Below are 55,185 nucleotides of genomic sequence, written 5' to 3' on the forward strand. Positions count from 1 at the left end.
GGCACCAACGTACGCTTCTATTATCATGGAGACGCGAACCGGAGACTCCCATGTGCTACTCGGCCCAGATTCAAGCTGACTATCGCAAGTTCGTACGGATGTTTGGCGCGACGATGAGCCTCAAGGAATTCGCGCGCCTCTTTTTCGAGCGAGCGGAGGGCAGCAAAGCGAAGATTCCGAAGGCTATGGAAGATGCGTTTTCGGAGCCTCAGTCCGATGCCGAGCGCGAGGTGAAGGCGCTCATCGACCGGTTTAACGCGGAGCAGGTGGCGAAGCTCGAGCAGGACCTGTTCAAGCAGCGCACTCGCCTGGCGGACGCCGAGCGTTCACTTCAGACCAAGGTGACGAAAGCCGCCGCCGAAAGCCAGCGAATAGCCACCGACAAAATCGCCTGGACCCGCGGCAAGCTTGACGACATACAGCGGACCGAGCCGAAGGCCCCCGATTCGCGCATCTTCCCTGGGCACTACGCGCCAGTGATGGTAATGGAGAACGGACAGCGCGTCATAAAGCCCATGCGCTATCAGTGCCGCATTGCGGGCAAACCGGCGTCGTATGACGTCAAATTCCCCGGAACCTATAACGCCCGAAGAGACAGCTTGGAAGGTTTTTGGAAGCCGCTGTTCGGTTACTCGCACGGCATCCTTGTCGTCAATGCGTTTTATGAAAACGTCAGCCGCGCAAAGATGGAGGGGCGAAACGTTGCCAAAGGTGAGAGAGACGAAAACGTTGTTTTGGAGTTCCGGCCGAATCCGGCGCACGACATGCTTGTTGCCTGTTTATGGTCGCGCTGGTCTGCACCGGGCGAGCCAGACTTGCTCTCATTTGCCGCCATCACAGATGAGCCGCCCCCAGAGATTTCTGCAGCGGGGCATGACCGCTGCGTTATTCCGATAAAACCAGAGAACTTAGACGCGTGGCTCAACCCGAACGCATCCGACCTTGCGGCGTTGTATGCAATTCTGGACGACCGTGACCGACCTTACTACGAACACCGACTGGCGGCATGACTGCCATCACTTTGCTCCGCGATAATGGCTTGGCTAAATCGAGCCGCACAGTTCCTCGCGCAACTGCAGTTGTCAGCCACGACCGCTCGCAATTTTTGGCAACTCACGAATGGACCTTTGGATTCAACCTTGTGCGCGATGTGCTGACCTATACGGCAACTCGGCCGCTGAGCCGCCGCATCAAGACCCCACGCTCAACGGCGCCGGCATGATGAAAGATGTGCGAGTAGAAGAGCACTACACCCGCGCTCGCTGTCGCGCGGTGTTTGCGCGAATTCTTGTCGGACCGCCGGCGCGGCAGATTTGGATGCTGCTAAACGCCGGTCAGCATTGACGCAATGCTTGCTCAATCTCGAAGGAGCACGAGTACCCTCACGCCTGGATTTCACCAGATCGGAAGGACGCTGCGATGGGTACAGCGTGGAGTGTCCACCCAGTTCGACGACGACAACGCACCGGTCTATTCTGCATTCCTCCCCTGCGAACGCCGGGACTTATTTAAATGGGCAATTGCACTATGAGCTCTGGACGAGCTGTAGCTGGAATCGATATTGGCGGAGACCGGAAGGGGAATCATCTGGTTATCTTGCGTGGTACCCAGATTGTGTGCAACCTCCGCAAAGAAGCGCCGGGGCATATGCTCGAAAAATGCTTCGAATTTGAGGTAGCGGCGGTGGGCATTGACGCACCCTGCAGGTGGCGAATTGGCGAGGCTGGCAGGCAAGCTGAGAAGTCTCTTGCTCAGCAAAGAATCTTTTCATTTGCCACACCGACTCGCGAAATGGCCATGTCCAGCAAAAGCGGATTCTACGGGTGGATGTTCAACGGCGAGCGTGTATATGACGCATTCGCTCCACACTTTCCTCTTTTCAAGAATGGTGAAGAAATCGGTGACCGGGTGTGTTTCGAGACGTTTCCCCACGCGATAACTTGCGCCTACCTTGGGAAGGAAGTCGCATCAGCGAAGAAAAAGGGAACTCAGCGCCGAGAAATCCTCAAACATGAAGGAGTTGAAACAACGCCGCTGAGGTCTATCGACGACGTTGATGCGGCGCTGTGCGCGTTGACGGCAAATTATCTACTTGACGGAAGAGTCGAAGCGTACGGCGATGAGCTAGGGGGATTGATCGTGGTGCCTACTCCCGCTGTTCACGACAGGCGAGTTAGTTCAGACCTTTCCCAAGACTGAACTAATACGGCTGATGCAATAGCGGCGCCATGTGTCCCTTGAGTCCGTTAGGCACAGACTTGAGCTCCCTCACGGGCGACGGCAGTTTTAATAGCGGCAATCACATTCCAGGAGGACGGGTGTATCTGAGACGAAATTTGGTCTTGTTGCTGTCAATGGCAGCGTTTGGATCGACCGCGGCATGGGCGAGCGATATTCGATGTGCGACCACGCGACAACCGGCGGAACGCGTGATATGCGACCACGCCATCCTGAACAATGAATACGACGATGTCTTCGCGCAGCAGCAGGCTCTGCTGAGCAGTGGAAAGCTCTCACCCGAACAACTCGCTCACTGGCGGCAATCGCGCAACGCCTGCAGTGACGTCCACTGCATCGACGGCGTATTTGCTCGGTGGGCGGCGGTGGCCAAGTCTGTCGAAACCAATTCCCGCGCTGCAGTGGCTCCGGTTATGGCCTCGGCTACTGCCATGGCTCCTGTCGGACCTGCTTCGGAAGCAATCGTCCTTCCCGCATCCCAGGCCTTGCCGACTTCGGAAGCATCTCTGGTGCGCCAAGGGAGTGCCGCCGGCGTGGCGCTTCCGAAACCCGTGGAGACACAAGCCTCTTCGCCTACGGTCGCGTCTACTCCCTCGGGCGCGAGTGAATCGCGTGGCACGACCGGCATGAGCGCCGGTCTGATGACGGCATTGCTTGTCGCCGTTGGATTCGGCGCACTCTTCCAACGCCGAAGGAGGAGCGGTGGAAGCACCGGGGAACCACCAAGTAATGTTCGCGGCAAGGACAAGCCTTGAGCGGACCGCATAGAAGGGCATGGAGCGCGGCGACGCAGTGTTGTGATTTTCGGTGATACGCCGCTCCAGTCAATGTACTAGCCTTTCCTAGCGAGACCGTGGCATATTGCGACCACATTTATGAGGAGGCCACCTGATGGCAACGACTTTGGAAGCAATGCAGGCGAAGATTAAAAAATTGCAGGCCCAAGCGGATGCGCTGATTGCAAAGCAATCGTCGGGCGTCATCGAAAAGATTCGCGAGTTGATGGCGAAGCACGGCCTGACCACCGCTGACATTGACGCGCACGCTGGCGGCAAGCAACGCGCCACGAAGGCAGTTGCCAGGACCACGAGCAAAGGTAGCGCTGCTGCGGTCAAGTATCGCGACCCGAAGAGTGGTGCAACCTGGACCGGACGTGGCCGGGCACCAGGTTGGATTGCCGCCGCGAAGAACCGAGACAAATTCTTGTTTGACGGAAGTACGGCGATGGCGAAGCCGGCTCCCGTCAGCGAAGCGAAGGCTGCTGGCAATTATGTTCGCGGTCCGCAGCCGGCGATGTATCAGGACCCAACATCGGGCGCGACATGGAGCGGCCGCGGTCGTGCGCCGGCGTGGCTGGCTGCTGCCAAAGACCGCAGCGAGTTTCTGATTGATGGCGACAGCACGGCGGCCGATGCGAAACCGGCGGTCACGAAGGCTGTTGCGAAGAAGGCCCCGACGGCGAAGAAAACTGCTGCCAGGAAGGCCGTGAGCGCAAAGGCGCCGGCCAAGAAAGCAGCAGCGAAGAACACCGTGCCGGCTGCAGTCAAGAAAGCGCCGGCAAAGAAAGCGCCACGCAAGACAGCAGCCGTGACTGCTCCGGTGGCCACAGTCGAGTCCGGCGCCGAGTTGACGACCTGAGCGCAGTTGGCAGTTGCCCGGTGGACTAGCGATTCTCCAGGCCCACCGGGCAAGCAAACGACACGACGTTTTATTGCGCCTGGGCTGCCTGACGTTGCGCGGCTTGCTGTTGAGCGTGCTGCTTCGCAAGGTGCCTGCCGACCATGCAGCCACCTACCGCACCAACGACAGCGTGGTGCCCCGCGTAATGCCCAGCGACCCCGCCTACCACCGCGCCCTTGAGGCAGCCTGCGGCGTTTGCCGTGCCTGCCATTGCGAAGGCCAGCGTCGTTGCAATCAAGGCGATTCTTATCGGGCTAGCTTTCATTCGAAGGTACTCTGAGGTTGGATTTTTCGGATGTGGCGCTTTCCGGTGTCGTTTCAATACCCGCGCCAATCACGACGCTCGCGCCACTCGTGCTCACGCCATTCCTGGCGGCGCCATTCACGTTCACGCCACTCACGACGCTCGCGCCATTCCCGGGCACGCCAGTCGTCACCGCCGTACGCGACGGCGACAGGTGCGGGAGCATACACGACGGGAGGTGGCGGTGCGTACACCGGCTCTGCCGGCGCATACACGGCTCCGGGGATGCCCAGTCCGATGGCGACGTCGACGTGCGCCGATGCTGCCGTTGATGCCGCCAGAACCGCCAGACCAAGTGCTGCGCCAAGTATCTTCTTGTTCATCTTCGCTACTCCTCGCACATTCGAGTGCAATGTCAGTGACTACGGCTCGAAGTGTAGGTTGCGATGCTGGACACAGGTGAAACGCCGGTGCGAGATTGGTAACACGGCATTACTAGCGCCGGAGTACCGCGTGCGCGATATGCCGTCAGGACCTGCAGTTGCGAACCCGAGCATCAAGTTGGAGCCGCTTATGTATGTCCGCGACCGCCTCGGGCATATGAACGTGCAGACGACGATGGTGTACCTCGACCAAATTGAGCGGCTCGTGGGCGCAGAGGCGCTTTCGATGATGGAGGAGTTCGACCGTCTCTACGACGTAACCCCGGTGCTGCTCGCACACAGCGTCAGCACATCGTCTTCGAACTGATAACCCGGGGAACAGTCAATGGCGAGGAAAAAGAACTATCAAGCCAATTCGCTCCGCCGAGGCAAAAAGTTGCTTCAAACGCGAGCTATCCCTGTTCGCGATTTGGACGAACTGCTCCTGCCAATTCAGCGCTCTAAGCAGGTCCCACGAGAACTTGGTGTTCCTTTACCTTCTGCGGCACAAAGGGCGGCCTACGCAAAGTCGGGGATAATCTCGTGAAGCCGACTGGCAAAAACGCGACTCGTGAGCCTCGGCCGCGCAACCGGGACAAGACGAAGGAGGAACTACAGTCTGCGGTTTTGCGGGTCAAGAATAAAGGCCTGAAAATGAGCATATCAGCGGTCGCCGCCGAGGCGGGGGCGAGCCCAAGCCTCATCCACAACACTTACCCCGACCCCGCTGAAGACATTCGAGCCCTGGTTGGTCGTTCCACGCGCCATCAGCGCGATATCAAGGCAGCAGAGCTTGCCGAGGCGCGTGCCGAGCCGAAGGAACTACGAGAGCAGCTTAAGGCGGCGCAAAGTGATATCGCCACCCTTGCGTCCATTAACGAGACGCTCCGCGACGAGATAACCTCTCTCCAGGCTCAGGTTGCTGGAAAAGTTTTCGTGATGCCCAATCGAAAGGGGGGCTGAGACAGCGATGCCGTGTTGTATCTGACGTGAGTCACCTCTGGGACGCGCAATATGCGTGGGCATAACCAACGGTTGCTGGCGAAGTGAAATACGGAACGGAGTTATGTTTCACTGGGTCTGGACGGGGCGGTCCGGCGTAGACGAAGTCATCCGTGGAGAAGACGAGTCTCATGCCCCGGAGTTCGGCAGTATGGCAACTGCCTTCCGGAATAGAACTCGCCCTTTTCCACTCAGCTATTTAGCAACAACTAACAGTAAGTAGTCTTCACAGGAGCTGGATGCGTAACCGGCCGGATTGATCCGGCTGCGCGTCTGTCTGCCAGTTGGCGGCGGATAACACGTTGCGCCGCGCTCTGCGTGACCTGGAGTGCCGCGGCGCGGCCGCAACTGGCCTGTTTCAACAGCCAGTACAGTCCGGTCGTCCTGGCCATGCGGCTGACTTTCGGTGCCGCCGACCGCCCGGCATAATGGGTTTTTGCGGAACAACGAAGGGATTCATCATGACGACGCGCGCGCTGTTTCGCGACGATGCCTATCTCACGCAATGCGAAGCCACGATTACCGCCGTGGACGAGCAGGGCATCCATCTCGACCAGACGGTGTTCTATCCGCTAGGCGGCGGCCAGGCGGGCGACGCCGGCACGCTGACGCTCGCCGACGGCACGCGTCTTGTTATCGCGGACACCCGCAAGGCGAAGTTCGAAGGCGCCACGCCCGATGACGCCGTGCATGTTCCCGCGCCCGGTCAGGAAGCGTTGCTGGCGCGCTTTCAGCCGGGTGAGCGCGTGACAGCCGACATCGACTGGGAGCGTCGTTACCGGCACATGCGTCTGCATACGGCGAGTCATCTGATCTGCGCAGTGCTGCCGTATCCGGTGGACGGCTGCAGCATCACGAGCGAATACGCGCGTCTGGATCTTGCGACAGTCGAGCCGATCGAACGCGAGATGATCGAAGCGCGTCTCGCCGAGCTGGTCGGCGGCGCGCATGGCGTCTCGACGCAATGGATCACGGATGAAGAAATGGAGCAGCGTCCCGAACTCGTTCGCACGATGAGCGTGAAGCCGCCGATGGGGCTCGGGCGCGTGCGTCTGTTGCGCATCGAAAATGTGGATCTTCAGCCGTGCGGCGGCACGCACGTGCGCAACACGGAGGAAATCGGCGCGTTACGTGTGGCAAAGCTGGAAAAGAAGAGCGCGCGCACGCGGCGCATCGTGCTGGAGTTTGTGTGAGCGCGTGGCCGGATGAACGGCTGCTGCGTCGCGCAGGGAGACGTTCGTGTCGCCACGCCGCCTGCGTCGTTGACGGTTAAGGCTGACCTGTGGCCGGCGTGCGCACGAAAACGCTCAACAGTTCGTCGGTATCGCCGGGCCGCGCACCTGACCAGTACGGCTGCCAGTCGCTTGACAGAGGGCGCGTGGCGTGTCGGCCGCCTTGCACAATGAGCCACGTGCATTCCGTGCTGTCGGTGTCCTTGACGGGCATGTGTTCAACGCCGGCGAAGTAATACAGCATCGGCGCTTCCGATTCACCCAGCCCGATACTCGCCATGCAGTCGCCGTCGTTCCAGTCCATGTCGAGGTGCGTGCGCAGGTCTTCGAACACCGAACGATAGCTTTTCGCCTCATCGAGCCACGGCAGCAGGAGCGTGCTGACGAGACCCCATGCGACGATCGCGCCGAGGCACCAGCTCAACGCGCCGCGCCATAGGCCTGCATGTTTGAGCGCCGGCAGCAGCCACAGCCAGCCGGTCGTCAGCAGCAGCGCTGAACCGATCAGTACCGGCCGCATCGGCATCACCCAGTCGAGCGGCAGCCAGCGGCCGAGCAGATGCACGCTCGCATGGGCGTTGACCGGCCCCGTCATCGTCGACCAGACGGTCCATGCGAGCGCGGCGAAGGCGCCGAAAAGCACGCGGCTCGTCATATCCCAGAAGAAATGGACACGTTCCGGTACGCGTTCGACGCCCTGTATGGCGAGCAGCGCCAGCGGTGCGATGAACGGCAGGATATAGACCTCACGCGCAGTCGCCGACATCTGCAGGACGAGCACGCCGATGCCGGCGAAGAGCGTCGGCAGCGCGATCTTCGGATCGAGCAGATGGCGCCATCCGCCGGGCAATCGTGCCGCGAGCGCGATGAGCGCGAGCGGGCTGACCGGGAAACCGACGGTCAGGAGCGCGCGCAGTATGAAAAACCGCGTGTCGTTTTCCGAGCCAAGCTCGGCCACAGAAAACCCGAAGAAGCGGCCGACGTTGTTATCCCACAGCCAGACCTTGAACAGCTCTGGTGAGCGCGTGTAGAAACAGGCCGGCCAGATCAGCGCAAACGGCGCGAACACGAGCGCGGCGAGCATCAGCGAACGCGCAAAGCTGCGCGTGCGGCACGCGGGATAGAGCAGCATGACCGCCGCCGTCGTCGCACCGAACACGAGTGGCACAAAGAGGCCCTTGGCCATCAGCGAGACGCCGACGCCCGCGCCGAACATCACCGCCGCGTGCTTCGCAGCCGGCTGCGGAGCGTCGTCGATCGTGCGAAGCTGCGCGCACACGAGCTCGAACAGTCCGCAAAAGCCGAGCGCTGCGCCCGCCATCAGCGCGACGTCGGTCATCATGTCGTGCGCGTGCTTGATCACGACAAGGCTGCTCGCGAAGAGCGCAATGCCGCCGATCACGCGGATATCGAGCCAGCGTTGTGCGCCGGTTCCAGCACGCACCAGGCGCGCCGTGCAGAACAGCGTGGCGGCCGAGAAAAGCGCGCTCGCAAGGCGGGCGGCGTCGTGCAGCGGCAGATAGCGTCCGAACATCCACGCTAGGCCTGCGGCGACCCAGTCATAGATGGGCGGCTTTTCGACGAAAGGCTGGCCGGCGTTGGTCGGCACCACCAGGTCGCCGGTTTCGAGCATGTGCTGGACGATGCCGACTGTATAGGTTTCGTCCTGCTTCCACGGGTCGTGCCCGAGTGTGCCCGGCAGCACCCACGCACACAGCACCGCGATGGCGATGATCCAGATGACGGAGCGCGACCATTCGATCCGGCGAACCGGGCTCGCGGACGTGGCGGGTGAAAGCGGAGCGGCCGGGTTTCCAGCCATCAGCAGCGGGGTTGCCGCGCCGGTTCGCGCATCGCTCGCGACGGCGGCGCCTGTCGCGTGAACGCGCGCAGGATGTGGCTTTGGGTGATCCATTGCGAAAGTCTCTGGTCGCCGCTGCGACCCTGCGGTCCGCGAGTGGTTATGCGTGTCGTCCGTGTCGTCTGGTAGCGCCACGTGTAGTCCTGGCTCGCGCATTGCTCCGCGAGACCCGGCGACATTCTATGCGCCATTTATTACGAAGGGTTACAAAGCGCGCAAGGATTCTGAAATACGGCCGCGCGGACGCGACTATGCCCCGGCAGAAAGCCAGAAACAGAGTGGAGAGGGTAGCGTCAGCGTCCCGCGCTGACGTCCAGCAGCGCGCCGTTTACATACGACGCCGCATCGCCCAGCAGCCACACAATCGCTTCGGCCACTTCGTCCGCGCTGCCGGCGCGTCCGAGCGGCGTTTGCGCGCCGAGCACCGCGGCGCGGTCCGGGCGACCGCCGCTCGCATGAATCTCGGTGTCGATGAGTCCTGGACGCACCGCATTGACGCGCACGCCCTGCGGGCCGAGTTCCTTCGCAAGGCCGATCGTCATCGTATCGATCGCGCCTTTCGAGCCGGCATAGTCGATGTATTCATTCGGCGAACCGAGCCGCGATGCCGCCGACGATACGTTCACGATCGCACCGCCATCGCCGCCGCGATCCTTCGCCATCCGCCGCGCAGCTTCGCGCGCGACCAGATACGCGCCAAGTACGTTGACGTCGAACACGCGCTTCAACCGTGCGGCATCCATGTCGGCGAGTTGCATCGACGGCGCGACGATGCCCGCGTTATTGACCACCGCATCGATGCGTCCGAACGCATGCACGAGCGCGTCGAACATCGCGATGACGGCGCTTTCATCGGCCACATCGCCCGGAATGACGCGCGCATGACCGCCGGCGCGGCCGACTTCAGCGGCGGTTTCACGCGCGGCCGCTTCGTTGTGTGCGTAATTGACGCCGACCGACCACCCACGAGCGCCCAGAAGCCGCGCGGTAGCGCGTCCGATACCGCGGCTTGCACCTGTGATCAGAACGACCTTGGTCATGGCAGAAGTCTTTGGAGAGCGTCAGCGATCAACGCAGCGTAAAACACAAATCAGACGACTTCGCGGTTATCGGCCCACTTGTCCCGCGCGGGCGGCTGGTAGCGTTGCAGCTTGCCGATCAGCGCCATGGGGTCTGCGTCGATCTGCAGAATGTCGAAGTACGTCTGGCGCATGAAGCCTTCATCCACGGTGTGACGCAGGAGCGACACCAGCGGATCGTAGAAGCCGTCGATATTCAGCACGGCCACCGGTTTCTGGTGGTAACCCAGTTGCGCCCACGTGAACACCTCGAACAGCTCTTCGAGCGTGCCCGCGCCGCCCGGCATCGCGACAAACGCATCCGACAGGTCAGCCATCATCTTCTTGCGCTGATGCATGTCGGGCACGACGTGCAGTTCGGTCAGCCCGTTGTGGCCGACTTCCTTGTTCACCAGCAACTCGGGAATCACGCCGATCGCACGACCGCCAGCCGTCATGACTTCGTCGGCGATCACGCCCATCAGGCCGACCTTGCCGCCGCCGTACACGAGCGCGAGGTCCGCTTTAACGAGTGCCCGTCCGAACGCCTTCGCAGCTTCGGCGTAAAGGGGTTTGGCTCCATCGGAGGAACCGCAATATACGCAGACTGCCTTCATGCTCAACTGTCCTTCGATTCATTGCGCGGCAGAGCGCCGTCTTTGGGAGGAAGGTAATCGTAGAACTCGCGCTTCGGCAGCTTGCCCGAGACGAGATCGTCGAAGATCTGTCGCGAGCGGCCGCGCAGATACGGCGCCATCAGCGAAATGATCTGCACGCTGACCTGATGCAGCTCGACGCGGATCGCTTCCTGCTCGTTGTATTTGCGCGGGTTCATCACGAACTGGTACGACAGCCAGTACGTGGCGATCACACCGATGTTGGTCGCGATCACGTGCAGTTCGTCGGGTGTCGCGACCATCTCGCCGTCCGTCACCAGCTGCTCGCAGAACTGGCTCGCAAAACGCACCTTGTGGCTGATGATCTGCTTGAAGTGCGTCTCGAGCGTGCGGTTACGCGCAAGCAGGTCGTTCAGATCGCGATACAGGAAGCGGTAGCGCCATGTGAAATCGATCATGTACTGCAGATACGACCACATTTCGTCGATGGTCGCGCGGTGATCGTCGGGGAAACGCAGACGCTTTTCGATCTCCTGCTCGAACTGGCTGAAGATGCTGTTGATGATGTCGTCTTTGTTGCGGAAGTGGTAGTACAGGTTGCCTGGACTGATCTCCATTTCCTCGGCAATCGTCGTCGTCGTGACGTTCGGCTCGCCGATTTCGTTGAAGAGCTTCAAAGAAAGTTCGAGAATCCGTTCGCGGGTGCGGCGGGGAGGTTTGGCTTCCATGTCGTCCGGCCCTGGTTTGGCCGGGTTGGTGCGCGGCAACAACTGCTGCGAATTCCACCCGGACGCGGTTGGTATTGTCAAAAAATGGATCGTTCGATTATAAACCGGACGTTAATTGACCAGGGTTACCGGGGTTACAGGGTTATCAGGCGAGATTCAGATGGGCGCCCGCGCGCCGATGGGATCGGCGTCAGCGGGGACTAGCGCCATGCTTCGATCCAGCGAAGCACGAGCGGGGTAAGGACAAGTCCCCACGTCATCAGGCACATCACCAGCGCGACCATCACAGCCGCGCTGCCGAGGTCCTTGGCGCGGCGCGACAATTCATGCCGTTCGAGCGAAATGCGGTCGATTGCGGCTTCGACGCTCGAATTCAGCAGTTCGACGATCAGCACGAGCAGCACGGAGCCGAGCAGCAGCACGCGCGCGACGGGCTCGACCGGCACGATCAGGCCGATCGGCAGCAGAATCGCCGCGAGCGTCAACTCCTGGCGGAACGCGCTTTCTTCCCGGATCGCGACCTGAAAGCCGGCGAGCGAGTTCTTCATCGCGTGCCAGGCGCGCGTCAGGCCGCGATTGCCTTTGTACGGATTGAACGGCAAAGGCGCGAGCGGATCGTCCGGGCCCAGCGGCTCGCCGTGCGTTTCTGTGTCCGTCTGCATCGTGCCGCCTTTGCCATGCGGACGAGGGTGCGGATGCGACTGCGAATGCGGCTGTGACTCGTCGTCGAACGGATCAATGCCGTTTGCGTTGGCAATGCCGTTGGTGATGGCGCCGTCGGCGTCCGCAGGATGAGGGCGCGCCGCATCACGCGGCGCGCGAGGCGCGTCCGCGGACGGGCGCCGGACAGAGGAGGTTCTGGCCTGCATGGTAGGCGGTGCGCGACGCATCATGCGGCGGCGCTTTCCTCGCTGAACGACGCGCGCGGCAGCGGCTTCAGATGCGCCGCGAACTGTTCCGACGCCGCGCCCCACGAGAAGCGTTCCGCCCACGCACGCGCATGGTTGCGATCGATCTTCAGCGCTTCGAGACACGCTTCGCGCAGGTCTTCGTTCATTGCGCCCGCGCCGCCATCGCCCAGCACATCGATCGGGCCCGTGACCGGATATGCCGCGACCGGTGTGCCGCACGCGAGCGCTTCGAGCAGCACGAGACCGAACGTGTCGGTGCGGCTCGGGAAGACGAAAACATCGGCGGCGGCATACACCTTCGCGAGTTCAGCCTGCGTCAGCACGCCCAGATAGTTCACCGTCGGATAGCGCGATTTCAGTTCCGCGAGCGCGGGACCTTCACCGGCCACCCATTTCGAGCCCGGCAAATCGAGCTTCAGAAACGCCTCGACATTCTTTTCGACCGCCACGCGTCCGACGTACAGGAAGATCGGCCGTGCGCTGTTGAGCACCTTCGAGTCCATCTGGTGAAAGATGTCGAGATCGACGCCGCGCGTCCATAGCACGACGTTCGTAAAGCCGAACTTTTCGAGGTCGGCCTTCACGACCGGCGTCGGCGCCATCACCGCGAGCGACGGCTTGTGAAACCAGTGCAGGAATTTATACGTGGCGGCGAGCGGAATGCCGAAGCGCGCCTGCACGTATTCCGGAAAGCGCGTGTGATACGCGGTCGTGAACGGCAGCTTGTGCTGGATCGCATACGCGCGCGCCGCGAGGCCAAGCGGACCTTCGGTGGCGATGTGCAGCGCGTCCGGCGCGAATTCGTCGATACGCTGGCGCAGGCGCTTTTTCGGCAGCAGCGAGAGACGGATCTCGGGGTACGTCGGACACGGAATCGTGCGGAATTCGAGCGGCGTCAGCAGATCGACGCGATGACCGAGCGCGGTCAGTTCGCGCGTCGTGTTCTTCAGCGTACGGACGACGCCGTTGACCTGCGGTTCCCATGCATCGGTGACAATCATGATCTTCATCGTTCTGGCCCAGGTGAAGTGAAGGGGTGACGCGTGTTCAGCAGGTTTTGATGTGATGCACGTTATGCGGCAGTAGCCCGGGCCTTTTGCGTGCCTGCTTCCGGCGAGCGCATCACGGTCCAGTAGATCACCTTGAGTTCGCCTTCGAACGTCTCGACGAGCGCCGACAGACTCTCGACCCAGTCGCCGTCGTTGCAGTACAGCACGCCGTCGATATCGCGGATCTCGGCCTTGTGGATGTGTCCGCAGACCACGCCATCGCAGCCGCGGCGGCGCGCTTCGTCGGTCATCACGCGTTCGAACGACGAGATGAAGTTCACCGCGTTCTTGACCTGATGCTTCAGGTATTGCGACAGCGACCAGTACTGGAATCCGAGCCGGCTGCGAATCCGGTTGAACCAGCGGTTGAGCAGAAGGATCAGCGTGTACAGCGAGTCGCCGAGATAGGCGAGCCACTTCGCGTGCTGGATCACGCCGTCGAACAGGTCACCGTGCGTGATCCACAGACGCTTGCCGGCGAGCGTCGTGTGGAAGGCTTCGCCGCGCACGTGGATGTCGCCGAACGCGAGGTCGCAAAACTGGCGCGCGCCTTCGTCGTGATTGCCCGGCACGTAGATGACCTGCGTGCCTTTGCGCGCCTTGCGCAGGATCTTCTGCACGACGTCGTTGTGCGCCTGCGGCCAGTACCAGCCTTTCTTTAACTGCCAGCCGTCGATGATGTCGCCGACGAGGTACAGGTATTCCGATTCGTTGTGACGCAGGAAATCCAGCAGATAGGGCGCCTGACAGCCGCTCGAACCCAGGTGGATGTCCGAGAGCCAGATCGTGCGGTAACGATGCGTCGCGTCGTGGTCATCTTCGTGATGGCTTGCGCCCGTCACCGGTATCGACGGGGGATGGGGCAGCGGAATCGTATTGCCGGGAAGGGTGCCCGGTCCGAAAGCGACGGGGTCGACGCCGGGGCCGGTCTGGCGGAAGAGGGAAGTCGCGGACGTCTGGTTGTCCATGGCTCACGCGTCGGGTTGCGGTACGTGCATTCGGCCATCGGCGTGTGTCGGTGCCGTGACAGTCACGAGAAGTTCTTATTACGGCGTGCGGCAGCGCATCCTTGCGTGGCGGGAATACAACCGTTGTGCATTGCGACGTGTGCGCGTTCGCGCGGCATCAACTGCCGGTGAAAGTGTCGCTATGGACCGTGTTGTGGATGGTGCCGCTCGACGGCCTCGCGATTGGCGCGCGTGTTCGCGTGGCCGGCGTGTCCGGCGCGTCTAGCGCGTCACTTCGATAATCCGCGTGCCGGCGAGCCGGTCGTGCAGAAACTGGCGGCTCGCGCCGAACCGCCCGGTGGCCGCCCACAACACGAACCAGACGGCAGCAGCGACGAGCGTCTGCGGCACGGCCAGTCCCAGCAGCGGATGCAGCGCGAGCGGCGGCAGAAACCACAACCACGCAAGCACGTAGCGCACGATCGCGCGAGCCGTCGAAACAGGTGCGCCGTCAGCGCTGACGAGGCGCAGGCGCCAGGTTTTCATGGGCAGCGTCTGTCCGCTGTGGGTCCAGAACCAGACGAAATACAGGCCGACCACCAGCCCAACCCACGCGGCGAGCAGGTTGTGATGCGTGAGGCCGTTGCGTTGCTGCGTCAGCGTGCTGAACAGATAGCCGGCGAAGAACACGATGCCGAACAGGATGACGCCTTCGTAGAGCATCGTCGCCAGCCGGCGACGCACGGTCGGAGCGGATGCGGGGCGATCCGGAGTCAGGTCGGCGGTGGCGGGCGGGCTGGACACGGATCGTCGGACGAAAGAGAAGGGCTCAGGAGCCGTTGAAGATCGACGGCGCGTCAGCGGGCGAGACAGGTTGCGGCGTCGCCGGAACAAAGCCGCCAGCGGGCGCCGTACCCGGCGGAAGGACCGCCGGCGCGGGCAAAGGAGCGCCAGCCGCCGCTGCCGACGCGACCGGGCCGCTCGCGCCGCGGGCGTTCACAAGCCGGTCGATGTCCTTGAGTTCGGTTTTGCCCGTCGGCGGCGCGCTGACGACGGTCGGCCGGCGCTTGTGCTCGCTTGCCGCCAGCCGCTCTTTTTGTTCTTCCGACAACTGCTGATACGCCTTCCACGCGTTCTGACGTGCTTCGCGCGGCAGTTCTTTCGACGCCTGATAGTTTTCCCGCGCGACACGCCGTTGTTCCGGCGTCATGCGGGTCCATGCGGTCATCTGTTCATGGAGTCGCTTCTGCGCTTCAGGCGACAATTTCGCGTAACGCGACGCGATCTTGATCCATTTGCGCTTGCGCGCGTCGCTGAAGGTATCCCATTGGCCGGCAAACGGCGCAAGCGCGATGCGCTCGGCCTCAGTAAGGTGGGACCAGGAAAGCGGGTTGTTGCTGGCAATTCCCGCCAGATCGACACCCAACGAGGGCGAAGACGACGAAGCAGGCGCGCCGGCGACGGGTGCCGCAGCGGACACGGGCTTCGGATGGAAACGTGGCCAGGTGGCGGCGAACGACACGAGGATCGCGATCACGCATCCGGAGACAACGGCGAGGCCGCGCTTGTAACTCACCCGATCGACCTCCGGTCAGCGCGCGCGCGACAGATACGCGTTGAACCCGTGATCGAGGTACGCGTTGAGCGGCAGGTCGTCGCTGAGCATGGCGGCGTCGATATCGGCGAGTTCGGCGGTGCGCTGCTGGTCTTCCCAGTAGGCGATCGCCACAAGGCTCACGACCAGCGCGGCAAGCGGCCACGCGAGCGCGAAGCGGCGCAGCGGCGAGCGGCGCGGCGCATTCGCCGGGCGGAATTCGGGCGCCGGCGCACCGGCAGACATGCTGGCAGCAGCGCCAGCGAGAACCGGCGCGAACACCGGCGCCGATACCGGCTCGGCTTTCTTGCGGGCGAGCGCGGCCTGGCGCGCCGCAGCGAGACGGTCGACGGTAGCGGGCGGAAGACTGGCAGTGGTTTCGTCGAGCGCGCGACGCAGCTGTCGCGCAAACTCGAGTTCTTTCGTATCGGGAGCGGAGCTCATAGCGTGATTCCTTTGGCCTTGAGCGCTTGCGCCAGCGTGTGGGTAGCTCGCGAGCAGTGCGTTTTCACACTGCCTTCGGAGCAGCCCATCGCGGCGGCAGTCTCAGCGACATCCATATCTTCCCAGTAACGCATGAGAAAGGCCTCCCGTTGACGTGCAGGTAATTTCTGGATTTCTTCGTCTATAAGCTGCAGTACCTGTTCGCGCTCCAGCCGCTGTTCGCTGCTCTCGGCGCCTGCCGATCCTTCCTGGGCTTCGAACGTTTCCAGTGGGTCGAAATCGTCGTCGTCGGAACCGCCGAGCGACGAAAACAGGCTGACCCACGTATTTCGCACCTTCTGCCGGCGGAAATAGTCGTGCATCGTATTCTGGAGAATACGCTGAAACAAAAGCGGGAGTTCGGCCGAAGGACGGTCGCCGTATTTTTCGGCGAGCTTGATCATCGCGTCCTGCACGATGTCGAGTGCGGCGTCATCATCCCGCACGGCGTAGACCGTCTGCTTGAATGCGCGCCTCTCGACGCCCGCCAGAAAATCGGCGAGTTCCTTGTCTGATGCCATCCGTTTGGGGGTCGGCGCAACGAGCGTGCGCGTAATCGGTCGAAAAATGTCGTAAAACCCGCGGATGCTAACAAACTTTTGCCCCCGCCAGGGAAAAGAGGGCACGCGCATGCTCCGGCAAAAGCGCCCTGAACCGATGCGTGGCATGCCGCAGCGCGGAAATATCTGCTTGACCAATATCGCGACAGCAGATATCGTCGACGGTTCGCAACATAAGTGACTTGTCTCATTTGAGGTGTGGCCCAAGAAGCTCACCTGTCAAACTGGACGCGCCGCTTGAACCCGAGCCACAAGCCCGGCAGAGAGCACCCGATCAATTTTTTGCCGAAAATTCGAAAGGTGAACAATGAATATGCCCAGCGCGGAATTCTCCACGTCGGATACGACTCCTCCTCACGAAGCTGACTCTATCGGCGCCACCGTGCTCATGCGCGCACTGGCCGACGAAGACGTCGAGTTTGTGTGGGGCTATCCCGGCGGCTCGGTACTCTACATCTACGACGAGCTGTACAAGCAGGACAAATTCCAGCACATCCTCGTGCGCCACGAGCAGGCCGCGGTTCATGCCGCCGACGCCTATTCACGCTCGACCGGCAAGGTCGGCGTGTGTCTCGTGACTTCCGGCCCCGGCGTCACCAATGCGGTGACCGGCATCGCCACCGCCTATATGGATTCGATTCCGTTGGTGGTGATCAGCGGCCAGGTCCCGACCGCCGCGATTGGCCAGGACGCGTTCCAGGAGTGCGATACGGTCGGCATCACGCGTCCATGCGTGAAGCACAACTTCCTCGTGAAGGACGTGCGCGAGCTCGCCGCTACCGTCAAGAAAGCTTTCTACATTGCCCGTACCGGCCGGCCCGGCCCGGTGCTGATCGACATTCCGAAAGACGTGTCGAAGGCGCCTTGCCAGTACGAGCCGATGAAGACCGTTTCGCTGCGCTCGTACAACCCGGTCACGAAAGGCCACTCCGGTCAGATCCGCAAGGCGGTTGCCTTGCTGCTGTCGGCGAAGCGTCCGTATATCTACACCGGCGGCGGCATCATCCTGGCCGACGCATCGCGTGAGCTGAACCAGTTCGCCGATCTGCTCGGCTATCCCGTTACGAACACGTTGATGGGGCTGGGCGGCTACCGCGCGAGCGACAAGAAATTCCTCGGCATGCTCGGCATGCACGGCACGTACGAAGCCAATATGGCGATGCAGCACTGCGACGTGCTGATCGCGATCGGCGCACGCTTCGACGACCGTGTGATCGGCGATCCGGCGCACTTCGCGTCGCGTCCGCGCAAGATCATTCATATCGACATCGATCCTTCCTCCATCTCCAAGCGCGTCAAGGTCGACATTCCGATCGTCGGCGACGTGAAGGAAGTGCTGAAGGATCTGATCGAACAGCTGCAGACGGCCGAGCATGGCCCCGACACCGCGGCGCTTGCCGACTGGTGGAAGGACATCGAAGCCTGGCGCGCGAAAGATTGCCTGAAGTTCGACCGCAAGAGCGAGATCATCAAGCCGCAGTACGTGGTGGAAAAGGCGTGGGAACTGACCGACGGCAATGCCTTCGTGTGTTCCGACGTCGGCCAGCATCAGATGTGGGCGGCGCAGTTCTATCGCTTCAACAAGCCGCGTCGCTGGATCAATTCCGGTGGCCTCGGCACGATGGGCTTCGGCCTGCCGGCGGCGATGGGCGTGAAGATGGCACACCCGGACGACGACGTGCTCTGTATCACGGGCGAAGGCTCGATCCAGATGTGCATCCAGGAGCTGTCGACCTGCAAGCAGTACGACACGCCGGTGAAGATCATTTCGCTGAACAACCGCTATCTGGGCATGGTGCGCCAGTGGCAGCAGATCGAATACAGCAAGCGCTATTCGCATTCGTACATGGATGCGCTGCCTGACTTCGTGAAGCTCGCTGAAGCGTACGGGCACGTCGGTATCCGCGTCGAAAAAACCGTGGATGTCGAGCCGGCGCTGAAGGAAGCGCTGCGCCTGAAAGATCGCACGGTGTTTCTCGATTTCCAGACCGATCCGACCGAAAACGTCTGGCCGATGGTTCAGGCCGGCAAGGGCATCACGGAGATGCTCATGGGTTCGGAAGATCTATAACGACCGTTTCTGACGCCGGCTTCGTCGCGCACGTCTCCACAAAGGGCGAGAGCGGACGAAGCGGCCCGAACCGGCCCGCATACATCGATACATCGACATCTGGAAGAAGCGAAACATGAGACACATTATTTCCGTCCTGCTGGAAAATGAACCGGGCGCGCTGTCGCGCGTGGTCGGTCTTTTCTCGGCACGCGGCTACAACATTGAAACCTTGACGGTGGCCCCGACCGAAGACCATTCGCTGTCGCGCCTGACCATCGTTTCCATTGGCTCGGACGACGTGATCGAACAGATCACGAAGCATCTGAACCGCCTGATCGAGGTGGTGAAAGTGGTCGACCTTACCGAGGGCGCCCATATCGAGCGTGAGCTGATGTTGATCAAGGTAAGGGCGGTCGGCAAGGAGCGTGAAGAGATGAAACGGATGTCGGATATTTTCCGCGGCCGCATCATCGACGTCACCGAAAAGACCTATACGATCGAACTGACGGGCGCGAGCGACAAGCTCGACGCCTTCATCGAAGGGCTCGACGCTACCGCGATTCTCGAAACGGTCCGCACGGGCAGCTCGGGGATCGGGCGCGGCGAACGCATTCTGAAGGTGTAACGCCGTTCGCATCGATCAGGGCCGGATGCGCTTCACGCAAACCCGGCCTGCAGTACACAACACGCAGTACCTGAATCTCTCTGAATATTGCCAAGGAACGAACATGAAAGTTTTCTACGACAAGGACGCCGACCTCTCCCTCATCAAAGGCAAGCAGGTCACCATCATCGGTTACGGCTCGCAAGGCCATGCCCACGCGCTGAACCTGAGCGAAAGCGGCGTGAACGTGACGGTGGGTCTGCGCAAGGGTGGCGCATCGTGGAGCAAGGCTGAGAACGCCGGTCTGAAGGTCAAGGAAGTGGCCGAAGCCGTGAAGGGCGCAGACGTCGTCATGATGCTGCTGCCGGACGAGCAGATCGCCGAGGTCTACGCAAAGGAAGTGCATGCGAACGCCAAGCAGGGCGCGGCCCTCGCATTCGCGCACGGCTTTAACGTGCATTACGGCCAGGTGATTCCGCGCGCTGACCTCGACGTGATCATGATCGCGCCCAAGGCGCCGGGCCACACGGTGCGCGGCACGTACACGCAAGGCGGCGGCGTGCCGCACCTGATCGCGGTCGCGCAGGACAAGTCGGGCGCAGCACGTGACATCGCACTGTCGTACGCAGCAGCGAACGGCGGCGGCCGTGCCGGCATCATCGAAACGAACTTCCGCGAAGAAACCGAAACCGACCTGTTCGGCGAACAGGCCGTGCTGTGCGGGGGTACCGTTGACCTGATCAAGGCTGGCTTCGAGACGCTGGTGGAAGCGGGCTACGCGCCGGAAATGGCGTACTTCGAGTGCCTGCACGAACTGAAGCTGATCGTCGACCTGATCTACGAAGGCGGCATCGCGAACATGAACTACTCGATCTCGAACAACGCTGAATACGGCGAGTACGTGACGGGTCCGAAGATCGTGACGGCCGAAACGAAGAAGGCGATGAAGCAGGTTCTCACCGACATTCAGACGGGCGAGTACGCAAAGAGCTTCATCATCGAAAACCGCGCTGGCGCACCGACGCTGCAATCGCGTCGCCGTCTGACGGCTGAGCACCAGATCGAAACGGTCGGTGCAAAGCTGCGCTCGATGATGCCGTGGATCGCTGCGAACAAGCTGGTCGACCAGTCGAAGAACTAGGCTAGCGCGCTCTTCTATCCGGTTTGTGCGTTCGCAGCAATCGCGAACGCTTCACCGGATGTCCCAAAAGCCGTCCAGGTGTGATGAACCCTGGGCGGCTTTTGCTATCCTACGGTTTTACAAAAATACTGAAGCCACTCATGAATTACCCTCATCCGATCATCGCGCGCGAAGGCTGGCCGTTCATCGCCATCGCGGCCGTCGTTGCGTTGTTGATCCATGCCATCGCGGGGTTCGGCTTTGCATGGCCGTTCTGGCTGATCCTGATTTTCATCGTTCAGTTCTTCCGCGATCCGGCTCGCCCGATTCCCACGCAGGCCAACGCCGTGCTGTGTCCCGCCGACGGTCGTATCGTCGCTGTCGAGACGGCACATGATCCGTACGCGAACCGGGAAGCGCTGAAGATCAGCGTGTTCATGAATGTGTTCAACGTCCACTCGCAACGCTCGCCGGTGGACGGCGCGATTTCGAAGGTCGAATATTTTCCGGGTGCTTACCTGAATGCTGCAGTCGATAAAGCCTCGCTCGAGAACGAGCGCAATGCGCTGGTGATCGAAACGGCTGGCGGCCAGACGGTGACGTCGGTGCAGATCGCAGGGTTGATTGCACGCCGGATTCTTTGCTATGTGCGCGCGGGCGAACCGCTCACGCGTGGTCAGCGCTACGGCTTCATCCGATTCGGCTCGCGTGTCGACGTGTATCTGCCGGTGGGCAGCCGTCCACGTGTGTCGATTGGCGAGAAGGTGTCTGCCTCGTCGACGATCCTCGCTGAACTATAACGCGGCACAAGGAGGTTTCGATGGCCGCATTCAAATCGCGTCGACCCCGTAGCGCCGGCCCGCAGCCGCGGCCTTTCCGCCGCAACAAGCCGATCCAGGAGCCGGGCGTCGTCGATAGCCGGCGCGCCGCCCGCCAGCAGTTCCTTCGCAAGCGCGGCATCTATCTGCTGCCGAATGCCTTCACCACCGCCGCGCTGTTCTGCGGCTTCTTCGCCGTCGTGCAGGCGATGAACGTGCGCTTTGAAGTCGCGGCGATCGCGATCTTCGTCGCGATGGTGCTCGACGGCATGGACGGCCGCGTCGCGCGTATGACGCATACGCAGAGCGCGTTCGGCGAACAGTTCGACAGCCTCTCGGACATGGTGTCGTTCGGCGTCGCGCCGGCGCTCGTGATGTACGAATGGATCCTGAAGGACCTTGGTCGCTGGGGCTGGCTTGCGGCGTTCGTGTACTGCTCGGGCGCAGCGTTGCGGCTCGCGCGCTTCAACACGAACATCGGCGTGGTGGACAAGCGGTTCTTCCAGGGCATGCCGAGCCCGGCCGCGGCGGCGCTGATCGCGGGCTTCGTGTGGCTCGCCACCGACAACCGCGTGCCGCTCAAGCTCGTCTGGCTGCCGTGGGTCGCGTTCGTGCTGACGATCTATGCAGGCGTGACGATGGTGTCGAACGCGCCGTTCTACAGCGGCAAGGCGCTCGACGTGCGGCATCGCGTGCCGTTCGGCGTGATCCTGCTGGTGGTGATGGCGTTCGTGCTGGTCTCGTCCGATCCGCCGTTGATGCTGTTCGGTCTGTTTGTGCTGTACGGCCTGTCGGGCTATGTGTTCTGGGCCTACCAGGCGCTCCGGGGCAGGGCGAATCCGGCCCGTTCGTCGCAGCGCGATCACTGACGCTGCTCACGCGACTGGGATGGAAGCGGGAAAACGGCAGCCTCAGGGCTGCTGTTTCTCATTTCCGGAGCAGGGAATGCCGCTAATTGCACGTTTTCCGGAATGCCGCTATAGTCGCTGACATGGTTATTTTCCAGTTCCCCTTCCTGTCTCTTCAAGCCGGTGCGCCTCTATGCGCACTAGCGCTAGCGCGCCTGCCGCGCTGATCGTTTTCGCCCCCCGTCTGCCTCGTCTGTTGTTGAGCGTCGCCAGCGGTGGCGCAAACACCCGAATTCCGTTTCTTCATCCCCACATTTGATTGAGTCCCCGGAGACCCGACATGGCAGACAAGCTGATCATATTCGACACGACGTTGCGTGACGGCGAGCAATCGCCCGGTGCGTCGATGACCAAGGAAGAGAAAATCCGTATCGCGAAGCAGCTCGAACGGATGAAAGTGGACGTCATCGAAGCCGGCTTCGCGGCCAGCTCGAATGGCGACTTCGATTCGATCCACACGATCGCATCGATGATCAAGGAAAGCACGATCTGCTCGCTCGCCCGCGCGAACGACAAGGACATCCAGCGTGCCGCCGATGCGTTGAAGCCCGCTGAGCGCTTCCGCATCCATACGTTCATTGCCACGTCGCCGCTGCACATGGAAAAGAAGCTGCGCATGACGCCCGACCAGGTGTTCGAGCAGGCAAAGCTGGCGGTGCGCTTCGCGCGCAGGTTCACAGACGACGTCGAGTTCTCGCCGGAAGACGGCAGCCGCTCGGACATGGACTTCCTGTGCCGCGTACTCGAAGCCGTGATCGCCGAAGGCGCGACCACGATCAATATCGCTGACACGGTCGGCTACGGCGTGCCGGAACTGTACGGCAAGCTCGTGAAGGATCTGCGCGAACGCATCCCGAATTCGCACAAGGCCGTGTTCTCCGTGCATTGCCATAACGACCTCGGCATGGCCGTGGCGAACTCGCTGGCCGGCGTGCAGATCGGCGGTGCGCGTCAGGTCGAGTGCACGATCAACGGTCTCGGTGAGCGCGCGGGCAATACGTCGCTCGAAGAAATCGTGATGGCCGTGAAGACCCGCAAGGATTATTTCGGCCTCGATCTCGGTATCGACACGACGCAGATCGTGCCGGCGTCGAAGCTCGTGTCGCAGATCACCGGCTTTGTCGTGCAGCCGAACAAGGCGGTGGTCGGCGCAAATGCGTTTGCGCACGCGTCGGGCATTCACCAGGACGGCGTCCTGAAGGCGCGCGACACCTACGAAATCATGCGGGCCGAAGATGTGGGCTGGAGCGCGAACAAGATCGTGCTCGGCAAGCTCTCGGGCCGTAACGCGTTCAAGCAGCGTTTGCAGGAACTCGGCATTTCGCTGGAAAGCGAAGGCGAACTGAACACGGCGTTCGCGCGCTTCAAGGAACTGGCCGACCGCAAGTCGGAAATCTTCGACGAAGACATCATCGCGATCGTCACGGAAGAATCCGCTGAAGCTTACGAAAAGGAACATTACAGGTTCGTGTCGCTGTCGCAGCATTCGGAAACGGGCGAGCAGCCGCACGCGAAGATCGTGTTCTCGATAGAAGGCAAGGAAGTGACCGGCGAAGCGAACGGCAACGGCCCGGTTGACGCCACGCTGAACGCGATCGAAACCGAAGTGGGCAGCGGTTCGGAACTGTTGCTGTATTCGGTGAACGCAATCACGACGGGCACGCAGGCGCAGGGCGAAGTGACGGTGCGTCTGTCGAAGAGCGGCCGCATTGTGAACGGCGTCGGCACTGATCCGGATATCGTCGCGGCTTCCGCCAAGGCTTATATCTCGGCGCTCAACAAGCTGTACTCGAACTTCGACAAGCTGAATCCGCAACGTTCATAACGCATGTTGATATGCGGGACGCAGGGTGCGGTCCCGCATGTGCGTTCATTTGAAACCCCGTGCTTCACGAGAGCACGGGGTTTTTTGCTTTCTGGGCCATGTGCGTGTCGCCGCGGCGTATGCTCGCGGCACTCGCGTGAACGAAACCGCCTATGCGCTAGCGGGCTCATCGCCGGAATAACCCGATGCGACGACATTGATGCGTCCGTCGTCGAGCGAAAAGATCCAGCCGTGCACGAGCGGCGCAGGCCGGCTTTCGCGCACGATGGCGGTGTCACGCAGCCGCTGAACCTGTTCCAGCACATTCAGTTCGGCGAGCCGGTTAATGCGCCCGTCCTCCGACGCATGGACGTCAAGCTCGTGGCGATGCATCTGCGCGAGCGCGCAAAGCGGCGCGATCCGCCGGTTGACATGCGGCAACTCCGGCGACGGCGGCAGCAGCGCGGCCCGTACGCCACCGCAACCATAGTGGCCACAGACGATCACGTGACCGACCTTCAGCACGCGCACTGCGTATTCGAGCACGCTCGCGCAGTTGTCGTCGTCGGGCGGAAAAAGGTTCGCAATGTTGCGATGGACGAACAGATCGCCCGGCTGGCAATGTGTGATGGTCTCGGCGGGGACGCGGCTGTCCGAGCAGCCGATCCACAGTACCTGTGGATTCTGTCCCTGTGACAGTTCCTTGAAGAAAAGCGGGTCGCGCGCGAGGGTTTCTTCTGCCCATTCGGCATTGGCGGCCAGCATCTGTCGTGGAAGGTTCATCGAAAGCGGCTCCGGAGGGGCGGGTGATGAACAGAAAGGCCGCCTCGGAAACGAGGCGGCCTGCGTGCTCGAATGACGGCGACACGGTCAGAAGAAGTTGCGGCGGCTCGGATCGTGCAGCGGATCCGGGCTTTTCTGCGTGGTCCGAAGTACACCCTGATCGTCGAAGTAGAAGCTGAACATCATGTACCAGATGTTGTCTTCGAGATACCGGTAGGTCCAGACCTCGCGCTTCATCAGCGGGAAGTACGACGTCTCCACCGGGCGCCCGAAATTGACGAGGACATCGTCGCGCGTCCACTTGCCGATATCGGCGCGATAAAACTCGTTGGGTTGCAGCACCTGACGCACGGACAGAATCTTGCCGGCGGCGTCGACGTCCGCGGCGGTGGTGGTTTCGCCCATGGGCTGGGTCGGCCACATCAGACGCCTGCTGCCGTTCGGCAGGTCATACGTTTCGCGCGGCGCGCCGAGGCGGGTGATCAGCGCGGACTGGTCCTCGCCCGGCCGGAACTGTTGCCACGGCTGCGCACAGCCCGCGAGCATCAGCACGCCGACGCAGGCGAGCGCCGCGCGCCGCAGACGCCGGCGTGGCTCTGCCGGCTGTCCTGACGTCGGGGTCGCGGCGGGCGCGGTTGAGAGGCGGTTAAACATGAATTCCTCCGATGGCATTCTGGTGGCCTCGCGTTACATTTTTTGTCATGGAGCCACGTCATTTTGACATGCGGCGCGGCAAAAGATTTGCCGGCGGTGCGTGACGGCGCACCTGCGGCGCATCGCGCGTACGCTTGCCCGACGCCGCGCACGCCTCTATGATCCGCGCTTCGAATGAACCAACCACAGCAGGAGCAACGATGGTGGTGAACTGGATGCGAACGGCGCTGGCCGCGCTCGCGGCAGTCTCGATGACGGCCGCGCACGCCGGCGGCGAGCCGGTGCGGCTCGCGCTGATCGAAGGCATGTCGGGGCCGTTTGCCAACGCCGGCGCGGCGGTGGAGCGGAACCTGCGGCTCGGCGTCGAGCGCGTGAACGCGGCGGGCGGCGTGAAGCTCGCCGACGGCGCGCATCCGCTCGAGCTCGTCGTGCTCGACAGCAAGGGCAGCGCCGAAGAGGCGCTCGTGCAACTGCGCGCGGCGGCGGACCAGCATATCGGCTACATCCTGCAGGGCAACAGTTCGGCGGTCGCCGCGGCGCTGCTGACCGCGATCGAAAAGCAGAACGCCCGCGAGCTGGATAACCGCGAACTGTTCCTCAACTATTCCGCCGACGATCCCGCGCTGACCAACGCAAACTGCAGCTTCTGGCATTTTCGCTTCGACGCACACGCCGGCATGCGCATGAACGCGCTCGCCGACGTGATCCAGCGCGACCTGTCCGTGAAGAAAATCTACCTGCTGAACCAGGATTACAGCTTTGGCCACGATGTCAGCGCGCTGGCGCGCGAGACGCTCAAGGCAAAGCGGCCGGATATCACTATCGTCGGCGATGAATTCCATCCGGTTGGGCGCGTGAAGGATTTCGCGCCTTACGTCGCGAAAATCCGTGCGAGCGGCGCGGACGCGGTCGTGACCGGCAACTGGGGCAACGACCTGACGCTGCTGGTCAAGGCGGCGCGCGAGCAGGGACTCAACACGAAGTTCTATACGTTCTACGGCAACAGTCTCGGCGCGCCGGCTGCGCTCGGCGATGCGGGCGTCGGCAGGGTGGTGGCGGTTGCGGACTGGCATCCGAACGCAGGTGGCGCGGCCTCGGACGCGTGGTACAAAGCCTTCCGTACCCGTTTTCCCGCCACCGCCGATGACTATCCTGTGCTGCGCATGGAAATGATGATCGAGATGCTCGCCGCCGCGATGAACAGCGCGGCCAGCGCCCAGCCCGAGGCCGTCGCGAAGGCGCTGGAGGGTATGAAGTTCGATAACGGCTTCCACTCATCGTGGATGCGCGCGGAGGATCATCAATTCATCCAGCCCCTTTATGTGATGGAGATGGACAAGGCCGGTACGCCGGGCGTGCGCTTCGACAACGAGGGCTCCGGCTACGGATTCCGTACGGTGCTGGCGCTGCCGGCGGCGCGCACCGTGCCGCCGGCGGTTTGTCGCATGAAACGCCCATGAGCGCGCCGGTCGCGCCCTTTGGGCCGGCCCGTTCAGGGGTTGTAAGGGAGGGTTCGCGGCCCGTTCGGGCTGTGCTACAATACGCCCCTCGTTGTAACCCCACGGCACGGCCTTTCTTCCGTGACCGCCTGTCTAGTACTTAAGGAAATCAACATGTCCGCAGTTGAAACAAGCAAGAAGTCCGACGTCGTTGCGCAATTCGCACGCGCAGCTAACGACACCGGCTCCCCCGAAGTTCAGGTCGCGCTGCTCACGACGCGCATCAACGAACTGACCGTTCACTTCAAGGCTCACACGAAGGATCACCACAGCCGCCGCGGTCTGCTGCGCATGGTGAGCCGCCGTCGTAAGCTGCTCGACTACCTGAAGGGCAAGGACGCTGACCGTTACCGTGCGCTGATCGAGAAGCTGGGTCTGCGTAAGTAATCGGGTTAGTCTCTCAGCAAGATGCCTGTGTCAGTCAACTGATACAGGCATTTTGTTTTTGAACGGTGCGCTTCATGTGGGGCGCATCGAAATGTCATCCGCGGTGCGCATGGAAGATCATGCGGCGGGTGACCGGAACACGGCCGGGCCTCAGGGCAGAGTTTTGTGTCATTCCAGCGGTTCGCGCGCTTAAGCGTGGTTCTCTGGAATGGCATAACACTTCTCTTCCCGTGTGGCGCCGGCTCTGGCGTTGCCGCGCCGCTGCCCGTCCGCGCGGCATAACGAAGAGAAAAGGAGTGACTATGTTCAACAAGATCGTCAAAGAATTCAAATGGGGACAACATAACGTTCGCCTCGAGACGGGCGAAATCGCCCGCCAGGCAAGCGGTGCGGTGCTCGTCGACGTCGAAGACACCGTTGTGCTGGCCACCGTTGTCGGTGCCAAGACGGCAAAGCCTGGCCAGGATTTCTTCCCGCTGACCGTCGACTACCTCGAAAAGACCTACGCTGCCGGCAAGATCCCGGGTGGCTTCTTCCGTCGCGAAGGCCGTCCGTCGGAAGGCGAAACGCTGATCTCGCGCCTGATCGACCGTCCGCTGCGTCCGCTGTTCGCGGAAGGCTTCTACAACGAAGTCCAGGTCGTGATCCACGTCCTGTCGCTGAACCCTGATGTGCCTGCTGACATTCCCGCGCTGATCGGCGCGTCGGCAGCGCTCGCCGTGTCCGGTCTGCCGTTCAACGGCCCGGTCGGCGCAGCACGCGTGGCCTACATCAACAACGAATTCGTGCTGAACCCGACGCGTCCGCAAATGAAGGAATCGGCGCTCGACCTGATCGTCGCCGGTACGGAACGTGCAGTGCTGATGGTGGAATCGGAAGCGCAGCAACTGACCGAAGAAGTCATGCTCGGCGCAGTGGTGTTCGGTCACGAGCAGATGCAGATCGCGATCGACGCGATCCACGAGCTCGTCCGTGAAGGCGGCAAGCCGGAATGGGACTGGAAGCCGGCTGCGAAGAACGAAGCGCTGATCGCACGCGTGTCGGAACTGGCGCAAGCCGATCTGCTCGCCGCGTACCAGATCCGCGACAAGCAGGCGCGCTCGACGAAGCTGAAGGAAGTCTACGCAGCCACGTCGGCAAAGCTGGAAGAAGAAGCCGCTGCTGCCGGCACGGTCGCCGCCGACAAGGCAACTGTCGGCAACGTGCTGTTCGACATCGAAGCGAAGATCGTCCGTACGCAGATCCTGAACGGCGAGCCGCGTATCGACGGCCGCGACACGCGCACGGTGCGCCCGATCGAAATCCGTACCGGCGTGCTGCCGCGTACGCACGGTTCGGCACTGTTCACGCGTGGCGAAACGCAGGCGCTGGTGATCGCGACGCTCGGCACGAAGGGCGACGAACAGAACATCGACGCGCTCGAAGGCGAATACCGCGAACGCTTCATGCTTCACTACAACATGCCTCCGTTCGCGACCGGCGAAACGGGCCGCGTCGGTTCGCCGAAGCGCCGTGAAATCGGTCACGGCCGTCTGGCCAAGCGCGCGCTCGTCGCGTGCCTGCCGAGCGCTGAAGAATTCGGCTACTCGATCCGCGTCGTGTCGGAAATCACGGAATCGAACGGTTCGTCGTCGATGGCTTCGGTGTGCGGCGGCTGCCTCGCGCTGATGGACGCCGGCGTGCCGATGAAGGCGCACGTCGCCGGCATCGCGATGGGCCTGATCCTCGAAGGCAACAAGTTTGCCGTCCTGACCGACATCCTCGGCGACGAAGATCACCTCGGCGACATGGACTTCAAGGTTGCGGGTACGGAACAAGGCGTGACCGCACTGCAGATGGACATCAAGATCCAGGGCATCACGAAGGAAATCATGCAGGTCGCGCTCGCTCAGGCGAAGGAAGGCCGCATGCACATCCTCGGCAAGATGACTTCGGCTGTTTCGGGTGCGAACACGGAACTGTCGGAATTCGCGCCGCGCATGATCACCATCAAGATCAATCCGGAAAAGATCCGCGACGTGATCGGCAAGGGTGGTTCGGTGATCCGCGCGCTGACCGAAGAAACCGGCACGACGATCGATATTTCGGACGACGGCGTGGTCACCATCGCAAGCACGAGCAGCGAAGGCATGGCCGAAGCGAAGAAGCGTATCGAAAACATCACGCTGGAAGTCGAAGTCGGTCAGGTGTATGACGGTACGGTTCTCAAGCTGCTGGATTTTGGCGCGATCGTCAACATCCTGCCGGGCAAGGACGGTCTGTTGCACATTTCCGAGATCGCGAACGAGCGCATCAAGGATATCAACGACTATCTGAAGGACGGCCAGCACGTGAAGGTCAAGGTCATCCAGACGGACGAGAAGGGTCGTGTGCGTCTGTCGGCCAAGGCGTTGCTGAACGAAACGCCGGCTGGCGCGCCGCAAGGCGAGCCGACGCCGCAGTAATGCAGTAGGGGAATGACGGCCGGTAGCGTGAATGCGCGCCGGCCGTTTTTCATGGAGGATGGATTGCACTGCGAGCCGGCCCGCCCGGGCTCAGGGTTTGCAGTGCAATCCACACCTTTGGAGGTGATGCAGATGAAAGCGATCGAGATTACCGAATTCGGCGCGCCGGACGTTTTGAAGCTGGCCGAACGGCCCATGCCAGAACCGAAAGCGGGCGAAGTGCTGATCAAGGTGGCCGCGTCGGGCATCAACCGTCCGGACGTGTTCCAGCGCAAGGGTGCTTACGCGCCGCCGCCGGGCGCATCGGATCTGCCGGGCCTGGAAGTGGCGGGCGAGATCGTTGGCGGCTCGATCGACGCGAAGCACAACCCGTTTGGCCTGAAGACTGGCGATCGCGTGTGCGCGCTGCTCGCGGGCGGCGGTTACGCGGAATATGCGGTTGCGCCGCTTGCGCAATGTCTGCCGGTGCCGAAGGGTCTGACGGATATCGAGGCGGCGTCGCTGCCGGAGACCTTCTTCACAGTGTGGAGCAACGTGTTCGATCGCGCGAAACTGGGCGCGGGCGAGGGCGGCGCGAACGAAACGTTCATGGTGCAGGGCGGTTCGAGCGGCATCGGCGTGACCGCGATCCAGATCGCGCATGCGCTGGGTTTCCGCGTGTTCGCAACCGCCGGATCGGACGACAAATGCCGCGCGTGCGAAGAACTGGGCGCCGAGCGCGCGATCAACTACAAGACTGAAGATTTCGTCGAAGTGGTGAAGTCGCTGACAAACGATCGCGGCGTCGACGTCATTCTCGATATGGTGGCCGGCAGCTATATCCCGCGCGAACTGACGGCGCTCGCCAATGGCGGTCGCCTGGTGTTGATCGCGCTGCTGGGCGGCGCTAAGGCGGAAGTGAACCTGAACGAGATCCTGCGCCGTCGTCTGACGATTACCGGTTCGACGCTGCGTCCGCAGCCGGTCGAATTCAAGGCGAAAATCGCCGCGAAGCTGAAAGAGCACGTGTGGCCGCACATCGAGGGTGGCCGTATCAAACCTGTTGTACATCGCGTGTTTCCGGCCGCGCAGGCCGCCGAAGCGCATGTGCTGATGGAAAGCAGTACGCATGTGGGCAAGATCGTGCTGAATTGGGGCGCGGATGTTTAATTCGACTGGTTTGACCCGATCCGTCTGCGCACAGTAAAATCGCATGTTTTGCGCCCGACGTACGGGTCATTGAATTCTGAAAGACGGGCCGACCTCGTGTCCGAGCCTGTCTCATGACAAGACGAGACAATGTCGAAACAACGAGCAAAAGCGGTAGTCGGTAACTGGAAGATGTTCGGTCGCCTTGCCGATAACGCGAGGCTGCTGAAGGCTGTGGCGCAGGGCGTCGATGCGTTGCCGGAAGGTATTCTCGTGGGCCTGTGTGTGCCGTGCCCGTACCTTTCGCAGGCGCAGTTGTTGCTCGAAGGTTCGCGCGTGGCCTGGGGCGTACAGGATGTCTCCGCGTTCAAGGAAGGTGCGTACACCGGCGAAGTAGCCGCGGACATGGCCGCCGATTTCGGCGCGAAGTTCGCGATCGTCGGGCATTCGGAACGTCGTGCGTATCATCGCGAAAGCGCAGAGCTGGTGGCCGCGAAGACGCAGCGCGCGCTTGAGGCGGGACTGATTCCGATTGTCTGTGTCGGCGAAACGCTTGAACAGCGCGAAGCGGGCGAGACGGAACTGGTAGTCGGCACCCAGATTGACGACGTGCTCGCGCAGCTTTCGCTGGAAGAGGCGGTTCGCATCGTGGTGGCCTATGAGCCGGTCTGGGCGATTGGCACGGGTAGGAGTGCGACGGCCGAACAGGCGCAGCAGGTTCATGCGTTTCTGCGCGGGCGCCTCGCCGCAAAAGATGCAGCGGTCGCCGATGTGCACGTGCTCTATGGCGGCAGTGTGAAACCCGACAACGCGGAAGAGTTGTTCCGTCAGCCGGATATCGATGGCGGCCTGATTGGCGGCGCATCGTTGAAGGACAAGGATTTCCTGGCGATCTGCAGCGCGGCGCAAGCCGTGATGGCCGACGCGGCGTAAGCCGCTCAGGCGGGCAGGGCGCCCGGGCGAGGAAGACCCATTACGTGCACCACACATTGTGTTGCGCGGTTAAATAAAGACTCTCAGGTGAGTGTGATGCTGTATTTGAAAACGTTGATCATCGTCGTTCAGTTGCTGTCGGCGCTTGGGGTCATTGGCCTCGTCTTGCTGCAGCACGGCAAGGGCGCCGATATGGGCGCTGCATTCGGCAGCGGCGCGTCGGGAAGTCTCTTCGGCGCGACGGGCTCGGCAAACTTTTTGTCGCGTACCACTGCCGTGCTCGCCGCTGTGTTTTTCGTCACGACGCTGACGCTCACGTACCTCGGTTCGTATCGCTCGAAACCGTCGGTGGGCGTGCTCGGCGCGGCAGTGACCGCTCCGGTTTCGGCTTCTGCTGCGTCCGCTCCGGCGGGTGTGTCGGCGCCTGTTGCGGCGTCTGCTGCATCGGCTCCGGGCCAGGACGTGCCGAAATAAAATTTTCGGTCGAAACGCTTTTTGTGCGTTGAACAAACTGTTTAAACCAGTTACAATTCAAGTCTTGAAGCGATTCGCGGGTTTTATAGCTTGTTTTCCCGGATTGCAGTAGTGCCGACGTGGTGAAATTGGTAGACACGCTATCTTGAGGGGGTAGTGGCGAAAGCTGTGCGAGTTCGAGTCTCGCCGTCGGCACCAATGTTATCTAATGCCAGCCGATTGCTTTTGCTTCGGCTGGCATTTTTACTTCTGGTAGGCTGCTTGCCGTTTGCTTGCATTGCAAAGCAGCCCGAAGTGATTTGATGTCAGGAAGCTGCGGTAAGCTACACTTCCTGGCGACATTCAGAACCAACCGATTGAGGATAGTCTTGAACCTCGCAGCCTATTTCCCCGTCCTGTTGTTCCTTATTGTTGGAACCGGTTTAGGCGTAGCACTGGTCAGTATCGGCAAGATCCTCGGTCCCAACCGGCCTGACACCGAGAAGAACGCACCGTACGAGTGCGGCTTCGAGGCATTCGAAGATGCGCGCATGAAGTTCGACGTGCGCTACTACCTGGTTGCCATTCTCTTCATTATTTTCGACCTTGAAACCGCGTTTCTGTTCCCGTGGGGTGTAGCCCTGCGCGACATCGGCTGGCCCGGGTTCATGGCGATGATGATTTTCCTGCTCGAATTCCTGCTTGGCTTCGCCTATATCTGGAAGAAGGGCGGCCTCGATTGGGAATGACAGATTAATCGCCGGTTTGCGTGGGTGGCACGGCTTGCTGCCCCGTCTGGAGTGGAAAGCAAATGAGTATCGAAGGGGTCTTGAAGGAAGGGTTTGTCACCACCACCGCTGACAAGCTGATCAACTGGACGCGCACCGGCTCGCTGTGGCCGATGACGTTCGGTCTCGCGTGTTGCGCGGTCGAGATGATGCATGCGGGCGCTGCCCGTTATGACCTCGACCGTTTCGGCGTGGTGTTTCGTCCGAGTCCGCGTCAGTCGGATGTGATGATCGTCGCCGGCACGCTGTGCAACAAGATGGCGCCTGCTCTGCGCAAGGTCTACGACCAGATGGCCGAGCCGCGCTGGGTGATTTCGATGGGTTCGTGCGCGAACGGCGGCGGCTACTACCACTACTCGTATTCGGTGGTGCGTGGCTGCGATCGCATCGTGCCGGTCGACGTCTATGTGCCGGGTTGTCCGCCCACAGCGGAAGCGCTGGTCTACGGCGTGATCCAGCTGCAGGCGAAGATCCGCCGCACCAATACCATCGCCCGTCAATAAGGCCAACGCCTCTTCCCCCACAATATGGCAAGCAAACTCGAGACTCTCAAAGCGAACCTCGAGGCGGCCTTTGGCGGCCGCCTGCTGAGCGTCACCGAAGCAATCGGTGAGCTGACGATCGTCGTCAAGGCGAGTGATTACCTCGAAGTGGCGACGCGTCTGCGTGACGATAAATCGCTCGGCTTCGAGCAGTTGATGGACCTGTGCGGCGTCGATTACCAGACGTACGGCGATGGTGCCTACGAAGGCCCGCGTTTCGCAGCGGTGCTCCATCTGCTGTCGGTAGCGAACAACTGGCGTCTGCGCGTGCGCGTGTTCGCACCGGACGACGAAGTGCCGCTCGTTGCATCGGTCGTCGATATCTGGAGTTCGGCCAACTGGTATGAGCGCGAAGCGTTCGACCTGTACGGCATCGTCTTCGAAGGTCACCCGGACCTGCGCCGGATCCTGACCGACTATGGCTTTATCGGCCACCCGTTCCGCAAGGATTTCCCGGTTTCCGGCTATGTCGAAATGCGTTACGACCCGGAAGAGAAGCGCGTCGTCTACCAGCCGGTGACGATCGAGCCGCGGGAAATCACGCCGCGCGTGATCCGTGAGGATCGCTATGGCGGTCTGAAACACTAAGAGAACGCCATGGCAGAGATCAAAAACTACACGCTCAACTTCGGCCCGCAACACCCGGCCGCGCACGGTGTGCTGCGCCTCGTGCTCGAACTCGACGGCGAAGTGATCCAGCGCGCCGATCCGCACATTGGCCTCCTGCATCGTGCGACCGAAAAGCTCGCCGAAACCAAAACCTTCATCCAGTCCGTGCCGTACATGGACCGTCTCGACTACGTGTCGATGATGGTGAACGAGCACGGCTATGTGATGGCGATCGAAAAGCTGCTCGGCATCGAAGTACCGATCCGCGCGCAGTACATCCGCGTGATGTTCGACGAAGTGACGCGCGTGCTGAACCACCTGATGTGGATCGGCGCACATGCACTCGACGTCGGCGCCATGGCGGTGTTCCTGTACGCGTTCCGCGAGCGCGAAGACCTGATGGACGTGTACGAAGCAGTGTCCGGTGCACGGATGCACGCAGCGTACTACCGTCCGGGCGGCGTCTATCGCGATCTGCCTGACGCAATGCCGCAATACAAGGCGTCGAAGATTCGCAATGCGAAGGCGCTGTCGAAGATGAACGAGAACCGTCAAGGTTCGCTGCTCGACTTCATCGACGATTTCTTTACGCGTTTCCCGCACTGCGTCGACGAGTACGAAACGCTGCTCACCGACAACCGGATCTGGAAGCAACGTCTGGTCGGCATTGGCGTGGTCAGCCCGGAACGTGCGCTGCAACTCGGCATGACCGGCGCGATGCTGCGCGGTTCGGGCATCGAGTGGGATCTGCGCAAGAAGCAGCCGTACGAAGTCTATGACAAGATGGATTTCGATATTCCGGTTGGCGTGAACGGCGACTGCTACGACCGCTATCTGGTGCGTGTCGAAGAAATGCGCCAGTCCACGCGCATTGTGAAACAGTGCATTGAGTGGCTTCGCAAGAATCCGGGCCCGGTGATGATCGACAATCACAAGATTGCGCCGCCGTCGCGCGTCGGCATGAAGTCGAACATGGAAGAGTTGATTCACCACTTCAAGCTCTTCACGGAAGGCTTCCATGTGCCGGAAGGCGAGGCGTATGCAGCGGTCGAGCATCCGAAGGGCGAGTTCGGCATCTATCTGATTTCGGATGGCGCGAACAAGCCGTATCGCCTGAAGATTCGCGCGCCGGGTTATGCGCACCTGTCCGCGCTCGATGAAATGGCGCGCGGTCACATGATCGCCGACGCTGTGACGATCATCGGTACGCAGGACATTGTGTTCGGCGAAGTGGATCGCTAGAGCGATATTCGTAACGGCGCGCGCGGTCCCTCGCGCGTCATGCAAAGGAACGCCGGGTCTGTCGCGGCACGTAGTGAGCGGCAGGTTTTCGTTCGGTAGGAATTGAAAGAGTCGTGTCTGAAAATGATCTCAGCTGAAGGCCTGAAAGAAATCGATCGCGCGATCGCGAAGTATCCCGCCGATCAGAAACAGTCCGCCGTGATGTCGGCGTTGGCCACTGCTCAGGAAGAGCACGGGTGGCTGTCGCCCGAAATCATGCAGTTCGTGGCTGACTACCTTGGCATGCCCGCGGTTGCCGTGCAGGAGGTTGCGACCTTCTACACGATGTACAACACGTCGCCGGTCGGCAAGTACAAGATCACGCTTTGCACGAACCTGCCGTGCCAGCTCGGTCCGGATGGCGGTTCGGAAAGCGCCGCCGAATACCTGAAACAGAAACTCGGCATCGACTTCGGCGAAACCACTGCTGACGGCCAGTTCACCCTGAAAGAGGGTGAATGCATGGGCTCGTGTGGCGATGCGCCGGTGCTGCTCGTGAACAACCACCGTATGTGCAGCTTCATGAGCCGCGAGAAGATCGACCAGCTGCTCGAGGAACTTTCGAAATGACGTCTTTACACGATCGTCACATCAAACCGCTGATTCTCGCCGGCCTGAACGGCGACAACTGGCATCTCGAAGATTACGTCGCGCGCGGCGGTTACAAGCAGCTGCGCCGTATTCTGGAAGAAAAGATTCCGCCCGAGCAGGTGATCGCCGACGTGAAAGCGTCGGGTCTGCGCGGCCGTGGCGGTGCGGGCTTCCCGACCGGCCTGAAGTGGAGCTTCATGCCGCGCCAGTTTCCGGGGCAGAAGTACCTCGTCTGCAATTCGGACGAAGGCGAACCGGGCACGTTCAAAGACCGCGACATCCTGCGCTGGAATCCGCATTCGCTGATCGAAGGCATGGCTATCGGCGCATACGCGATGGGCATCACGGTCGGCTACAACTACATCCACGGCGAAATCTGGGAAACCTACAAGGTCTTCGAAGAAGCCCTTGAAGAAGCGCGTCGCGCAGGGTTTCTCGGTGCGAACATCATGGGTTCGGGCTTTTCGTTCGAACTGCATGCGCACCACGGTTACGGCGCCTACATCTGCGGCGAAGAAACCGCGTTGCTCGAATCGCTCGAAGGCAAGAAAGGCCAGCCGCGTTTCAAGCCGCCTTTCCCGGCGAGCTTTGGCGCATTCGGCAAGCCGACGACGATCAACAACACCGAGACATTCGCTGCTGTGCCGTTCCTGCTGGAAATCGGCCCGCAGGCGTACCTCGAGCTGGGCAAGCCGAACAACGGTGGCACGAAGATCTTCTCGATCTCCGGCGACATCGAACGTCCGGGCAACTACGAAGTTCCGCTCGGCACGCCGTTCGCGACGCTGATGGACCTCGCCGGCGGCATGCGTGGCGGCAGGAAGATCAAGGCTGTGATCCCGGGCGGTTCGTCGGCACCGGTGATCCCGGGCGACATCATGATGAACACCGATCTCGACTACGACTCGATCGCGAAGGCCGGCTCGATGCTCGGCTCGGGCGCGGTGATCGTGATGGACGAGACGCGTTGCATGGTGCGTTCGCTCTTGCGTCTGTCGTACTTCTATTACGAAGAATCGTGCGGTCAGTGCACGCCGTGCCGTGAAGGCACCGGCTGGCTGTATCGCGTCGTGCATCGCATCGAACACGGGCTCGGCCGCCAGGAAGATCTGGACCTGCTGAACTCGGTCGCTGAAAACATCATGGGCCGCACGATCTGCGCGCTCGGCGATGCAGCGGCGATGCCGGTGCGCGGCATGCTGAAGCACTACTGGGACGAGTTTGCGTACCACGTCGAGCACAAGCACTGCATGGTCGGTGGCCATGCCGGAGCCGCAGCAGCAACGGAAACAGTAGCCGCCTAGGCGAATAACGCTAAAGCACCAGCCGCGGGGATTCATCGCTTCGACTTGCTAAACAGCGGGCGATTGAATGGGCAAATGAGCGGGCGAACGATTGAGCGGTAACAGGTTAAGGAAGATTGACCATCATGGTTGAACTTGAAATAGACGGCAAGAAGGTCGAGGTGCCCGAAGGCAGCATGGTGATCCAGGCTGCGCATAAGGTCGATACGTACATTCCTCACTTCTGCTATCACAAGAAGCTGTCGATTGCGGCCAACTGCCGGATGTGTCTTGTCGACGTCGAGAAGATGCCGAAGGCTGTGCCGGCATGCGCGACGCCGGTGTCGGCGGGCATGATCGTGCACACGAAGTCGGACAAGGCCGTGAAGGCGCAGCAGTCCGTGATGGAATTCCTGCTGATCAACCACCCGCTTGATTGCCCTATCTGCGACCAGGGCGGCGAATGTCAGCTGCAGGATCTGGCGGTGGGTTATGGCAAGTCGTCGTCGCGTTATAGCGAAGAAAAGCGCGTTGTGTTCCACAAGAACGTTGGCCCGCTGATCTCGATGGAAGAAATGACGCGTTGCATTCACTGCACGCGTTGCGTCCGTTTCGGTCAGGAAGTCGCCGGCGTGATGGAACTCGGCATGCTGGGTCGTGGCGAGCACTCGGAAATCACGTCGTTCGTCGGCAAGACGGTGGATTCGGAACTGTCGGGCAACATGATTGACCTGTGCCCGGTCGGCGCGTTGACCAGCAAGCCTTTCCGCTACAGCGCCCGTACCTGGGAACTGTCGCGCCGCAAGTCGGTGAGCCCGCACGATTCCGTCGGCGCGAACCTCGTGGTGCAGGTGAAGAACAATCGCGTGATGCGCGCGCTGCCGTTCGAAAACGAATCGATCAACGAATGCTGGATCTCGGACAAGGATCGTTTCTCGTACGAAGCCCTGAACAGCGCGGAACGCCTCACGCAGCCGATGCTCAAGCAGGACGGCAGGTGGATTGAAACCGACTGGCAGACGGCGCTCGAATACGTCGTCAAGGGTCTGAATGGCATCAAGGGCGACCACGGCGCGAACGCGCTGGCCGCACTCGCCAGCCCGCACAGCACGGTCGAAGAACTGTTCCTGCTGAAGAAGCTCGCACAGGCGGTCGGTACGCCGAACGTCGACTTCCGTCTGCGTCAGTCCGATTTCTCGGCACCGGTCAACGGTACGCCGTGGCTGGGTACGGCCATCGCCGATCTGTCGAATATCGATGCAGCGCTGATCGTCGGCTCGACCCTGCGTCGCGATCACCCGCTGCTGGCCGCGCGTCTGCGTCAGGCTGCGAAGGGTGGTGCGAAGCTGACTTTCGTGCAGGCAACCGCTGACGACGCACTGATCCCGCAGGCGAAGCGCGTTGTCGCTGCGCCGTCCGCATGGCTCGACGAACTTGCTGGCATCGCGGCCTCGGTCGCTGAACTGCGTGGCGAAACGCTGCCGGAAGCACTCGCAGGCGTCGAAGCATCGGACGCGGCGAAGCAGGCCGCAGCATCGCTCGCGGGTGGCTCGACGCGCGTCGTGCTGCTTGGCAACGGCGCTGTTCAGCATCCGCAATTTGCGCAGATTCACGCAGCGGCTCAATGGATCGCTGACGCAACCGGTGCAACGCTCGGCTTCCTCACGGAAGCAGCGAACACGGTCGGCGCACACCTCGTCGGCGCAGTGCCGGACGCAGGCGGTCTGAACGCACGTGAAGTGTTCGAGCAGCCGCGCAAGGGTTATGTGCTGCTGAACCTCGAGCCGGAATTCGATACGGCGAACCCGGCGCAGGCACTGGCCGCGTTGAAGCAGGCGGAAATGGTCGTCGTGATGTCGTCGTTCGTGACGGGCACCGACTACGCTGACGTCCTGCTGCCGATCGCTCCGTTCACGGAAACGGCCGGCACGTTCGTCAACGCTGAAGGGACGGTGCAGACGTTCAACGGCGTCGTGCGTCCGCTCGGCGAAACACGTCCGGCATGGAAGGTGTTGCGCGTGCTCGGCAGCATCCTCGGCATGCCGGGCTTCGAATTCGATACGGCTGAAGAAGTGCGTACGGCTGCACTGGGCGACGGCGATCTCACATCGCGTCTGTCGAACAAGGCTGGCGTGGCGGTTGCCCGCGGCAACGCAGCGAAGGCCGCCGAAGGCAAGTTCGAACGCATCGCCGATGTACCGATTTACCACGCCGATCCGCTGGTGCGCCGCGCTGAGTCGCTGCACCTGACGGCAGCGGCGCGCGCAGCGAATTCGGTCGGTCTGCCGGCTGCGCTGTTCGACAAGCTGGGTCTGAAGGATGGCGACGCGATCCGCGTACGCCAGGGCGAACTGTCGGTGCAACTGCCGGCCGTGCGTGATGCGAACCTTGCGCAGACGGTCGTCCGCGTATCGGCAGGCACACCTGCTGGTGCTGCGCTCGGCAGCCTGTTCGGTGAACTGGTGGTGGAGAAGGCGTAAATGAGCTTGTTCGAAACGATCAATTCGGGCGGCGCCCAGATCCTCGGTGTGGCATGGCCCACGGTGTGGGCGCTGGTGCGCATCCTGGTGGTGTCCGTCGTGATCCTGCTGTGCGTGGCTTACCTGATCCTGTGGGAACGGAAGCTGATCGGCTGGATGCACGTGCGTCTCGGTCCGAACCGCGTCGGCCCGATGGGTCTGTTGCAGCCAATCGCCGACGTGCTGAAGCTGCTGCTGAAAGAAGTCATTCAGCCGACGCAGGCAAGCCGCTGGATCTACATGATTGCGCCGATCATGGTGGTGGTGCCGGCCTTCGCGGTCTGGGCGGTGATTCCGTTCCAGGCGGGCGCGGTGCTCGGCGACATCAACGCCGGTCTGCTGTACGCAATGGCGATTTCGTCGGTTGGTGTGTACGGCGTGATTCTCGCCGGCTGGGCGTCGAACTCGAAGTACGCATTCCTCGGTGCGATGCGCGCCGCGGCACAGATGGTTTCGTACGAAATCTCGATGGGCTTCGCACTCGTCGTCGTGCTGATGACCTCGGGAAGCCTGAACCTCTCGGACATCGTCACTTCGCAGGAACGCGGCATTTTCGCGGGCTACGGTCTGAACTTCCTGTCATGGAACTGGCTGCCGCTGCTGCCGATGTTCGTCGTCTACTTTATTTCCGGCATCGCTGAAACGAACCGCCACCCGTTCGACGTGGTGGAAGGGGAGTCGGAAATCGTGGCTGGCCACATGATCGATTACTCGGGCATGGCGTTCGCGCTGTTCTTCCTTGCCGAGTACATCAACATGATCGTGATCTCGGCGATCGCCGCGACGATGTTCCTCGGTGGCTGGAGCGCGCCGTTCGGTTTCCTGTCGTTCGTGCCGGGCATCGTGTGGCTCGTCGCGAAAATTTTCTTCCTGCTGTCGGTGTTCATCTGGGCGCGTGCCACATTCCCGCGCTATCGCTATGACCAGATCATGCGTCTGGGCTGGAAGATTTTCATTCCGGTCTGCGTGGTGTGGCTGGTGGTGGTCGGCTTCTGGATCATGTCGCCGTTGAATATCTGGAAATAAAGGGCGGATGAACCCATGACCGCAATTCAAAACTTCTTCAAGACCTTCTTCCTGACGGAACTGCTGAAAGGTCTCGCGCTGACTGGACGTTATGCGTTCCAGCGCAAGATCACGGTGCAGTTCCCCGAAGAAAAGACGCCGATTTCGCCGCGTTTCCGCGGCCTGCATGCACTGCGCCGCTATGAGAACGGCGAAGAGCGCTGCATCGCCTGCAAACTGTGCGAAGCGGTGTGCCCGGCACTCGCCATTACGATCGAATCGGAAACGCGCGCGGACAACACGCGCCGCACGACGCGTTACGACATCGACCTGACCAAATGCATCTTCTGCGGTTTCTGCGAAGAAAGCTGCCCCGTCGATTCGATCGTCGAGACGCACATCCTCGAATATCACGGCGAAAAGCGCGGCGACCTGTACTTCACGAAGGACATGCTGCTGGCCGTGGGCGATCGCTACGAAGCCGAGATCGCTGCAAACAAGGCGGCCGACGCGCCCTATCGTTGAAACGCGCCTGAGCACTGCTGAAACGCTATTAGTTCGACGCTGCAACGGCCTGCTGTTGGGGCCGTGCGCTGAAGTCTGACCGCTTCGGCCTCGCACCTGTGTGCTGGTTTTGACAGATGCGCGTGCCAAAGAACCATGCCTGACGATGGCCTAACGATGAACCGGTAATCATGGAATTCACGACCGTACTGTTCTACATCTTCGCGCTGCTCCTGGTGGTATCAGGGCTGAAGGTGATCACCTCGCGCAACCCGGTGAGCTCCGCGCTCTTCCTGGTGCTCGCGTTCTTCAACGCTGCGGCGATCTGGATGCTGCTCGAGGCTGAATTCCTCGCGATCCTGCTCGTGCTGGTCTACGTCGGCGCGGTGATGGTGCTGTTCCTGTTCGTCGTGATGATGCTGGACATCAATCTCGATGTGCTGCGGCGCGACTTCAAACGTTTCGTGCCGATGGCGACGATCGTCGGCGCAATCATCGTGATCGAAACCGCGCTGATCCTCTGGCACGGCTACGGCGCGACGGTTCAGCCGGTGCGCGACACCACAGTGGCAGGCGCCGCAGCCGCAACCGCTGGCTGGTCGAACACACGCATTATCGGCAAGATCATCTACACCGACTACATCTTCGCGTTCGAAGTGGCCGGTCTCGTGCTGCTCGTCGCGATCATCGCCGCGATCGCGCTAACCACGCGTCACGCGAAGGACAGCAAGCGTCAGAAGATCGGTGATCAGGTGAAGGTGCGCGCTCAGGACCGCGTGCGCGTCGTCAAGATGCCGTCGGAAAAGACCGCCGCGACCGAAGCCGCCGAAGCCGCTGCCTCAGCAAAGGCCGCCGCAGCTCAGGCGACTGCCGCTGCTTCCGTGAAGAACGGCTGAGCGCCCAGGAGAAAAACATGTTGACCCTTGCTCATTACCTCGTCCTCGGCGCGATCCTGTTTGCGATCAGCATCGTCGGCATTTTCCTGAACCGTCGCAACGTCATCATCATCCTGATGGCGATCGAGCTGATGCTGCTGGCGGTGAACACCAATTTCGTCGCGTTCTCGCATTACCTCGGCGACGTGCATGGCCAGATCTTCGTGTTCTTCGTGCTGACCGTCGCGGCGGCGGAAGCAGCGATCGGCCTCGCCATTCTGGTGACCCTGTTCCGTAGCCTCGACACGATCAACGTCGAGGATCTCGATCAGCTCAAAGGTTAAATTCAGGCAAAGCTGTTATGTCAACGACACTCAATGAAAACCTGCTGCTAGCGGTTCCGCTTGCACCGCTGGCCGGCTCGCTGATTGCGGGGCTGTTCGGGAAAGCGGTGGGGCGCGCCGGGGCACACTCGGTCACGATCCTCGGCGTCGCGATCTCGTTCATCCTGTCGGCAATCGTCTTCTTCGACGTGCTGAACGGCGCGAGTTTCAACGCCACCGTCTACGAATGGCTGACCGTCGGCAAGCTGAAATTCGAAGTCGGCTTCCTCGTCGACTCGCTGACGGCGCTGATGATGTGCGTGGTGACTTTCGTGTCGCTGATGGTGCACATCTACACGATCGGCTACATGGCCGACGACGACGGTTACCAGCGCTTCTTCTCATACATCGCGCTCTTCACGTTCTCGATGCTGATGCTCGTGATGAGCAACAACTTCCTGCAGCTGTTCTTCGGCTGGGAAGCGGTGGGTCTCGTGTCGTACCTGCTGATCGGCTTCTACTTCACCCGTGAAAGCGCGATCTACGCGAACATGAAGGCGTTCATCGTGAACCGCGTGGGTGACTTCGGCTTCCTGCTCGGCATCGGCCTGCTGCTGGCCTACGCCGGCTCGATGAACTACGCCGATGTGTTCGCGAAGAACCACGAACTCGCGTCGCTGAGTTTCCCGGGCACGAGCTGGGGCCTGCTGACGGTCGCCTGTATCTGCCTCTTCATCGGCGCGATGGGCAAGTCGGCGCAGTTCCCGCTGCACGTTTGGCTGCCGGATTCGATGGAAGGCCCAACACCGATCTCCGCGCTGATTCACGCGGCAACGATGGTGACGGCCGGTATCTTCATGGTCGCGCGCATGTCGCCGCTGTTCGAACTGTCGGATAGTGCGCTGTCGTTCATCACGGTGATCGGCGCGATCACGGCGCTGTTCATGGGCTTCCTTGGGGTCGTCCAGAACGACATCAAGCGCGTGGTCGCGTACTCGACGCTGTCGCAACTCGGTTACATGACGGTCGCGCTCGGTGTGTCGGCTTACCCGGTCGCCATTTTCCACCTGATGACCCACGCGTTCTTCAAGGCGCTGCTGTTCCTCGGCGCGGGTTCGGTGATCATCGGCATGCACCACGATCAGGACATCCGCAACATGGGCGGCCTGCGCAAGTACATGCCGATCACGTGGATCACGTCGCTGGTCGGTTCGCTGGCGCTGATCGGTACGCCGTTCTTCGCGGGCTTCTATTCGAAAGACTCGATCATCGACGCAGTGAAGCTGTCGCATCTGCCGGGTTCGGGCTTCGCGTACTTCGCGGTCGTGGCGAGCGTGTTTGTCACGGCGCTGTACTCGTTCCGTATGTACTTCCTGGTGTTCCACGGCAAGGAGCGCTTCCGCGATCCGAAGCATCCGGAATCGCCGATGGGTATCGAAGCCGCCGCGCACGCGCACGACGATCACGGTCACGGTCACGACGCACATGGCCATGGTCACGACGATCACGGCCACGCGCACGAGCCGCACGAAACACCGTGGGTGGTGTGGGTGCCGCTGGTGCTGCTGGCGATTCCGTCGGTGATCATCGGCGCGATTGCTATTGGTCCGTTGCTGTTCGGCGACTTCTTCCAGCACGGCGTGGCGTTCGACAAGGCGATCTTCATCGGCGAAAACCATCCGGCGCTGCATGAGATGGCTGAAGAATTCCAGGGCTGGGCGTCGATGGGTCTGCACTCGGTTGCGGGTCTGCCGGTGTGGCTCGCGCTCGCGGGTGTTGTGGTCGCGTGGTTCCTGTATCTGGTTCGTCCCGACCTGCCGGCTGTCGTCAAGCGCGCGTTCGGTCCGATCTACACGCTGCTCGACAACAAGTACTACATGGACAAGATCAACGAAGTCGTCTTCGCACGAGGGGCAGTGGCGATCGGCCGCGGCCTCTGGAAGGAAGGTGACGTCGTGGTCATCGACGGTATCGTCAACGGCAGTGCGCGCTTCATTGGCTGGTTTGCCAGCGTGATCCGCTTCCTCCAATCCGGTTACATCTATCACTACGCGTTTGCCATGATTATCGGCATGTTGGGGCTCTTGACCCTGTTTGTAACGCTCGGCGGCAAATAAGGCGAGGGACACTAATGCACGCTTATCCGATTCTCAGTATCGCGATCTGGCTGCCGATCCTGTTCGGCCTCCTGGTCCTTGCCATCGGTTCCGACAGGAACCCCGGCCCGGCGCGCTGGATTGCGCTGGTCGGCTCGGTACTCAGCTTTATCGTCACGATTCCGCTCATCACCAGCTTCGATTCGAGCACCGCTGAATTGCAGTTCGTCGAGAAGGCGAACTGGATCGAACGCTTCAACATCACCTATCACCTGGGCGTCGACGGCATCTCGATGTGGTTCGTCGTGCTGACCGCGTTGATCACAGTGATCGTCGTGATCGCAGGGTGGGAAGTCATCACGAAGAACGTGTCGCAGTATCTGGCTTCGTTCCTGATCCTGTCGGGCATCATGGTCGGCGTGTTCAGCGCCGCCGACGGCATGCTGTTCTACGTGTTCTTCGAAGCAACGCTGATCCCGATGTACATCATCATCGGCGTGTGGGGTGGGGCGAACCGCGTGTACGCGGCGTTCAAGTTCTTCCTGTACACGCTGATGGGCTCGCTCCTGATGCTGGTCGCGCTGCTGTACCTGTACACGCAGACGGGCACGTTCGATCTCGCCACGTGGCAGAGCGCGCAGATCGGCATGACGCCGCAGATATTGCTGTTCATCGCGTTCTTCCTTGCGTTTGCCGTGAAGGTGCCGATGTGGCCGGTCCACACGTGGTTGCCCGACGCGCACGTGGAAGCGCCGACGGGCGGCTCGGTCGTGCTGGCCGCGATCATGCTGAAGCTCGGCGCCTATGGCTTCGTGCGTTTCTCCCTGCCGATTGCACCGGACGCAAGCCACTTCCTGGCTCCAGTCGTGATCACGCTGTCGCTGATCGCGGTGATCTACATCGGTCTCGTCGCGATGGTGCAGACGGACATGAAGAAGCTGGTCGCGTATTCGTCGATTGCGCACATGGGCTTCGTCACGCTCGGCTTCTTCATCTTCAACCAGCTCGGTGTGGAAGGCGCAATCATCCAGATGATCTCGCACGGCTTCGTGTCGGGCGCGATGTTCCTGTGTATCGGCGTGCTGTATGACCGTATGCACTCGCGCCAGATCGCCGATTACGGCGGCGTCGTGAACACGATGCCGAAGTTCGCGGCGCTCGTGATGCTGTTCTCGATGGCCAACTGCGGCCTGCCGGGCACCTCCGGTTTCGTCGGCGAATTCATGGTGATTCTGGCCGCCGTCCAGTACAACTTCTGGATCGCGGGCGGTGCGGCGTTCACGCTGATTCTCGGCGCGGCCTACACGTTGTGGATGTACAAGCGCGTGTACTTCGGCGCCGTCGCGAACGATCACGTGAAGAACCTGCTCGACGTCAACCGTCGCGAATTCTTCATGCTGGCTGTGCTGGCGGGCCTGACGCTGTTGATGGGCCTGTATCCGAAGCCTTTCACCGATGTGATGCAAGTATCCGTGGAAAACCTCCTCGCCCACGTCGCGCAGTCCAAGCTGCCGTTGTCACAGTAATACAGAGCGGAGGAATCTAAAGATCATGCAAAACGCCCCTATCAATGCTCTGTTGCCTGACGCGCTGCTGATGTTCGCAGTGGTCGTCGCGTGGCTCAACGACACGTTCTTCGGCGAGACCAGTCGCCGTACGACGTATTACATCGCCATCCTGTCGTCGGTGGTCGCCGGCGTGTGGTTTGCGATCAACGCGTTCGACCCGACGCCGCATTACTTCTTCTCGCGCATGTACGTGGTGGATCCGTTCGCCAGCGCGATGAAGGCGGTGGTGTCGCTGGGTTACGCGGTGTCGATCATCTATTCGCGCAAGTACCTCGAAGATCGCGACCTGTTCCGCGGCGACTTCTTCCTGCTCGGCATGTTCTCGCTGCTCGGCCAGCTCGTGATGATCTCGGGCAACAACTTCCTGACGCTGTACCTTGGTCTGGAACTGATGTCGCTGTCGCTGTATGCCGTGATTGCGCTGCGTCGTGATGCGGCGCAGTCGAACGAAGCGGCAATGAAGTACTACGTGCTGGGCGCGCTCGCATCGGGCTTCCTGCTGTACGGTATCTCGATGCTGTACGGCGCGACCGGTTCGCTCGAACTCGGCGAAGTGCTGAAGGCCGTGGCTTCGGGTCATATCAACGATGTCGTGCTGCTGTTCGGCGTGATCTTCATCGTGGCGGGCGTGGCGTTCAAGATGGGCGCAGTGCCGTTCCATATGTGGGTGCCGGACGTCTATCAAGGCGCACCGACTGCAATGACGCTGCTCACCGGCGGTGGCCCGAAGGTCGCGGCATTCGCGTGGGGCCTGCGCTTCCTGGTGATGGGTCTGCTGCCGCTCGCCGTCGACTGGCAGGAAATGCTGGTGATTCTCGCGGCGCTGTCGATGATCGTCGGCAACATCACGGGTATCGTCCAGCGCAACATCAAGCGGATGCTGGCTTACTCGGCGATCTCGAACATGGGCTTCGTGCTGCTCGGTCTGCTGTCGGGTGTGGTCGACGGCAAGGCGGGTGGGGCGGCTGACGCTTACGGTTCCGCGATGTTCTACAGCATCGTCTATCTCGTGACGACGCTCGGCACGTTCGGCATCGTGATGCTGCTCGCACGCCGCGATTTCGAAGCCGAAACGCTCGACGACTTCAAGGGTCTCAACCAGCGCAGCCCGATCTTCGCCTTCGTGATGATGGTGATGATGTTCTCGCTCGCCGGCATTCCGCCGACGGTCGGGTTCTACGCGAAGCTCGCCGTGCTCGAAGCGACGGTGAACGCAGGTCTGACGTGGCTCGCTGTGCTGGCCGTGGTGACGTCGCTGTTCGGCGCGTTCTACTACCTGCGTATCGTCAAGCTGATGTACTTCGACGCGCCGCAGGATACGTCGCCGATCGTCGGCGACGCCGGCAAGCGCGCGCTGCTCGCGCTGAACGGTGTCGCGGTACTGGTGCTCGGCATCGTGCCGGGTCCGCTGATGACGGTCTGCCTGCAGGCTATCCAGCACACACTGCCGCTGTAATGTCGGCAGCAGGCTGGTTTATCGTGTTGTTGGCGCTCGTGGGCGCCAACCTGCCGTTCCTGAACCAGCGGCTCTTCGCCGTCGTCCCGATGAAGTTGAAGGCGGCGAAGAAGAGCGCCTGGTTGCGAATAGCCGAAATGATCGTGCTGTATTTCGTGATCGGCGCGCTCGGCTTCATGCTCGAAGCGCGCGCCGGCAACCGCTTCGACCAGGGCTGGCAGTTCTATGCGGTCACGTTCAGTCTCTTCGTCGTGTTCGCTTTCCCTGGCTTCACCTGGCAGTACCTTCTCAAACGACGCTGACGGCGCCAGCCGTCGCGTTCCCGGCTTTTTCTGAGGTCCGCACATGGCTGAACTCCCGAACCACGACGCAAAGCTCACCGAAAAGTGCCTGGAGAGCAGGACGCTGCATGAGGGTCCGTTCCTGACGCTCAAGTGCGATACCGTCGAGTTGCCCGATGGCAAGCACGCCACGCGCGAATACGTGCAGCATCCGGGCGCCGTGATGGTGATCCCGCTCTTTGACGACGGCCGCGTGCTGATGGAAAGCCAGTTTCGCTATCCGATCGGCAAGGTGATGTACGAGTATCCGGCCGGCAAGCTGGATCCGGACGAGGGCGCGCTGGCCTGCGCAAAGCGCGAACTGGCCGAGGAAACGGGTTATACGGCGCGCGAATACGTGTACATCACACGCATCCACCCGATCATTTCGTATTCGACGGAGTTCATCGACATCTACCTCGCGCGCGGGCTCACCGCTGGCGAGCGCAAGCTGGACGATGGCGAATTCCTCGAACTCTTCACGGCGACCGTGCCGCAAGTGTCGGAGTGGGTGCGCACCGGCAAGATCACCGACGTCAAGACGATCATCGGGACGTTCTGGCTGGAGAAGGTTTTGTCGGGCGTATGGCCGACCGCCGCGCCTGAAGCGGACTGAACCGGCGGGGTACGCACACGAACATCGCATCAAACACATAACGGCGGCCCGCGAGGCCGCCGTTATCGTTTCAGCGATAGCTCCCGGCGTTTCAATCGACTCCGGCGGGGTTCGCCGCAAAGCGCTAGAATCGGCCCACGCTATCGATTGAAAGCGCGCATCGCGCCCTTAGATGAAAAGCTAAATTTTTTGCGAACGATCGTTCACAAATTTCCATTTTGCGATAAACTGGTTGCAAGCCCTGATTCCACATGAAGGTCCTCGATTTAACGTGTCCGCATGGCCATCGGTTCGAAGGCTGGTTCGCTTCCGCCGATGATTTCGAGTCGCAGTTGTCCCGCAAGCTGGTCGAATGTCCGATCTGCGGAGTGACCGAAGTGAGCCGTGTGCCGTCTGCGCCCAGGCTGAACCTGTCCGGCGCTACGGCGGCTTCCGCGCCTGCGAACGCGGTTGAATTGCAGGCGTACGCGATGCGTGCACTGCGCGAGGTACTGGAAAAGACCGAGAACGTGGGCGACCGCTTCGCCGAGGAGGCACGGCGCATTCATTACAACGAAGCGCCTGCACGCAGTATTCGTGGTGTCACGACACCCGAAGACGCGAGAGCCTTGGTCGAAGAAGGCATCGAAGTGATGTCGCTGCCGGTCCCGGCCGCCCTGAAAGAACCGCTGCAGTAACGGCGCGGTGCCTTCCTGGCGGCGGCGGTCCAGCCGCGGCCAGGAGACTTAGCGCATGAATCTGGATTATTCCCAAGCTGACGACGCATTCCGCGCCGACATCCGTTCGTGGCTCGAGGCTAACCTGCCTCACGCGCTGCGCGACAAGGTACTCAACCACAAACGTCTGAACCGCGAAGACTTCGCGAGCTGGCACAAGCTGCTCGGCACGCGCGGCTGGTCGGTGTCCGCGTGGCCGAAAGAATTCGGCGGCCCGGGCTGGGACCCGACGCAACGCCACATCTGGGACGAAGAATGTGCCCGCATCGGCGCGCCGTCGGTGCTGCCGTTCGGCGTATCGATGGTGGCGCCCGTGCTGATGAAATACGGCAGCGAGGCGCAAAAGCGCCACTACCTGCCGCGCATTCTCGACGGCACCGACTGGTGGTGTCAGGGTTACTCCGAGCCGGGCTCGGGCTCGGACCTCGCGTCGCTGCGTACACGCGCGGAGCGCGTTGGCGATCACTACGTCGTGAACGGCCAGAAAACGTGGACGACGCTCGGCCAGCACGCCGACATGATGTTCTGCCTCGTGCGCACCGATAGCGGCGCGAAGAAGCAGGAGGGCATTTCGTTCATCCTGATCGACATGAAGACGCCCGGCATCACCGTGCGTCCGATCATCACACTCGACGAAGATCACGAGGTGAACGAAGTCTTCTTCGAAGACGTGAAAGTGCCGGTCGAAAATCTCGTCGGTGATGAGAATCGCGGCTGGACGTACGCGAAGTATCTGCTTGGCCACGAGCGCACAGGTATCGCGCGTGTCGGTCAGTCGAAGCGCGAACTCGTGTTCCTGAAGCGTCTCGCGCTCAACCAGAAGAAGAATGGCAAGCCGTTGCTCCACGACCCGGTGTTCTCCGCGAAGGTCGCGAATCTGGAAATCGAAATGATGGCGCTCGAAATCACGGTGCAACGTGTCGTGAGCGCCGAGACAGGCGGACGCGGGCCCGGACCGGAAGCGTCGATGCTGAAGATCAAGGGCACCGAAGTGCAACAGGCGTTGACCGAATTGATGTTCGAAGCGGTCGGTCCGATGGCCGCGCCGTTCGATGTGCCATTCCTCGAGGGTGAGCGCGAGCACAGCATCGCGGGCGACGACGATGCAGCGCCGCTGGCGGCGTATTACTTCAATTTCCGTAAGACGTCGATCTACGGCGGTTCGAACGAGATTCAAAAGAACATCATCGCGCAGATGATTCTGGGCCTTTGAGGAGCGGCGCATGGACTTCACTTTCAACGACGAACAACAGCAATTCGCCGACGCACTGCGCCGCTATCTGGACAAGAACTACGGCTTCGAGGCACGTCAGTCGATCGTGCATACGGAAGCCGGTGTGTCGGACGCGCACTGGTCCGCTTTCACCGAACTCGGCCTGACGGCGCTGCCGGTGCCGGAAGCGCAGGGCGGCTTCGACGGCGGCACGGTCGACATGCTCGTGGTCATGCAGGAACTGGGTCGGGCGCTGGTCGTCGAGCCGTACTGGGCGACGGCCGTGGGCATCGAGGCAGTGCGCCTCGCAGGCAGCGGGCAAGGCGACGATGCTCAACTGCTCGAACGCGCCGCAGCGGGCGAGATCAAGCTCGCGGTCGCATTTCATGAGCCGGATGCGCGCTACGACATTTTCGCCGTGGAGACGACCGCGACGAAGCAGGGCGATGGCTACGCGCTAACGGGTAAAAAATCAGTCGTGCAGCACGGCGCGCAGGCGGATCACTGGATCGTGCCCGCACGACTGGACGGCGAGATCGCGCTGTTTGTGATCGATCGCAACGCACAGAACGTAAAGGTCACCGACTACCGTACGATCGACGGTCAACGCGCCGCGACGCTGTCGTTCGAAGCGACACCGGCGCGACGTCTGGCCGGCGCGCATGCGGGTGCCGCGACGCTCGAGCGTATCGCCGATTACGGCATCGTGCTGCTCTGCGCGGAAGCCGTTGGTGCGCTCGACGCGCTGAATCACGCCACCGCCGAATACACGAAGCAGCGTCAGCAGTTCGGCGTGCCGATCGCGCGCTTCCAGGCGTTGCAACATCGCATGGTCGAGATGCTGATCCACGCAGAACAGGCGCGCTCGGTCGCGTATCTCGCCGCAGTCCGCTACGCGAGCGAAGATGTCGACGAGCGTCGTCGCGCGGTGTCCGCGGCGAAGGTTCGCGTCGGGCAGGCCGCGCGTTTTGTCGGGCAGCAGGCGGTTCAACTGCACGGCGGCATGGGCGTGACCAACGAAGTCGCGGCGGCGCATCTGTTCAAGCGTCTCGCGATCATCGAAACCACGCTCGGCGACGTCGATCACCATCTCGAACGCTTCGCCGCGCTGCCCGGTTTTGCCGTCGCCGAAGTATGATCGAACGCTGATCTAACCGAACGGAGTGCCAGCATGGGTTTGAGTTTCGAAGACATGGAGGTAGGCAGGACCTTCGAAATCGGTGAACACACGTTCACGCGTGACGAGATCGTCAGGTTCGCTGAGCAATTCGATCCGCAACCATTTCACGTCAGCGACGAAGGCGCGGCTGCTTCGCCGTACGGCAGGTTGATCGCAAGCGGCTGGCACACCTGTTCGGTGATGATGGGTCTGCTCGTGCGTAACGCATTTGCGGGTTCGACATCGATGGGTTCGCCCGGAATCGACGACATTCGCTGGATCAGGCCGGTGTATGTCGGCGATACGATCCGCATGACGAACACCATCCTCGACCGGCGCGTGTCGGCGAGCAAGCCGGATCGTGGGATCGTTTCGACGCAATGGGAAGGCGTCAACCAGCACGGCGAGACAGTCATCACGGTGCGCTCGAAAGGGCTCTTCGGTCTGCGGAATCCGGGTAGCGCGTCATGACGCCCGATGACGTCACAGCCGCGGATGCCGATGCGCTGCGTTCGCTTGCCGGCAGCGACGCGCTGGTCAGCGACTGGGTCGAAATCGATCAGGCGAGCGTGGACCGTTTTGCGGCTGCGACCGGCGATCATCAGTGGATTCACGTCGATCCCGAGCGGGCGAAGCGTGAGTCGCCGTTTGGCGGACCGATCGCACGCGGGTTTATGACGCTGTCGCTGATTCCCGCGCTGCTTGAAAAGACCGTCTCGTTGAAGCAGCGCATGGGCGTCAACTATGGGCTCAATCGCGTGCGCTTTACGTCACCGGTGGTGGTTGGCTCGAAAGTGCGCGCGAACTTCCTGGTGGCCAGCGTGACGGATGTCGATGACAACGGTGTTCAGGTCATCTGGAGTGTGACGCTTGAAAAGCAGGGCAGCGAACGGCCCGTTTGCGTCGCCGAGTTCATCACGCGGCATTATTTCTAGCTTCAGCGCCTTAAAGCTACCGAAAGCAAAACGCGGTTGTCCCACACAGGCAACCGCGTTTTTCATTGCCGGCACTCAATGCTTCGCGTATTGCGTCGCGCCGAACAGTATCTCGCGCGCCTTGTCGTCGGTCAGTTCCTTTCGCGCCGACGCCAGCACTTCCACGCCACGCATCACCGCCGGACGCGCGGCGATTTCTTCGTGCCAGCGTTTCACATTCGGGAAGTCGTCGAGTTCGACGCCCTGGTTTTTCCATGAGCGCGTCCACGGGAACGATGCGATGTCCGCGATCGTATAGTCGTTGCCCGCCAGATAAGCCGTCTTGCCGAGCTGTGTATCCATCACGCCGTACAGACGCCGCGTCTCATTCGTATAGCGGTTGATCGCGTATTCGATCGTCTCCGGCGCGTAGAGGCGAAAGTGGTGCGCCTGGCCGAGCATCGGGCCAATGCCGCCCATCTGGAACATCAGCCATTGCAGCGTCGTGTAGCGGGTGGCCGGGTCCGTCGGCAGGAACTTGCCGGTCTTCTCGGCCAGATAAATCAGGATCGCGCCGGATTCGAATAGCGAAAACGGCTTGCCGTCAGCGGACTTTGGACCGTCGGGATCCACCATCGCGGGAATCTTGTTGTTCGGACTGATCGCGAGGAATTCGGGCGTGAACTGGTCGCCGGCGCCGATGTTGATCGGGTGCACCGTGTACGGGAGGCCGGTTTCCTCCAGCATGATGTGGATCTTGTGGCCGTTCGGGGTCGCCCAGCTGTAGACATCGATCATCGTGACTCCTGGTTTTCATGAGCGCAGCGCCGCGCGATGCAACTTGCGACGCCGCAACATTGAGGCAGGCGAAAATTAGAGCACAGATCGAATGTTGATGCAGGGCGTGGCTCAGGCCACGCCGCTGCATCGCGTGAATCACACTGTAGTCACGAATGTTTCGTTGCAGCCACGTCGCTCGATGTTTCCGCATGGCGCGACAGTTCGAGTTTCGCGATCGCGTTGCGATGCACTTCATCGGGACCGTCAGCGAAACGCAGCGTGCGCGCCGACGTGTACGCATAGGCGAGCGGGAAATCGTCACTCATGCCGGCCGCGCCGTGCGCCTGCATGGCCCAGTCGATCACCTGACACGCCATGTTCGGCGCGACGACCTTGATCATCGCGATCTCGCCGCGTGCGCCCTTGTTGCCGACGGTGTCCATCATGTATGCCGTCTTCAGCGTGAGGAGACGCGCCTGTTCGATCATGCAGCGTGCTTCGGCGATACGCTCCAGCGTCACGCCTTGCGCCGCGACAGGTTTGCCGAACGCAACGCGTTGCAGCGAACGCTTCGACATCAGTTCGAGCGCACGTTCCGCAAGACCGATCAGCCGCATGCAGTGGTGAATGCGTCCCGGCCCAAGCCGGCCTTGAGCGATCTCGAAGCCGCGACCTTCGCCCAGCAGCAGGTTCGACGCCGGCACGCGCACGTTTTCCAGCGTGATTTCCATGTGACCGTGCGGCGCGTCGTCATAGCCGAATACCGTCAGCGGACGATGCACGGTAATGCCGCTCGCGTCGGAGGGAACCAGGATCATCGACTGCTGCTGATGACGCGGCGCTTCGGGATCGGTCTTGCCCATCACGATATAAACCTTGCAGCGCGGATCGCCCGCACCCGACGACCACCACTTGCGCCCATTGATAATGTAGTCGTCGCCATCACGCACGATGCTGGTCTGGATGTTCGTCGCATCCGACGATGCTACCGCCGGCTCCGTCATCAGGAACGCCGAACGGATATGGCCCTGCAGCAGCGGCTCAAGCCATTCGCGTTTGTTTTCCTCGCTGCCGTAGCGCTCGATGGTTTCCATGTTGCCGGTATCGGGCGCGTTGCAGTTGAACACTTCCGGCGCCCAGGGCACGCGTCCCATGATCTCGCAGAGCGGCGCGTATTCCAGATTCGTCAGACCCGCTCCGCGCGCCGAGTCCGGCAGGAACAGATTCCACAGGCCCGCATCGCGCGCTTTCTGCTTGAGACTTTCGATCAGCTCAGTCGGAATCCAGGCATTGCCGTTCTGGCGGTTCTGCGCAATCTCTTCGGCAAACGCGCGCTCATTCGGATAGATGTGTTCGTCGAAGAAGGCGAGCAACTTCTCGCGCAGCGCCTGAACCTTCGGGGTGTAATCGAAATTCATGTATGACCTCGCGGGTAGATAAGCAGTTGTTCGGGGCTGCAGCGCCTTAGCGGACCTTTTGCGCGTAGCGCCACGCGAGTTCCGCCATCGGCTTCGCACGACGACCGGCATCAATTGCCTGCGCGCTCGCGGCGGTGCCATCGACGACGCGCTTCATGATCCCCTGCAGGATCGCCGCGATGCGGAACATGTTGTACGCCAGATAGAAGTTCCAGTCGCCCTGGATTTCGAAGCCGGTGCGCGCGCAATAACGCGCGACGTAGTGCGCTTCGTCCGGAATGCCGAGCGCGGCCCAGTCGAGGCCCGCGATACCGCGAAACTGTGTGGGATCGACGTGCCACGCCATGCAGTGATACGCGAAATCGGCGAGCGGATCGCCGAGCGTCGACAGTTCC

60 protein-coding genes and 1 tRNA gene (1 of these 61 cut by a window edge) are annotated in these 55,185 nt (G+C 61.5%); 42 read left to right on the plus strand and 19 right to left on the minus strand.

What is annotated here, in order from left to right:
- Positions 1-50: 50 nt before the first annotated feature.
- From P3T16_RS27975 to P3T16_RS27995, 5 genes are all read left to right on the plus strand, one after another.
- The gene (locus P3T16_RS27975; protein ID WP_429344762.1) at positions 51-1,010 is read left to right on the plus strand and encodes an SOS response-associated peptidase family protein; all 960 of its coding nucleotides are present in this window, start codon (positions 51-53) and stop codon (positions 1,008-1,010) included.
- Positions 1,007-1,222 carry a hypothetical protein gene (locus P3T16_RS27980; RefSeq protein ID WP_429344763.1) on the plus strand — a complete coding sequence of 72 codons (216 nt, stop codon included), beginning with the start codon at positions 1,007-1,009 and terminating at the stop codon, positions 1,220-1,222. The genes P3T16_RS27975 and P3T16_RS27980 overlap by 4 nt, the downstream gene beginning before the upstream one ends.
- 305 nt (positions 1,223-1,527) lie before the next feature.
- The gene (locus P3T16_RS27985; protein WP_429344764.1) at positions 1,528-2,199 is read left to right on the plus strand and encodes a DUF429 domain-containing protein; all 672 of its coding nucleotides are present in this window, start codon (positions 1,528-1,530) and stop codon (positions 2,197-2,199) included.
- A 59-nt stretch (positions 2,200-2,258) separates the two neighbouring features.
- Positions 2,259-2,993, plus strand: a complete 735-nt coding sequence (locus P3T16_RS27990) for a hypothetical protein (RefSeq protein ID WP_429344765.1) — start codon at positions 2,259-2,261, stop codon at positions 2,991-2,993.
- Positions 2,994-3,129: 136 nt separating this feature from the next.
- Positions 3,130-3,876, plus strand: a complete 747-nt coding sequence (locus tag P3T16_RS27995; RefSeq protein ID WP_429344766.1) for an H-NS family nucleoid-associated regulatory protein — start codon at positions 3,130-3,132, stop codon at positions 3,874-3,876.
- 70 nt (positions 3,877-3,946) lie between these two features.
- Here the strand turns inward: P3T16_RS27995 and P3T16_RS28000 are convergent, their stop codons facing one another.
- Both P3T16_RS28000 and P3T16_RS28005 read right to left on the minus strand, forming a co-directional pair.
- Positions 3,947-4,183, minus strand: coding sequence for a hypothetical protein (locus P3T16_RS28000; RefSeq protein WP_429257971.1), 237 nt, complete (start codon positions 4,181-4,183; stop codon positions 3,947-3,949).
- A gap of 53 nt (positions 4,184-4,236) precedes the next feature.
- Positions 4,237-4,545: a hypothetical protein gene (locus P3T16_RS28005; protein WP_429344767.1), complete on the minus strand. Its 309-nt coding sequence runs from the start codon at positions 4,543-4,545 to the stop codon at positions 4,237-4,239.
- 190 nt (positions 4,546-4,735) lie between these two features.
- On the opposite strand from P3T16_RS28005, the gene P3T16_RS28010 reads away from it, so the two are divergent.
- The 3 genes from P3T16_RS28010 to P3T16_RS28020 all read left to right on the plus strand — a co-directional run bounded on the left by P3T16_RS28010 (position 4,736) and on the right by P3T16_RS28020 (position 6,779).
- On the plus strand, positions 4,736-4,912 hold the full coding sequence (locus P3T16_RS28010) for a hypothetical protein (protein ID WP_429344768.1): 177 nt from the start codon (positions 4,736-4,738) through the stop codon (positions 4,910-4,912).
- A 215-nt stretch (positions 4,913-5,127) separates the two neighbouring features.
- Positions 5,128-5,547: a TetR family transcriptional regulator gene (locus P3T16_RS28015; protein ID WP_429344769.1), complete on the plus strand. Its 420-nt coding sequence runs from the start codon at positions 5,128-5,130 to the stop codon at positions 5,545-5,547.
- Positions 5,548-6,047: 500 nt separating this feature from the next.
- On the plus strand, positions 6,048-6,779 hold the full coding sequence (locus P3T16_RS28020) for an alanyl-tRNA editing protein (RefSeq protein ID WP_429257975.1): 732 nt from the start codon (positions 6,048-6,050) through the stop codon (positions 6,777-6,779).
- A gap of 76 nt (positions 6,780-6,855) precedes the next feature.
- Here the strand turns inward: P3T16_RS28020 and P3T16_RS28025 are convergent, their stop codons facing one another.
- The 11 genes from P3T16_RS28025 to P3T16_RS28075 form a co-directional block, all read right to left on the minus strand.
- On the minus strand, positions 6,856-8,733 hold the full coding sequence (locus tag P3T16_RS28025) for an ArnT family glycosyltransferase (RefSeq protein ID WP_429344770.1): 1,878 nt from the start codon (positions 8,731-8,733) through the stop codon (positions 6,856-6,858).
- Between the two features lie 239 nt (positions 8,734-8,972).
- Entirely contained in the window at positions 8,973-9,719 is a 747-nt protein-coding gene (locus P3T16_RS28030; RefSeq protein ID WP_429257977.1) for an SDR family oxidoreductase, read from the minus strand.
- Between the two features lie 50 nt (positions 9,720-9,769).
- Positions 9,770-10,354: a TIGR00730 family Rossman fold protein gene (locus P3T16_RS28035; protein ID WP_429257978.1), complete on the minus strand. Its 585-nt coding sequence runs from the start codon at positions 10,352-10,354 to the stop codon at positions 9,770-9,772.
- A gap of 2 nt (positions 10,355-10,356) precedes the next feature.
- A complete protein-coding gene (locus P3T16_RS28040; protein WP_429258036.1) occupies positions 10,357-11,082 on the minus strand; it encodes a TetR/AcrR family transcriptional regulator in 726 nt (241 codons plus the stop codon).
- A gap of 200 nt (positions 11,083-11,282) precedes the next feature.
- Positions 11,283-11,975 (minus strand): diacylglycerol kinase, encoded by a 693-nt coding sequence (locus P3T16_RS28045; RefSeq protein WP_429344771.1) that lies wholly within the window; start codon positions 11,973-11,975, stop codon positions 11,283-11,285.
- Complete coding sequence (locus P3T16_RS28050) at positions 11,972-13,003, minus strand: glycosyltransferase family 4 protein (RefSeq protein WP_429344772.1); 1,032 nt, start codon at positions 13,001-13,003, stop codon at positions 11,972-11,974. The genes P3T16_RS28045 and P3T16_RS28050 overlap by 4 nt, the downstream gene beginning before the upstream one ends.
- A gap of 62 nt (positions 13,004-13,065) precedes the next feature.
- Entirely contained in the window at positions 13,066-14,010 is a 945-nt protein-coding gene (locus P3T16_RS28055; protein ID WP_429257981.1) for a UDP-2,3-diacylglucosamine diphosphatase, read from the minus strand.
- A 261-nt stretch (positions 14,011-14,271) separates the two neighbouring features.
- A complete protein-coding gene (locus tag P3T16_RS28060) occupies positions 14,272-14,793 on the minus strand; it encodes an RDD family protein (protein ID WP_429344773.1) in 522 nt (173 codons plus the stop codon).
- Between the two features lie 25 nt (positions 14,794-14,818).
- Complete coding sequence (locus P3T16_RS28065; RefSeq protein WP_429257983.1) at positions 14,819-15,565, minus strand: DUF3106 domain-containing protein; 747 nt, start codon at positions 15,563-15,565, stop codon at positions 14,819-14,821.
- Positions 15,566-15,580: 15 nt separating this feature from the next.
- Entirely contained in the window at positions 15,581-16,027 is a 447-nt protein-coding gene (locus P3T16_RS28070) for a DUF3619 family protein (protein ID WP_429344774.1), read from the minus strand.
- Positions 16,024-16,587, minus strand: coding sequence for an RNA polymerase sigma factor (locus P3T16_RS28075; RefSeq protein ID WP_429257985.1), 564 nt, complete (start codon positions 16,585-16,587; stop codon positions 16,024-16,026). The genes P3T16_RS28070 and P3T16_RS28075 overlap by 4 nt, the downstream gene beginning before the upstream one ends.
- 346 nt (positions 16,588-16,933) lie before the next feature.
- Here P3T16_RS28075 and P3T16_RS28080 point away from each other — a divergent pair, with 346 nt between their 5' ends.
- From P3T16_RS28080 to pssA, 5 genes are all read left to right on the plus strand, one after another.
- Complete coding sequence (locus tag P3T16_RS28080; RefSeq protein ID WP_429344775.1) at positions 16,934-18,697, plus strand: acetolactate synthase 3 catalytic subunit; 1,764 nt, start codon at positions 16,934-16,936, stop codon at positions 18,695-18,697.
- A gap of 115 nt (positions 18,698-18,812) precedes the next feature.
- Positions 18,813-19,304: an acetolactate synthase small subunit gene (ilvN, locus tag P3T16_RS28085; RefSeq protein WP_137954521.1), complete on the plus strand. Its 492-nt coding sequence runs from the start codon at positions 18,813-18,815 to the stop codon at positions 19,302-19,304.
- Between the two features lie 103 nt (positions 19,305-19,407).
- Entirely contained in the window at positions 19,408-20,424 is a 1,017-nt protein-coding gene (gene ilvC / locus P3T16_RS28090) for a ketol-acid reductoisomerase (protein WP_429257987.1), read from the plus strand.
- A 140-nt stretch (positions 20,425-20,564) separates the two neighbouring features.
- Positions 20,565-21,203 (plus strand): phosphatidylserine decarboxylase, encoded by a 639-nt coding sequence (locus tag P3T16_RS28095; protein ID WP_429257988.1) that lies wholly within the window; start codon positions 20,565-20,567, stop codon positions 21,201-21,203.
- Between the two features lie 20 nt (positions 21,204-21,223).
- Positions 21,224-22,090: a CDP-diacylglycerol--serine O-phosphatidyltransferase gene (pssA, locus tag P3T16_RS28100; protein ID WP_429257989.1), complete on the plus strand. Its 867-nt coding sequence runs from the start codon at positions 21,224-21,226 to the stop codon at positions 22,088-22,090.
- Here the strand turns inward: pssA and P3T16_RS28105 are convergent.
- The gene (locus P3T16_RS28105; protein ID WP_429344776.1) at positions 22,084-22,248 is read right to left on the minus strand and encodes a hypothetical protein; all 165 of its coding nucleotides are present in this window, start codon (positions 22,246-22,248) and stop codon (positions 22,084-22,086) included. The genes pssA and P3T16_RS28105 overlap by 7 nt on opposite strands.
- Before the next feature lie 161 nt (positions 22,249-22,409).
- Between P3T16_RS28105 and P3T16_RS28110 the strand changes: the two genes are divergently transcribed.
- Complete coding sequence (locus P3T16_RS28110; protein WP_429344777.1) at positions 22,410-23,954, plus strand: 2-isopropylmalate synthase; 1,545 nt, start codon at positions 22,410-22,412, stop codon at positions 23,952-23,954.
- Between the two features lie 150 nt (positions 23,955-24,104).
- Here P3T16_RS28110 and P3T16_RS28115 read toward each other — a convergent pair whose 3' ends face one another.
- On the minus strand, positions 24,105-24,716 hold the full coding sequence (locus tag P3T16_RS28115) for a carbonic anhydrase (protein WP_429344778.1): 612 nt from the start codon (positions 24,714-24,716) through the stop codon (positions 24,105-24,107).
- A gap of 87 nt (positions 24,717-24,803) precedes the next feature.
- Positions 24,804-25,370: a hypothetical protein gene (locus P3T16_RS28120; protein ID WP_429257993.1), complete on the minus strand. Its 567-nt coding sequence runs from the start codon at positions 25,368-25,370 to the stop codon at positions 24,804-24,806.
- Positions 25,371-25,570: 200 nt separating this feature from the next.
- Between P3T16_RS28120 and P3T16_RS28125 the strand changes: the two genes are divergently transcribed.
- The 28 genes from P3T16_RS28125 (at position 25,571) to P3T16_RS28260 (ending at position 52,613) form a co-directional block, all read left to right on the plus strand.
- Entirely contained in the window at positions 25,571-26,830 is a 1,260-nt protein-coding gene (locus P3T16_RS28125; RefSeq protein WP_429344779.1) for a branched-chain amino acid ABC transporter substrate-binding protein, read from the plus strand.
- A 153-nt stretch (positions 26,831-26,983) separates the two neighbouring features.
- Positions 26,984-27,256 carry a 30S ribosomal protein S15 gene (gene rpsO / locus P3T16_RS28130; protein WP_025496081.1) on the plus strand — a complete coding sequence of 91 codons (273 nt, stop codon included), beginning with the start codon at positions 26,984-26,986 and terminating at the stop codon, positions 27,254-27,256.
- Between the two features lie 296 nt (positions 27,257-27,552).
- A complete protein-coding gene (gene pnp / locus P3T16_RS28135; RefSeq protein WP_429344780.1) occupies positions 27,553-29,700 on the plus strand; it encodes a polyribonucleotide nucleotidyltransferase in 2,148 nt (715 codons plus the stop codon).
- A gap of 132 nt (positions 29,701-29,832) precedes the next feature.
- Entirely contained in the window at positions 29,833-30,849 is a 1,017-nt protein-coding gene (locus tag P3T16_RS28140; protein WP_429344781.1) for an NAD(P)H-quinone oxidoreductase, read from the plus strand.
- Between the two features lie 129 nt (positions 30,850-30,978).
- Entirely contained in the window at positions 30,979-31,761 is a 783-nt protein-coding gene (tpiA, locus tag P3T16_RS28145; RefSeq protein WP_429344782.1) for a triose-phosphate isomerase, read from the plus strand.
- A gap of 96 nt (positions 31,762-31,857) precedes the next feature.
- Positions 31,858-32,235 (plus strand): preprotein translocase subunit SecG, encoded by a 378-nt coding sequence (gene secG / locus P3T16_RS28150; RefSeq protein ID WP_429257998.1) that lies wholly within the window; start codon positions 31,858-31,860, stop codon positions 32,233-32,235.
- 113 nt (positions 32,236-32,348) lie between these two features.
- Positions 32,349-32,433: transfer RNA gene (locus P3T16_RS28155), tRNA-Leu, on the plus strand.
- A 170-nt stretch (positions 32,434-32,603) separates the two neighbouring features.
- A complete protein-coding gene (locus P3T16_RS28160) occupies positions 32,604-32,963 on the plus strand; it encodes an NADH-quinone oxidoreductase subunit A (protein ID WP_090531360.1) in 360 nt (119 codons plus the stop codon).
- A gap of 62 nt (positions 32,964-33,025) precedes the next feature.
- Entirely contained in the window at positions 33,026-33,505 is a 480-nt protein-coding gene (locus tag P3T16_RS28165; RefSeq protein WP_006052903.1) for a NuoB/complex I 20 kDa subunit family protein, read from the plus strand.
- A gap of 24 nt (positions 33,506-33,529) precedes the next feature.
- Positions 33,530-34,132, plus strand: a complete 603-nt coding sequence (locus P3T16_RS28170) for an NADH-quinone oxidoreductase subunit C (protein WP_429257999.1) — start codon at positions 33,530-33,532, stop codon at positions 34,130-34,132.
- 9 nt (positions 34,133-34,141) lie between these two features.
- Positions 34,142-35,395: an NADH-quinone oxidoreductase subunit D gene (locus tag P3T16_RS28175; protein ID WP_429258000.1), complete on the plus strand. Its 1,254-nt coding sequence runs from the start codon at positions 34,142-34,144 to the stop codon at positions 35,393-35,395.
- A 123-nt stretch (positions 35,396-35,518) separates the two neighbouring features.
- Positions 35,519-36,004 (plus strand): NADH-quinone oxidoreductase subunit NuoE, encoded by a 486-nt coding sequence (nuoE, locus tag P3T16_RS28180; RefSeq protein WP_228874847.1) that lies wholly within the window; start codon positions 35,519-35,521, stop codon positions 36,002-36,004.
- Positions 36,001-37,329 (plus strand): NADH-quinone oxidoreductase subunit NuoF, encoded by a 1,329-nt coding sequence (gene nuoF / locus P3T16_RS28185; protein ID WP_429258001.1) that lies wholly within the window; start codon positions 36,001-36,003, stop codon positions 37,327-37,329. Before nuoE ends, nuoF begins: the two co-directional genes overlap by 4 nt.
- Before the next feature lie 125 nt (positions 37,330-37,454).
- Entirely contained in the window at positions 37,455-39,788 is a 2,334-nt protein-coding gene (gene nuoG, locus P3T16_RS28190) for an NADH-quinone oxidoreductase subunit NuoG (protein WP_429344783.1), read from the plus strand.
- On the plus strand, positions 39,789-40,853 hold the full coding sequence (nuoH, locus tag P3T16_RS28195; protein WP_429258003.1) for an NADH-quinone oxidoreductase subunit NuoH: 1,065 nt from the start codon (positions 39,789-39,791) through the stop codon (positions 40,851-40,853).
- A gap of 15 nt (positions 40,854-40,868) precedes the next feature.
- Positions 40,869-41,357 (plus strand): NADH-quinone oxidoreductase subunit NuoI, encoded by a 489-nt coding sequence (nuoI, locus tag P3T16_RS28200; RefSeq protein ID WP_063495298.1) that lies wholly within the window; start codon positions 40,869-40,871, stop codon positions 41,355-41,357.
- A 170-nt stretch (positions 41,358-41,527) separates the two neighbouring features.
- On the plus strand, positions 41,528-42,232 hold the full coding sequence (locus P3T16_RS28205) for an NADH-quinone oxidoreductase subunit J (RefSeq protein ID WP_429344784.1): 705 nt from the start codon (positions 41,528-41,530) through the stop codon (positions 42,230-42,232).
- A gap of 17 nt (positions 42,233-42,249) precedes the next feature.
- Positions 42,250-42,555, plus strand: coding sequence for an NADH-quinone oxidoreductase subunit NuoK (gene nuoK / locus P3T16_RS28210; protein WP_006052894.1), 306 nt, complete (start codon positions 42,250-42,252; stop codon positions 42,553-42,555).
- Positions 42,556-42,572: 17 nt separating this feature from the next.
- The gene (nuoL, locus tag P3T16_RS28215) at positions 42,573-44,651 is read left to right on the plus strand and encodes an NADH-quinone oxidoreductase subunit L (RefSeq protein WP_429344785.1); all 2,079 of its coding nucleotides are present in this window, start codon (positions 42,573-42,575) and stop codon (positions 44,649-44,651) included.
- 14 nt (positions 44,652-44,665) lie between these two features.
- On the plus strand, positions 44,666-46,156 hold the full coding sequence (locus tag P3T16_RS28220; protein WP_429344786.1) for an NADH-quinone oxidoreductase subunit M: 1,491 nt from the start codon (positions 44,666-44,668) through the stop codon (positions 46,154-46,156).
- Between the two features lie 25 nt (positions 46,157-46,181).
- Complete coding sequence (gene nuoN, locus P3T16_RS28225; RefSeq protein ID WP_429258007.1) at positions 46,182-47,654, plus strand: NADH-quinone oxidoreductase subunit NuoN; 1,473 nt, start codon at positions 46,182-46,184, stop codon at positions 47,652-47,654.
- A complete protein-coding gene (locus P3T16_RS28230) occupies positions 47,654-47,956 on the plus strand; it encodes a DUF2818 family protein (RefSeq protein WP_429258008.1) in 303 nt (100 codons plus the stop codon). Before nuoN ends, P3T16_RS28230 begins: the two co-directional genes overlap by 1 nt.
- Before the next feature lie 43 nt (positions 47,957-47,999).
- Positions 48,000-48,590, plus strand: a complete 591-nt coding sequence (locus tag P3T16_RS28235) for an NUDIX domain-containing protein (RefSeq protein WP_429258009.1) — start codon at positions 48,000-48,002, stop codon at positions 48,588-48,590.
- 251 nt (positions 48,591-48,841) lie between these two features.
- Positions 48,842-49,267, plus strand: coding sequence for a DUF1178 family protein (locus tag P3T16_RS28240; RefSeq protein ID WP_429258010.1), 426 nt, complete (start codon positions 48,842-48,844; stop codon positions 49,265-49,267).
- A gap of 55 nt (positions 49,268-49,322) precedes the next feature.
- The gene (locus P3T16_RS28245; RefSeq protein ID WP_429258011.1) at positions 49,323-50,519 is read left to right on the plus strand and encodes an acyl-CoA dehydrogenase family protein; all 1,197 of its coding nucleotides are present in this window, start codon (positions 49,323-49,325) and stop codon (positions 50,517-50,519) included.
- Between the two features lie 10 nt (positions 50,520-50,529).
- Positions 50,530-51,657, plus strand: a complete 1,128-nt coding sequence (locus tag P3T16_RS28250; RefSeq protein ID WP_429344787.1) for an acyl-CoA dehydrogenase family protein — start codon at positions 50,530-50,532, stop codon at positions 51,655-51,657.
- 33 nt (positions 51,658-51,690) lie between these two features.
- Complete coding sequence (locus tag P3T16_RS28255; protein ID WP_429344788.1) at positions 51,691-52,149, plus strand: MaoC family dehydratase; 459 nt, start codon at positions 51,691-51,693, stop codon at positions 52,147-52,149.
- A complete protein-coding gene (locus P3T16_RS28260; protein ID WP_429344789.1) occupies positions 52,146-52,613 on the plus strand; it encodes a MaoC family dehydratase in 468 nt (155 codons plus the stop codon). The genes P3T16_RS28255 and P3T16_RS28260 overlap by 4 nt, the downstream gene beginning before the upstream one ends.
- Before the next feature lie 75 nt (positions 52,614-52,688).
- Here P3T16_RS28260 and P3T16_RS28265 read toward each other — a convergent pair whose 3' ends face one another.
- From P3T16_RS28265 to P3T16_RS28275, 3 genes are all read right to left on the minus strand, one after another.
- Positions 52,689-53,390: a glutathione binding-like protein gene (locus P3T16_RS28265; RefSeq protein WP_429258015.1), complete on the minus strand. Its 702-nt coding sequence runs from the start codon at positions 53,388-53,390 to the stop codon at positions 52,689-52,691.
- Between the two features lie 149 nt (positions 53,391-53,539).
- Complete coding sequence (locus tag P3T16_RS28270; protein WP_429258016.1) at positions 53,540-54,790, minus strand: acyl-CoA dehydrogenase family protein; 1,251 nt, start codon at positions 54,788-54,790, stop codon at positions 53,540-53,542.
- Positions 54,791-54,836: 46 nt separating this feature from the next.
- A protein-coding gene (locus P3T16_RS28275; protein ID WP_429344790.1) for a phosphotransferase crosses the window boundary here: on the minus strand, positions 54,837-55,185 show its 3' end. The gene runs 758 nt beyond the window's last position; only the last 349 of its 1,107 coding nucleotides appear in the window; the start codon falls outside the window, past its right edge — the gene reads right to left on this strand; its stop codon occupies positions 54,837-54,839.

The organism is Paraburkholderia sp. GAS42, assembly GCF_050436565.1.
Classification (GTDB): Bacteria; Pseudomonadota; Gammaproteobacteria; order Burkholderiales; family Burkholderiaceae; genus Paraburkholderia.

Bases quoted from the DNA above. Each gene is read 5' to 3' on its own strand.
- P3T16_RS27975 (WP_429344762.1), top strand. From the start codon at position 51: ATGTGCTACTCGGCCCAGATTCAAGCTGACTATCGCAAGTTCGTACGG.
- P3T16_RS27980 (WP_429344763.1), top strand. From the start codon at position 1,007: ATGACTGCCATCACTTTGCTCCGCGATAATGGCTTGGCTAAATCGAGC.
- P3T16_RS27985 (WP_429344764.1), top strand. From the start codon at position 1,528: ATGAGCTCTGGACGAGCTGTAGCTGGAATCGATATTGGCGGAGACCGG.
- P3T16_RS27995 (WP_429344766.1), top strand. From the start codon at position 3,130: ATGGCAACGACTTTGGAAGCAATGCAGGCGAAGATTAAAAAATTGCAG.
- P3T16_RS28000 (WP_429257971.1), bottom strand. From the start codon at position 4,183: ATGAAAGCTAGCCCGATAAGAATCGCCTTGATTGCAACGACGCTGGCC.
- P3T16_RS28005 (WP_429344767.1), bottom strand. From the start codon at position 4,545: ATGAACAAGAAGATACTTGGCGCAGCACTTGGTCTGGCGGTTCTGGCG.
- P3T16_RS28010 (WP_429344768.1), top strand. From the start codon at position 4,736: ATGTATGTCCGCGACCGCCTCGGGCATATGAACGTGCAGACGACGATG.
- P3T16_RS28020 (WP_429257975.1), top strand. From the start codon at position 6,048: ATGACGACGCGCGCGCTGTTTCGCGACGATGCCTATCTCACGCAATGC.
- P3T16_RS28025 (WP_429344770.1), bottom strand. From the start codon at position 8,733: ATGGATCACCCAAAGCCACATCCTGCGCGCGTTCACGCGACAGGCGCC.
- P3T16_RS28030 (WP_429257977.1), bottom strand. From the start codon at position 9,719: ATGACCAAGGTCGTTCTGATCACAGGTGCAAGCCGCGGTATCGGACGC.
- P3T16_RS28035 (WP_429257978.1), bottom strand. From the start codon at position 10,354: ATGAAGGCAGTCTGCGTATATTGCGGTTCCTCCGATGGAGCCAAACCC.
- P3T16_RS28040 (WP_429258036.1), bottom strand. From the start codon at position 11,082: ATGGAAGCCAAACCTCCCCGCCGCACCCGCGAACGGATTCTCGAACTT.
- P3T16_RS28045 (WP_429344771.1), bottom strand. From the start codon at position 11,975: ATGATGCGTCGCGCACCGCCTACCATGCAGGCCAGAACCTCCTCTGTC.
- P3T16_RS28050 (WP_429344772.1), bottom strand. From the start codon at position 13,003: ATGAAGATCATGATTGTCACCGATGCATGGGAACCGCAGGTCAACGGC.
- P3T16_RS28055 (WP_429257981.1), bottom strand. From the start codon at position 14,010: ATGGACAACCAGACGTCCGCGACTTCCCTCTTCCGCCAGACCGGCCCC.
- P3T16_RS28070 (WP_429344774.1), bottom strand. From the start codon at position 16,027: ATGAGCTCCGCTCCCGATACGAAAGAACTCGAGTTTGCGCGACAGCTG.
- P3T16_RS28075 (WP_429257985.1), bottom strand. From the start codon at position 16,587: ATGGCATCAGACAAGGAACTCGCCGATTTTCTGGCGGGCGTCGAGAGG.
- P3T16_RS28080 (WP_429344775.1), top strand. From the start codon at position 16,934: ATGAATATGCCCAGCGCGGAATTCTCCACGTCGGATACGACTCCTCCT.
- ilvN (WP_137954521.1), top strand. From the start codon at position 18,813: ATGAGACACATTATTTCCGTCCTGCTGGAAAATGAACCGGGCGCGCTG.
- ilvC (WP_429257987.1), top strand. From the start codon at position 19,408: ATGAAAGTTTTCTACGACAAGGACGCCGACCTCTCCCTCATCAAAGGC.
- P3T16_RS28095 (WP_429257988.1), top strand. From the start codon at position 20,565: ATGAATTACCCTCATCCGATCATCGCGCGCGAAGGCTGGCCGTTCATC.
- pssA (WP_429257989.1), top strand. From the start codon at position 21,224: ATGGCCGCATTCAAATCGCGTCGACCCCGTAGCGCCGGCCCGCAGCCG.
- P3T16_RS28110 (WP_429344777.1), top strand. From the start codon at position 22,410: ATGGCAGACAAGCTGATCATATTCGACACGACGTTGCGTGACGGCGAG.
- P3T16_RS28115 (WP_429344778.1), bottom strand. From the start codon at position 24,716: ATGAACCTTCCACGACAGATGCTGGCCGCCAATGCCGAATGGGCAGAA.
- P3T16_RS28120 (WP_429257993.1), bottom strand. From the start codon at position 25,370: ATGTTTAACCGCCTCTCAACCGCGCCCGCCGCGACCCCGACGTCAGGA.
- P3T16_RS28125 (WP_429344779.1), top strand. From the start codon at position 25,571: ATGGTGGTGAACTGGATGCGAACGGCGCTGGCCGCGCTCGCGGCAGTC.
- rpsO (WP_025496081.1), top strand. From the start codon at position 26,984: ATGTCCGCAGTTGAAACAAGCAAGAAGTCCGACGTCGTTGCGCAATTC.
- P3T16_RS28140 (WP_429344781.1), top strand. From the start codon at position 29,833: ATGAAAGCGATCGAGATTACCGAATTCGGCGCGCCGGACGTTTTGAAG.
- tpiA (WP_429344782.1), top strand. From the start codon at position 30,979: ATGTCGAAACAACGAGCAAAAGCGGTAGTCGGTAACTGGAAGATGTTC.
- secG (WP_429257998.1), top strand. From the start codon at position 31,858: ATGCTGTATTTGAAAACGTTGATCATCGTCGTTCAGTTGCTGTCGGCG.
- P3T16_RS28165 (WP_006052903.1), top strand. From the start codon at position 33,026: ATGAGTATCGAAGGGGTCTTGAAGGAAGGGTTTGTCACCACCACCGCT.
- P3T16_RS28170 (WP_429257999.1), top strand. From the start codon at position 33,530: ATGGCAAGCAAACTCGAGACTCTCAAAGCGAACCTCGAGGCGGCCTTT.
- P3T16_RS28175 (WP_429258000.1), top strand. From the start codon at position 34,142: ATGGCAGAGATCAAAAACTACACGCTCAACTTCGGCCCGCAACACCCG.
- nuoE (WP_228874847.1), top strand. From the start codon at position 35,519: ATGATCTCAGCTGAAGGCCTGAAAGAAATCGATCGCGCGATCGCGAAG.
- nuoF (WP_429258001.1), top strand. From the start codon at position 36,001: ATGACGTCTTTACACGATCGTCACATCAAACCGCTGATTCTCGCCGGC.
- nuoG (WP_429344783.1), top strand. From the start codon at position 37,455: ATGGTTGAACTTGAAATAGACGGCAAGAAGGTCGAGGTGCCCGAAGGC.
- nuoH (WP_429258003.1), top strand. From the start codon at position 39,789: ATGAGCTTGTTCGAAACGATCAATTCGGGCGGCGCCCAGATCCTCGGT.
- nuoI (WP_063495298.1), top strand. From the start codon at position 40,869: ATGACCGCAATTCAAAACTTCTTCAAGACCTTCTTCCTGACGGAACTG.
- P3T16_RS28205 (WP_429344784.1), top strand. From the start codon at position 41,528: ATGGAATTCACGACCGTACTGTTCTACATCTTCGCGCTGCTCCTGGTG.
- nuoK (WP_006052894.1), top strand. From the start codon at position 42,250: ATGTTGACCCTTGCTCATTACCTCGTCCTCGGCGCGATCCTGTTTGCG.
- nuoL (WP_429344785.1), top strand. From the start codon at position 42,573: ATGTCAACGACACTCAATGAAAACCTGCTGCTAGCGGTTCCGCTTGCA.
- P3T16_RS28220 (WP_429344786.1), top strand. From the start codon at position 44,666: ATGCACGCTTATCCGATTCTCAGTATCGCGATCTGGCTGCCGATCCTG.
- nuoN (WP_429258007.1), top strand. From the start codon at position 46,182: ATGCAAAACGCCCCTATCAATGCTCTGTTGCCTGACGCGCTGCTGATG.
- P3T16_RS28230 (WP_429258008.1), top strand. From the start codon at position 47,654: ATGTCGGCAGCAGGCTGGTTTATCGTGTTGTTGGCGCTCGTGGGCGCC.
- P3T16_RS28235 (WP_429258009.1), top strand. From the start codon at position 48,000: ATGGCTGAACTCCCGAACCACGACGCAAAGCTCACCGAAAAGTGCCTG.
- P3T16_RS28240 (WP_429258010.1), top strand. From the start codon at position 48,842: ATGAAGGTCCTCGATTTAACGTGTCCGCATGGCCATCGGTTCGAAGGC.
- P3T16_RS28245 (WP_429258011.1), top strand. From the start codon at position 49,323: ATGAATCTGGATTATTCCCAAGCTGACGACGCATTCCGCGCCGACATC.
- P3T16_RS28250 (WP_429344787.1), top strand. From the start codon at position 50,530: ATGGACTTCACTTTCAACGACGAACAACAGCAATTCGCCGACGCACTG.
- P3T16_RS28255 (WP_429344788.1), top strand. From the start codon at position 51,691: ATGGGTTTGAGTTTCGAAGACATGGAGGTAGGCAGGACCTTCGAAATC.
- P3T16_RS28260 (WP_429344789.1), top strand. From the start codon at position 52,146: ATGACGCCCGATGACGTCACAGCCGCGGATGCCGATGCGCTGCGTTCG.
- P3T16_RS28265 (WP_429258015.1), bottom strand. From the start codon at position 53,390: ATGATCGATGTCTACAGCTGGGCGACCCCGAACGGCCACAAGATCCAC.
- P3T16_RS28270 (WP_429258016.1), bottom strand. From the start codon at position 54,790: ATGAATTTCGATTACACCCCGAAGGTTCAGGCGCTGCGCGAGAAGTTG.